The organism is Dehalococcoidia bacterium, from assembly GCA_035574915.1.
Lineage (GTDB): Bacteria > Chloroflexota > Dehalococcoidia > DSTF01 > WHTK01 > DATLYJ01.
Map to the genome: position 1 here is coordinate 1 of DATLYJ010000078.1, position 54,544 is coordinate 54,544.

58 protein-coding genes (1 of these 58 cut by a window edge) are annotated in these 54,544 nt (G+C 68.0%); 34 read left to right on the top strand and 24 right to left on the bottom strand.

All coding sequences use genetic code 11. From position 1 onward, the window contains the following. Positions 1–18 precede the first annotated feature (18 nt). Positions 19–1,266, bottom strand: coding sequence for a CoA transferase (locus VNN10_07140; protein HXH21787.1), 1,248 nt, complete (start codon positions 1,264–1,266; stop codon positions 19–21). A gap of 160 nt (positions 1,267–1,426) precedes the next feature. Between VNN10_07140 and VNN10_07145 the strand changes: the two genes are divergently transcribed. From VNN10_07145 to VNN10_07170, 6 genes are all read left to right on the top strand, one after another. Continuing rightward, positions 1,427–1,978: a hypothetical protein gene (locus VNN10_07145; GenBank protein ID HXH21788.1), complete on the top strand. Its 552-nt coding sequence runs from the start codon at positions 1,427–1,429 to the stop codon at positions 1,976–1,978. Beyond that, positions 1,975–2,400 carry a hypothetical protein gene (locus VNN10_07150; protein ID HXH21789.1) on the top strand — a complete coding sequence of 142 codons (426 nt, stop codon included), beginning with the start codon at positions 1,975–1,977 and terminating at the stop codon, positions 2,398–2,400. The genes VNN10_07145 and VNN10_07150 overlap by 4 nt, the downstream gene beginning before the upstream one ends. A 79-nt stretch (positions 2,401–2,479) precedes the next feature. After that, positions 2,480–3,577: a YihY/virulence factor BrkB family protein gene (locus tag VNN10_07155; GenBank protein ID HXH21790.1), complete on the top strand. Its 1,098-nt coding sequence runs from the start codon at positions 2,480–2,482 to the stop codon at positions 3,575–3,577. Then, positions 3,570–4,034, top strand: a complete 465-nt coding sequence (locus tag VNN10_07160) for a hypothetical protein (protein HXH21791.1) — start codon at positions 3,570–3,572, stop codon at positions 4,032–4,034. Before VNN10_07155 ends, VNN10_07160 begins: the two co-directional genes overlap by 8 nt. 6 nt (positions 4,035–4,040) lie before the next feature. Further along, positions 4,041–4,484 (top strand): phage holin family protein, encoded by a 444-nt coding sequence (locus VNN10_07165; GenBank protein ID HXH21792.1) that lies wholly within the window; start codon positions 4,041–4,043, stop codon positions 4,482–4,484. Beyond that, positions 4,448–4,936: a hypothetical protein gene (locus VNN10_07170; protein ID HXH21793.1), complete on the top strand. Its 489-nt coding sequence runs from the start codon at positions 4,448–4,450 to the stop codon at positions 4,934–4,936. The genes VNN10_07165 and VNN10_07170 overlap by 37 nt, the downstream gene beginning before the upstream one ends. 101 nt (positions 4,937–5,037) lie before the next feature. Here VNN10_07170 and VNN10_07175 read toward each other — a convergent pair whose 3' ends face one another. After that, on the bottom strand, positions 5,038–5,385 hold the full coding sequence (locus tag VNN10_07175) for a hypothetical protein (protein HXH21794.1): 348 nt from the start codon (positions 5,383–5,385) through the stop codon (positions 5,038–5,040). Between the two features lie 306 nt (positions 5,386–5,691). Continuing rightward, complete coding sequence (locus VNN10_07180) at positions 5,692–6,315, bottom strand: hypothetical protein (protein HXH21795.1); 624 nt, start codon at positions 6,313–6,315, stop codon at positions 5,692–5,694. Between the two features lie 282 nt (positions 6,316–6,597). Between VNN10_07180 and VNN10_07185 the strand changes: the two genes are divergently transcribed. From VNN10_07185 to speB (VNN10_07200), 4 genes are all read left to right on the top strand, one after another. Further along, positions 6,598–7,893: an adenylosuccinate synthase gene (locus tag VNN10_07185; protein HXH21796.1), complete on the top strand. Its 1,296-nt coding sequence runs from the start codon at positions 6,598–6,600 to the stop codon at positions 7,891–7,893. 69 nt (positions 7,894–7,962) lie between these two features. After that, on the top strand, positions 7,963–8,526 hold the full coding sequence (locus VNN10_07190; GenBank protein ID HXH21797.1) for a mismatch-specific DNA-glycosylase: 564 nt from the start codon (positions 7,963–7,965) through the stop codon (positions 8,524–8,526). Continuing rightward, on the top strand, positions 8,523–9,056 hold the full coding sequence (locus tag VNN10_07195) for a zinc ribbon domain-containing protein (protein HXH21798.1): 534 nt from the start codon (positions 8,523–8,525) through the stop codon (positions 9,054–9,056). Before VNN10_07190 ends, VNN10_07195 begins: the two co-directional genes overlap by 4 nt. 56 nt (positions 9,057–9,112) lie before the next feature. Continuing rightward, positions 9,113–10,012, top strand: a complete 900-nt coding sequence (gene speB, locus VNN10_07200; GenBank protein ID HXH21799.1) for an agmatinase — start codon at positions 9,113–9,115, stop codon at positions 10,010–10,012. A gap of 46 nt (positions 10,013–10,058) precedes the next feature. On the opposite strand, the gene VNN10_07205 is transcribed toward speB (VNN10_07200), so the two are convergent. The 7 genes from VNN10_07205 to VNN10_07235 all read right to left on the bottom strand — a co-directional run bounded on the left by VNN10_07205 (position 10,059) and on the right by VNN10_07235 (position 17,505). After that, positions 10,059–11,096 carry an acyl-CoA desaturase gene (locus tag VNN10_07205; GenBank protein ID HXH21800.1) on the bottom strand — a complete coding sequence of 346 codons (1,038 nt, stop codon included), beginning with the start codon at positions 11,094–11,096 and terminating at the stop codon, positions 10,059–10,061. A 159-nt stretch (positions 11,097–11,255) separates the two neighbouring features. After that, positions 11,256–11,486: a hypothetical protein gene (locus VNN10_07210; GenBank protein HXH21801.1), complete on the bottom strand. Its 231-nt coding sequence runs from the start codon at positions 11,484–11,486 to the stop codon at positions 11,256–11,258. A gap of 300 nt (positions 11,487–11,786) precedes the next feature. Next, positions 11,787–12,716 (bottom strand): cysteine synthase family protein, encoded by a 930-nt coding sequence (locus tag VNN10_07215; GenBank protein ID HXH21802.1) that lies wholly within the window; start codon positions 12,714–12,716, stop codon positions 11,787–11,789. 115 nt (positions 12,717–12,831) lie between these two features. Then, the gene (locus VNN10_07220; GenBank protein ID HXH21803.1) at positions 12,832–13,908 is read right to left on the bottom strand and encodes a hypothetical protein; all 1,077 of its coding nucleotides are present in this window, start codon (positions 13,906–13,908) and stop codon (positions 12,832–12,834) included. A 2-nt stretch (positions 13,909–13,910) separates the two neighbouring features. Beyond that, positions 13,911–15,293 carry a helix-turn-helix transcriptional regulator gene (locus VNN10_07225; GenBank protein HXH21804.1) on the bottom strand — a complete coding sequence of 461 codons (1,383 nt, stop codon included), beginning with the start codon at positions 15,291–15,293 and terminating at the stop codon, positions 13,911–13,913. Positions 15,294–15,372: 79 nt separating this feature from the next. Beyond that, on the bottom strand, positions 15,373–16,638 hold the full coding sequence (locus VNN10_07230) for a hypothetical protein (GenBank protein ID HXH21805.1): 1,266 nt from the start codon (positions 16,636–16,638) through the stop codon (positions 15,373–15,375). A 153-nt stretch (positions 16,639–16,791) separates the two neighbouring features. Continuing rightward, positions 16,792–17,505, bottom strand: a complete 714-nt coding sequence (locus tag VNN10_07235) for a hypothetical protein (protein HXH21806.1) — start codon at positions 17,503–17,505, stop codon at positions 16,792–16,794. 616 nt (positions 17,506–18,121) lie between these two features. On the opposite strand from VNN10_07235, the gene VNN10_07240 reads away from it, so the two are divergent. After that, the gene (locus VNN10_07240) at positions 18,122–19,291 is read left to right on the top strand and encodes an acyl-CoA dehydrogenase family protein (GenBank protein ID HXH21807.1); all 1,170 of its coding nucleotides are present in this window, start codon (positions 18,122–18,124) and stop codon (positions 19,289–19,291) included. An 89-nt stretch (positions 19,292–19,380) separates the two neighbouring features. Here the strand turns inward: VNN10_07240 and VNN10_07245 are convergent, their stop codons facing one another. Beyond that, positions 19,381–21,087 carry a peptide ABC transporter substrate-binding protein gene (locus tag VNN10_07245; protein HXH21808.1) on the bottom strand — a complete coding sequence of 569 codons (1,707 nt, stop codon included), beginning with the start codon at positions 21,085–21,087 and terminating at the stop codon, positions 19,381–19,383. Between the two features lie 204 nt (positions 21,088–21,291). On the opposite strand from VNN10_07245, the gene VNN10_07250 reads away from it, so the two are divergent. Continuing rightward, positions 21,292–21,654: a hypothetical protein gene (locus tag VNN10_07250; protein ID HXH21809.1), complete on the top strand. Its 363-nt coding sequence runs from the start codon at positions 21,292–21,294 to the stop codon at positions 21,652–21,654. 72 nt (positions 21,655–21,726) lie between these two features. On the opposite strand, the gene VNN10_07255 is transcribed toward VNN10_07250, so the two are convergent. Beyond that, the gene (locus VNN10_07255) at positions 21,727–23,166 is read right to left on the bottom strand and encodes a metallopeptidase TldD-related protein (protein ID HXH21810.1); all 1,440 of its coding nucleotides are present in this window, start codon (positions 23,164–23,166) and stop codon (positions 21,727–21,729) included. 152 nt (positions 23,167–23,318) lie between these two features. Here VNN10_07255 and prmA point away from each other — a divergent pair, with 152 nt between their 5' ends. Beyond that, positions 23,319–24,257 carry a 50S ribosomal protein L11 methyltransferase gene (gene prmA / locus VNN10_07260; protein ID HXH21811.1) on the top strand — a complete coding sequence of 313 codons (939 nt, stop codon included), beginning with the start codon at positions 23,319–23,321 and terminating at the stop codon, positions 24,255–24,257. A 123-nt stretch (positions 24,258–24,380) separates the two neighbouring features. Here the strand turns inward: prmA and VNN10_07265 are convergent, their stop codons facing one another. Both VNN10_07265 and VNN10_07270 read right to left on the bottom strand, forming a co-directional pair. Then, positions 24,381–25,370: a M23 family metallopeptidase gene (locus VNN10_07265; GenBank protein ID HXH21812.1), complete on the bottom strand. Its 990-nt coding sequence runs from the start codon at positions 25,368–25,370 to the stop codon at positions 24,381–24,383. A gap of 219 nt (positions 25,371–25,589) precedes the next feature. Then, positions 25,590–26,090, bottom strand: a complete 501-nt coding sequence (locus tag VNN10_07270) for a MerR family transcriptional regulator (protein HXH21813.1) — start codon at positions 26,088–26,090, stop codon at positions 25,590–25,592. A 171-nt stretch (positions 26,091–26,261) separates the two neighbouring features. Here VNN10_07270 and VNN10_07275 point away from each other — a divergent pair, with 171 nt between their 5' ends. From VNN10_07275 to VNN10_07285, 3 genes are all read left to right on the top strand, one after another. Then, entirely contained in the window at positions 26,262–27,962 is a 1,701-nt protein-coding gene (locus VNN10_07275; protein HXH21814.1) for a carboxyl transferase domain-containing protein, read from the top strand. A 131-nt stretch (positions 27,963–28,093) separates the two neighbouring features. Next, positions 28,094–29,206 carry an ABC transporter permease gene (locus tag VNN10_07280; protein HXH21815.1) on the top strand — a complete coding sequence of 371 codons (1,113 nt, stop codon included), beginning with the start codon at positions 28,094–28,096 and terminating at the stop codon, positions 29,204–29,206. Further along, complete coding sequence (locus tag VNN10_07285; protein ID HXH21816.1) at positions 29,199–29,909, top strand: ABC transporter ATP-binding protein; 711 nt, start codon at positions 29,199–29,201, stop codon at positions 29,907–29,909. The genes VNN10_07280 and VNN10_07285 overlap by 8 nt, the downstream gene beginning before the upstream one ends. A 15-nt stretch (positions 29,910–29,924) precedes the next feature. Here the strand turns inward: VNN10_07285 and VNN10_07290 are convergent, their stop codons facing one another. Beyond that, positions 29,925–30,638: a hypothetical protein gene (locus VNN10_07290; protein ID HXH21817.1), complete on the bottom strand. Its 714-nt coding sequence runs from the start codon at positions 30,636–30,638 to the stop codon at positions 29,925–29,927. A 78-nt stretch (positions 30,639–30,716) separates the two neighbouring features. After that, the gene (locus tag VNN10_07295) at positions 30,717–31,178 is read right to left on the bottom strand and encodes a glycine/sarcosine/betaine reductase selenoprotein B family protein (protein ID HXH21818.1); all 462 of its coding nucleotides are present in this window, start codon (positions 31,176–31,178) and stop codon (positions 30,717–30,719) included. Between the two features lie 467 nt (positions 31,179–31,645). Between VNN10_07295 and VNN10_07300 the strand changes: the two genes are divergently transcribed. From VNN10_07300 to VNN10_07320, 5 genes are all read left to right on the top strand, one after another. Beyond that, entirely contained in the window at positions 31,646–32,080 is a 435-nt protein-coding gene (locus tag VNN10_07300; protein HXH21819.1) for an S-adenosylmethionine decarboxylase, read from the top strand. 75 nt (positions 32,081–32,155) lie between these two features. Then, the gene (locus VNN10_07305) at positions 32,156–33,184 is read left to right on the top strand and encodes a deoxyhypusine synthase family protein (GenBank protein HXH21820.1); all 1,029 of its coding nucleotides are present in this window, start codon (positions 32,156–32,158) and stop codon (positions 33,182–33,184) included. A 67-nt stretch (positions 33,185–33,251) separates the two neighbouring features. Next, positions 33,252–34,460, top strand: a complete 1,209-nt coding sequence (locus VNN10_07310; protein HXH21821.1) for a Fic family protein — start codon at positions 33,252–33,254, stop codon at positions 34,458–34,460. Between the two features lie 89 nt (positions 34,461–34,549). Beyond that, positions 34,550–34,774, top strand: coding sequence for an Ada metal-binding domain-containing protein (locus VNN10_07315; protein HXH21822.1), 225 nt, complete (start codon positions 34,550–34,552; stop codon positions 34,772–34,774). 405 nt (positions 34,775–35,179) lie between these two features. After that, the gene (locus VNN10_07320) at positions 35,180–35,785 is read left to right on the top strand and encodes a thermonuclease family protein (GenBank protein ID HXH21823.1); all 606 of its coding nucleotides are present in this window, start codon (positions 35,180–35,182) and stop codon (positions 35,783–35,785) included. Positions 35,786–35,788: 3 nt separating this feature from the next. On the opposite strand, the gene VNN10_07325 is transcribed toward VNN10_07320, so the two are convergent. The 3 genes from VNN10_07325 to folP form a co-directional block, all read right to left on the bottom strand. Next, positions 35,789–37,393 carry a LuxR C-terminal-related transcriptional regulator gene (locus VNN10_07325; protein HXH21824.1) on the bottom strand — a complete coding sequence of 535 codons (1,605 nt, stop codon included), beginning with the start codon at positions 37,391–37,393 and terminating at the stop codon, positions 35,789–35,791. 109 nt (positions 37,394–37,502) lie between these two features. Next, a complete protein-coding gene (gene folK / locus VNN10_07330) occupies positions 37,503–38,045 on the bottom strand; it encodes a 2-amino-4-hydroxy-6-hydroxymethyldihydropteridine diphosphokinase (GenBank protein HXH21825.1) in 543 nt (180 codons plus the stop codon). A 69-nt stretch (positions 38,046–38,114) separates the two neighbouring features. Further along, positions 38,115–38,951 carry a dihydropteroate synthase gene (gene folP, locus VNN10_07335; GenBank protein HXH21826.1) on the bottom strand — a complete coding sequence of 279 codons (837 nt, stop codon included), beginning with the start codon at positions 38,949–38,951 and terminating at the stop codon, positions 38,115–38,117. Between the two features lie 47 nt (positions 38,952–38,998). Between folP and speB (VNN10_07340) the strand changes: the two genes are divergently transcribed. The 7 genes from speB (VNN10_07340) to VNN10_07370 all read left to right on the top strand — a co-directional run bounded on the left by speB (VNN10_07340) (position 38,999) and on the right by VNN10_07370 (position 45,067). After that, positions 38,999–39,991 (top strand): agmatinase, encoded by a 993-nt coding sequence (speB, locus tag VNN10_07340; protein ID HXH21827.1) that lies wholly within the window; start codon positions 38,999–39,001, stop codon positions 39,989–39,991. Positions 39,992–40,104: 113 nt separating this feature from the next. Continuing rightward, on the top strand, positions 40,105–40,530 hold the full coding sequence (locus tag VNN10_07345; protein HXH21828.1) for a VOC family protein: 426 nt from the start codon (positions 40,105–40,107) through the stop codon (positions 40,528–40,530). Between the two features lie 75 nt (positions 40,531–40,605). Further along, the gene (locus VNN10_07350) at positions 40,606–41,559 is read left to right on the top strand and encodes an aldo/keto reductase (protein HXH21829.1); all 954 of its coding nucleotides are present in this window, start codon (positions 40,606–40,608) and stop codon (positions 41,557–41,559) included. Positions 41,560–42,190: 631 nt separating this feature from the next. After that, a complete protein-coding gene (locus tag VNN10_07355; GenBank protein HXH21830.1) occupies positions 42,191–43,531 on the top strand; it encodes a MiaB/RimO family radical SAM methylthiotransferase in 1,341 nt (446 codons plus the stop codon). Beyond that, positions 43,528–44,202 (top strand): alkaline shock response membrane anchor protein AmaP, encoded by a 675-nt coding sequence (gene amaP, locus VNN10_07360; GenBank protein ID HXH21831.1) that lies wholly within the window; start codon positions 43,528–43,530, stop codon positions 44,200–44,202. The genes VNN10_07355 and amaP overlap by 4 nt, the downstream gene beginning before the upstream one ends. Then, positions 44,199–44,780 carry an SMC-Scp complex subunit ScpB gene (scpB, locus tag VNN10_07365; GenBank protein HXH21832.1) on the top strand — a complete coding sequence of 194 codons (582 nt, stop codon included), beginning with the start codon at positions 44,199–44,201 and terminating at the stop codon, positions 44,778–44,780. The genes amaP and scpB overlap by 4 nt, the downstream gene beginning before the upstream one ends. Next, the gene (locus VNN10_07370) at positions 44,777–45,067 is read left to right on the top strand and encodes a DUF503 domain-containing protein (GenBank protein HXH21833.1); all 291 of its coding nucleotides are present in this window, start codon (positions 44,777–44,779) and stop codon (positions 45,065–45,067) included. The genes scpB and VNN10_07370 overlap by 4 nt, the downstream gene beginning before the upstream one ends. Positions 45,068–45,073: 6 nt before the next feature. On the opposite strand, the gene VNN10_07375 is transcribed toward VNN10_07370, so the two are convergent. Then, the gene (locus tag VNN10_07375; GenBank protein HXH21834.1) at positions 45,074–45,772 is read right to left on the bottom strand and encodes a helix-turn-helix domain-containing protein; all 699 of its coding nucleotides are present in this window, start codon (positions 45,770–45,772) and stop codon (positions 45,074–45,076) included. Positions 45,773–46,022: 250 nt separating this feature from the next. Between VNN10_07375 and VNN10_07380 the strand changes: the two genes are divergently transcribed. The 6 genes from VNN10_07380 to VNN10_07405 all read left to right on the top strand — a co-directional run bounded on the left by VNN10_07380 (position 46,023) and on the right by VNN10_07405 (position 50,520). Continuing rightward, complete coding sequence (locus tag VNN10_07380; protein ID HXH21835.1) at positions 46,023–46,979, top strand: ABC transporter substrate-binding protein; 957 nt, start codon at positions 46,023–46,025, stop codon at positions 46,977–46,979. Further along, the gene (locus tag VNN10_07385) at positions 46,933–47,949 is read left to right on the top strand and encodes an iron ABC transporter permease (protein ID HXH21836.1); all 1,017 of its coding nucleotides are present in this window, start codon (positions 46,933–46,935) and stop codon (positions 47,947–47,949) included. Before VNN10_07380 ends, VNN10_07385 begins: the two co-directional genes overlap by 47 nt. Further along, a complete protein-coding gene (locus VNN10_07390; protein HXH21837.1) occupies positions 47,946–48,758 on the top strand; it encodes an ABC transporter ATP-binding protein in 813 nt (270 codons plus the stop codon). The genes VNN10_07385 and VNN10_07390 overlap by 4 nt, the downstream gene beginning before the upstream one ends. A 109-nt stretch (positions 48,759–48,867) precedes the next feature. Continuing rightward, the gene (locus VNN10_07395) at positions 48,868–49,236 is read left to right on the top strand and encodes a hypothetical protein (protein HXH21838.1); all 369 of its coding nucleotides are present in this window, start codon (positions 48,868–48,870) and stop codon (positions 49,234–49,236) included. 23 nt (positions 49,237–49,259) lie between these two features. Beyond that, complete coding sequence (locus VNN10_07400; GenBank protein HXH21839.1) at positions 49,260–49,916, top strand: 50S ribosomal protein L25; 657 nt, start codon at positions 49,260–49,262, stop codon at positions 49,914–49,916. Positions 49,917–50,229: 313 nt separating this feature from the next. Further along, on the top strand, positions 50,230–50,520 hold the full coding sequence (locus VNN10_07405; protein ID HXH21840.1) for an antibiotic biosynthesis monooxygenase family protein: 291 nt from the start codon (positions 50,230–50,232) through the stop codon (positions 50,518–50,520). Positions 50,521–50,526: 6 nt separating this feature from the next. On the opposite strand, the gene VNN10_07410 is transcribed toward VNN10_07405, so the two are convergent. From VNN10_07410 to VNN10_07425, 4 genes are all read right to left on the bottom strand, one after another. Continuing rightward, entirely contained in the window at positions 50,527–52,674 is a 2,148-nt protein-coding gene (locus VNN10_07410; GenBank protein HXH21841.1) for an HDIG domain-containing protein, read from the bottom strand. A 158-nt stretch (positions 52,675–52,832) separates the two neighbouring features. After that, positions 52,833–53,282: a GatB/YqeY domain-containing protein gene (locus VNN10_07415; protein HXH21842.1), complete on the bottom strand. Its 450-nt coding sequence runs from the start codon at positions 53,280–53,282 to the stop codon at positions 52,833–52,835. A gap of 91 nt (positions 53,283–53,373) precedes the next feature. Next, positions 53,374–53,559, bottom strand: coding sequence for a 30S ribosomal protein S21 (rpsU, locus tag VNN10_07420; GenBank protein ID HXH21843.1), 186 nt, complete (start codon positions 53,557–53,559; stop codon positions 53,374–53,376). Between the two features lie 201 nt (positions 53,560–53,760). Beyond that, a protein-coding gene (locus VNN10_07425) for an alcohol dehydrogenase catalytic domain-containing protein (GenBank protein ID HXH21844.1) crosses the window boundary here: on the bottom strand, positions 53,761–54,544 show its 3' portion. It continues 257 nt past the right edge of the window; 784 of the gene's 1,041 nt are visible here — the last part of the coding sequence; the start codon falls outside the window, past its right edge; the stop codon is at positions 53,761–53,763.

The window sequence follows — 54,544 nt, forward strand, 5'->3', positions numbered from 1 at the left end:
CGCTCCGGCCGTCGAGCCTCATATCACTCCCGCCGCTGCGAGCGCGATGAGGTCGTCGCGGTCGATGCCGGCGATCTCGCACAACACCTCCTCGTTGTGCTCGCCGAGCAGGGGTGCGCGTCCCTCCCGCCAGGGCGCTCCCGTAATCTCGAATGGTCCGCGCGGGTAGGTGAGCGTCCCGGCCTCCGGGTGCGACACCTCTCTCAGGGCGCGCCGATAGCGCAGGTGCTCCGACTCCAGGAGATCGCGCATGTCATGGACGAAGGCGAGAGGAGCGCGGTGCTCCCCTGCGAGGCGATACGCCTCGCGCTTGGGCATGTCCGCGGCCCAGGCGTAAATGAGCGCGGAGAGCTCATCGTTGCGCCGCAGGCGGTCGCGCCCGAGCTCTTCGTCCTGAACGCCGATGAGCTCCAGCAGCGCCGGCATCTGCCGGGCCATGGCATGCACGCCCACGTAGCCGTCCGCGCAGGGGTAGAGGCCGATCGCGGCGGACTGAGCATTGCCGCGGCGCAGCGGCCCGCTAAGAAAGGGGCTGTCGGCGGGCGGCGGCTCGGCTCCGGGCCGGTTGCGGTAGAGATAGTTCGACAGCGCAAGCTCGAGGGTCGTTGCCATGGCTTCCATACCGCCAACGTCGACCACCTGGCCGTGCTCGGTCTGGGCGGCGTGCCAGAGGGCGCCGAGCGTGGCCGCATAGGCGTGCAGGCCGAGCTGGTACTCCGCCTGGTAGCCGCCGGCGAGCAAAGGCTCACGGTCGGGATCGCCGCACATGGCCATCTGACCGCCGCTAGCGAAGGAGGTGAGATTGGTGGCCGGCCGGCTGGCGTAGGCGCCGCTGGAGCCATAGGCCGAGACCTGTGTGATCACGAGGCGGGGCATCGCCTTTATCAGCTCCTCCGCCGAGAGGCCCAGGTCATCGCGGCGGCGCGTGGGGTGGTCTTCGACAACGCCATCGCACTCTGCCATGAGACGCCGCAGCACGGCGGCGCCGGTTGGCGTCGTGTAGTCCAGCGTCACGCCGAGCTTGTTCGTGTTCAGGTAGAGGAAGAGGGCGCTGCGCTCAGGGTGCGGAGCACCGCCGGCGAAGGGGCCCAGGCGGCGTGTAGGGTCGCCCCGGCCGGGGCGTTCGACCTTGATCACGGTCGCCCCGTAGTCCGCCAGGAGCTTCGTGGCGAAAGCCCCTGCTACGCCCTCTGAGAGGTCTAAGACGGTCAGGACGGCGAGAGCTCCCTCGGCCTCGTCCTCGACGTCCAGGTCCGGTCGCGTCACGGCAGGATCATGGTCGAAGAGGGGCCATGTGGCAAATCCCCCGCGGGAAGTCACCCAGGCGATCCGCAGCGAACTGACACGCGCTTCCCCTTCCCAGGCGATCCGCGTGTAATCACGCGCGCGCCACTCTTTGTTAGAGCGAAAGGAGGTGCTCCCCAGGATGGAGACGACAACTGCGATCGTGATCGTGATCCTGGCAGCGGTGTTGTTGCTCACGGCTGCTGGTATCTGGTGGGCCTCGAGAAGGAAGCAGACGTCGGGACTGCGCTCCACGTTCGGTCCCGAGTATGAGCGGACCATCGAGGAAGTTGGTGACAGACGCGAGGCAGAGCGCGCCCTCAAGGAACGCCAGATGAGAGTCGAGCGGCTCCGCATCGTGCCACTGAACTATGAGGACGTGGAGAGGTTCAGCGGTGAGTGGCGGGTGGTGCAGGCGCGCTTCGTGGACAACCCGAAGTCCGCGCTCAAGGAAGCGGACGAGCTAGTCGGCAAGGTTATGGAGAGGCGCGGCTATCCCGTTGGCGACTTCGAGCAGCGTGCCGCCGACGTCTCTGTCGACCATGCGGAGGTGGTCACCAACTACAGGACGGCGCACGAAATCACCATGCGCAGCGAGAAGGGCAACGCGACCACGGAAGAAATGCGCCAGGCGATGCATCACTACCGCGCGCTATTCGACGACCTCCTGCAGACCGCGGAGGTGCGGCGATGACACAGGAGCGCCGTCTCGAGTCTTACGGCCCCGAAGGTCTCATCGAGCAGACGCCGGCCGAGAGCAGCGTCGAGGTCGAACACAAGCCATCTGGACTGGAGGAGGCGGAGCCGGCCTCCGGGGCGCGCGCTATGGCCGCGCTGGGCGCCGACCATGGCTCCTTGCTCGAGGATAGCGACGCCGGACGCTTCCGCGGCCGCTGGGACTCGATCCAGGCATCGTTCGTCGACCGGCCGCGGGAGTCGGTGCGCGAGGCTGAGGCGCTCCTGGAGGAGGTCTTCAGCACCCTCACCCAGGCGTTTTCCCGCCAGCGTGAGGGCCTGGAGGAACAGTGGCAGCGTGGCGGCGAGCCATCCACCGAAGACCTGCGCCTGGCGATCCAACGCTACCGGACCCTGTTCCAGCGTCTCCTCAACGCCTGACAGCAGCGATCTTGAAACGCGGACAAGCCCCGCGCTGAGGCCACGTCTCGGCGCGGGGCTGCCACACTCAAGGCAGGACATGAAAAGAAACGGCAAGGGCCTCCTGTCCTACGGAAGACGGCTGGCGAAGGAGGTAAGCGATGATGACCTCAGCGGCCTCGCCGCGGAATTGGCGTATCGCTTCTTTCTTGCCCTGTTCCCGTTCTTCGTATTCCTTGCCGCCGCGGGAGGGCTCGCGGCGGACCTTGCCGGGGTGCAGAACCCTGCCGACGAGGTCATGGACTGGCTTGGCGACACCCTGCCAGAAGACGCGAGCAGCGTGCTCCGTACGGAGATGGAGGGCGTCATCGAGGAAAGGGACGAGGCCCTGCTCTCCGCCGGCATTCTGGGCGCCATCTGGGCCGCGTCCAGCGGCGTCGGCAGCGTGATCAAGGGGATGAACCGGGTCTACGAGGTCAAGGAGGCCCGGCCTCTGTGGAAACGCTACGCGATGAGCGTCGGGCTGACCGTGTTCGGCGGCCTCGCCATCATCGCCGCCTTCGTAATCCTGGTCGGCGGCCAGGTCGGCGGCCTGGCCCTCGCGGGCGAGATCGGCCTCCGTGGCGCGGCGGCCGCGCTGTTCACCCTCGCCCGCTGGCCGGTGGTAGTGGGACTGCTTCTCCTGGCCGTGGCCTTCCTTTACTGGCTGGCGCCAAATGCGGACCTGCCTTTCAAGTGGATAACGCCCGGCGCCGCCCTGTTCACCGTTGGGTGGCTATTGGTCAGCTTCCTTTTCGGCCTTTACGTGGCCAATTTCGCCTCCTACGGCGCCACCTACGGCACGCTCGGCGGCGTAGTGGTCCTGATGGTCTGGTTCTACCTCACGGCATTTCTGCTGCTCCTTGGGGCCCAGGTCAATGCCGTGCTTGCGCGCGAAGCCGCGCCCTCGGACGTACAGGAGGGCTTGCCGCGGGCGTCCCGCGAGCACGGGCGCGCCACGGGAGAAACAGGTGGGCGGGCAGCACCGGAACGCGCCGAGTCGGAGATGGTCACGGCATCAGGCCCGCGGGAACCAGCCCCCGCCCGCATCGTCCCGGCGCTCGGCCTGCTCGTGGCGGCTTTGACACTATGGAAGGTTGCCCGCGGCCGGGTTACTGCCGCGGGCACGCGACTCAGCCAGGAGGTAAGTAATGTCTGAACGAAGCGAGGAGGGACGCGACATCCGCACCGGCACGCCACCCTCTGAGGCACCCTACCGGGATGAAGGCGGCGCCTTCGGCCGGCCGTCCGTGGAGGAGGAATACCGCGGCGGGATCGGAGAGAAGGCGGATGAGTTCGCCGGGCGGGCCCGGGAGATGGCCTCGGAGTACGCAGAGATGGCCCAGGCGCAGGTGGAGGTCGGCAAGGACCAGGCGGCCTCCAGCATGGAGACCGCCGCACAGAAGCTGCGCGAGCGGACCATGGCCCAGGGCGGCCTCGGCAGCCAGGCAGGCGAAAAGGTCGCCGAGGGCATGGAAAGCGCCGCGGGCTACCTGCGAGAGCACAGCACCGGCGAGATCTGGGACGACGTCGAGCGCTACGTGAGAGCGCACCCGATGCAGGCCCTGGCGGGAGCGGCCTTCGCGGGCTTCCTCCTCGGGCGCATGCTGCGGTAGGCGGCGATGGCTAGAGACGGCAGGGCCAGCCCAGGCGACCAGTTCCGCTCCATAGCGCACGAGGCCCGGGACCTGTATTCCGAGGTCGGCGGCCTAGCAGGCGACGTCCAGCGTCTCCTCCGGCTCCAGGGCGAGCTCGCGCGCGCCGAGGCGGGCGAGGCCATAGGATTAGCCGGGCGCGGTGCCGGCCTGGGGGCTGCGGCGATAGTTGTCGGGATCATCACGCTGGCCTTCCTGTTCCTGGCGCTCATGTCCGCAGTCAACACGGCAGCGCCGCAGTGGCTGGCGGCGCTCATCACCGCGGGCGTCGCCTTCTTGCTGACGGCTCTCCTCGCCGGGCTGGCGTTGTGGCAGCTCCGCCGCTTCTCCCCGCTGCCCAGGCGCTTCATCAGGTCGGTTCGGGAGGACATCGAATGGGCAGGGGCCCAGATCAGCTCGAGCACCAGATAAGGGAGCACCGCGAAGCGATCAGCCGTCGAATCGACGGCCTCCAGAAACGCGTGCAGGACGACCTGGATCGGGTGAGCGCCGAGTCGCGGATGCGCGCGGACGAGGCGGTCGGCGGGGCCAGGCAGGCCTTCGACGTCGAGTCCCGGGTCCGCGAACGGCCGATGACGACACTGGCTGGCGCCTTCGGCGCCGGGGTCCTCCTGGGCATCGTCACGGACAACGCGAACGGCGGACGGCAAGAAGCGCCGCGCTACCAGCCCGCCGCACAACGGGACGAAGGCTCGCTGCTCGGAGGCTTCGCGGGCTCGCTGTGGGCATTGCTTGGCCCCGGCCTGCAAGAAGAGATCCGGGAATCACTTCGCAACGCCGTGCGTAGCCTCACCGGCCGGGAGGCGAGGCGCGAGCCCGAGCGTGCCACCGATTACGAGCGGAGTTCGATGGCGCACGCGTAAGCGCCAGCCCGCAGCACTGCCAGCCTGCAGTGCGAAAGCGATCCGTAGCATCTGCCTGCGCACTCTGGCGCCCGCTGACTGCTCGCCTGAGTGCACGAGCGTCAACCGCTTGCCTGCGCTCCCAGGTCCTCCTCCGGCGGCACACCGGTGCCGGCGCCGCCGCGCCACAGGCGCCGCATCTCCTCGCTCGTCGCGAGCAGGTCGGCAAGCTTTCCTTGAGCCACGACCCTGCCCTCCTCGAGCAGGATGACGCGGTCCGCACTGCGCAGCGCAGCGTGGCGATTGGAGACCACCAGGCAGGCCGCCTCCGTCGTCGCGAAGAGGCGCTCCCAGAGCAGTCTTTCTGTCTCGACGTCGAGGGCGCTGGAGAGGTCATCGAGCACGAGCAGGTCGGGCTCGCGGACGAAGGCGCGGGCCGCCGCGCCCGCAGCTCGTTGGTTGCCTTCCAACCAATGCTCTCGCTCAGCCAGGCCGCGGCAATCGTTAACCCCTGGCCCGCGATGGCGCCGCCGACGAAGACGGCCGCCAGCATCAGGAGCCGCGACATCTCGCCGCCCGTTGTCGCCGTGTCGATGAAGCGCTTCACGACCTGTGGATTCAGCAGTTGGACGGCGATCGAGGCCAGGAGGATGAACCCCAACCCGGCGACCCTCGCCGCCTGGGCCGGAGGTAGTCAGCGAGCAGCGCCAGGTAGCGGTCGATGGAGATGTTCATCGGAGTGCGCCGCGTCTTTGCTGCCCGTCGACGTACACGCGCTAGCCGCCCGGCTCCCCACGCCTCAGCGCCAGGCGCCCGAACACGCTCTCGGGCGCGCGCAGCTGCCATGAACGCTGCCCGGGCGTAGCGTTCAGGCCGGCGAGTTCGTCGAGAAAGGCCATGACGGAGCGCAGCCGGCCCTCGATGACGTTCACCGCCGCCGGCCGTACGTCGCCGAAGCGGGCAGACGAATGGAACTCGTGCAGGAGCGCATCGATGAGCATCTTGTCGCGTCCGAAGCGGGCACGCGGATAACCCTCAACATAGCGCCGGAAGTAGGACTCTGCCGCGCCGCCTACGAGCTCCTTGCCCTGAAGAGTCCGGAGCACCGCCTGCCAGGTAGTCGCCCAGCCGCAGGCCCCGCAGGACAGCGGCGCCTCCTTGCGGCGAAATCGGTCGCGCCGTCCGTCGATGATCTCAGCCCTGCACGCGGGGCATTCCAGCCGGCCGCGGTGCGCCTCTGTCGCCTTCAGGATGCTGTCACAGCGCGCATACAGGGCAATGCCGACTTCATCGAGCAGTTCTTCGTCCAGACGCCCGGCCGCCTCGCTCTCGTAGAGGCGCCGAACCAGCGCCTGCGGCACTCGCGGCGCCCAACGTAGGGGCTGTGCTTTCTGAGACATGCCAATCAGGATACAGAAGCGCGAACGTCAACCGTGGCTTACGAGGCGGCACGAGCAGGGTCTCCCTTTCCTGCCCGGGAACTCTTCGGCCTACGGTTGCGCGCGCTCCGGGTGTCCCGGGCTGGCGGCCGACCGTGGCACTGACCGCGGGATGACGTATGCGGGTTCCCGGCGGGAGCGGCGTTCCGGCAGCCGGGCAGTCTGGTATACTGCGACTGGCCCTCGCCCCGCGAGGGTCATTCTGGTGACAAGGGGTGCCCCCGCACCTGGCGGGGGTTGCTTATGCCCGCGATAGTAGTCATCGGTGGTCAGTGGGGCGACGAGGGCAAGGGCCGCATCGTCGACCTCATGGCCCGCCACGCCAGCGTCGTCGCCCGCTATTCCGCGGGGAACAATGCCGGCCACACCATCATCAACGACATGGGGCTGTTCGCCCTGCACCTGGTGCCGGCCGGCGTCTTCTACCCGGACAAGACCTGCCTCCTAGGCAACGGCATGGCCATCGACCCCGCGGAGCTGATCCGCGAACTCGAGATGCTCGAAAGCCGCGGTGTCGACACCGAGCGCGTGTTCGTCAGCGACCGGGCCCACGTCGTCATGCCCTATCACCCGATCATCGACCGCGAGGACGAGAAGCTGCGCGGCGCCGCCGCCGTCGGCACCACCGGCCGGGGCATCGGCCCCACCTTCGTCGACAAGGTCGGGCGCATCGGTATCCGCATGGGCGACCTTGTCGACCCCAAGTCCTTCCGCGAGCGGCTCAGTTTCGTCTTGCCTTACAAGAACGCCGTGCTCACGAAGCTGTACGGCGCCGAGCCGCTTTCCTTTGACGCCATCTACGAGGAGTACAGCGCCTACGCCGAGCGCCTCGCTGCCCGCGTCTGCGACACCGCCATGATCGCCCGCAAGGCCCTCGAGCGGGGCGAGACCCTGCTCCTCGAGGGCGCCCAGGGCGCCCTGCTCGACCTGGACAGCGGCACCTACGACTTCGTGACCTCGTCCGTGCCCTCATCGACCTCCGCGGGGGCGGCAACGGGCATCGGCATCGGCCCCTTCGACATCAAGCGCGTGGTGGGCGTCTACAAGGCCTACATGACACGCGTCGGCAATGGCCCCATGCCAACGGAGCTCCTGGACGAGACCGGCAACATCCTCCGCATCCAGGGGCCGCGCCCGGAAGTCGGGACGACCACAGGCCGAGCGCGCCGCACCGGGTGGTTCGACGCCGTCGCCTCGCGCTACAGCGCCACCATGAACAGCGTCACCGGCGTGGCGATCACTCGCCTCGACGTCCTCGACCCATTCCCGTCGATCCAGGTCTGCACCGCCTATCGCATCGATGGGGAGGTCGTCGACACGCCGCCCGCGAGCATCTCCGCCTTCAATCGCGCCGTCCCGATCTACGAGGAACTGCCCGGCTGGAACACGGACTGCACCAGCGCCCGCCGCTTCGAGGACCTGCCGCCGAACGCCCAGGCCTACGTGCGGCGCCTGGGTCAGTTGATCGGCAAGCCTGTCGAGATAATCTCCGTCGGGCCGGAGCGCGAGCAGGTGATCATCGTCGACCGGCCTATCTAGGTGGCAGACGCTCGCCCCCAACCGCGAACCGAGAACCCCCGAGCCGGGAGCGATCCGGCGCGAGACCCGATGAGGGCGCTGGCGGCGCAGGATGTCCCCGACCACCTCCAGGCCGGCCTCGACCTCGTGATCGTCGGCATCAATCCCGGGCGGCGTTCGGGCGCCACCGGGCACCACTACGCCTGGCCCGGCAACCACTTCTGGCCGGTGCTGTATGAAGCCGGGATCATCCCGGAGCCCATCACTCACCTCGAGGACCACCGCGTCCTGGAGTGGGGCATCGGCCTCACGAACCTCTGCGACCGGACCACGCGTTCCGCCGACGAGCTGACGCGCGAAGAGCTGCGCCAGGGCGCGGCCCGGCTACGGGAGAAGCTCTTGCGCTTCCGGCCGCGCGTTGTGTGCTTCAATGGCAAGGGCATCTACGAGGCCTTCAGCGGCCGCAAGGACGTCCGCTTCGGTCTCCAGCCCGAGGTCCTGGAGGGCATGCTCATGTTCGTCGTCCCCTCCTCCAGCGCCCGCGCGGCCGCCTACCAGCGCGACGCCAAGGTCGCCTACTTCCGGCAGCTCAGGCAGCTCATCGACTCCGTGCGGGTCGAGAAGCTGACATCGACGGCGCGGAGCGCCCGATGAGCCTGGAACCGCGCAGCGTGCTTTCGCCCCGGCTAGAGACCTTCCTGACCCAGCTCAGGGAGGGCGAGACGCCGAATCACGGCCGGTTCTGCTCCTTCTGTTACAACCCCCTGCCCCCGGACTTCTCCCGCTGCGACCACTGCGGCCAGGACCTCAAGGAGCGCGCGCCGATAACCTCGGTGCCTGACGAGGTCGTCGACATGCACGCGCGGAAGTTGCGCCGCGAGAGCCTTATCGTGAACTCCTTCGCCTACCTCGGCCTCGGCCTGGGGCTGGCGATCTTCCTGACTATGGTCGGGGTCAACGTCCTCTACCTGGACCGGGCCCTCTGGTTTTTCTTCATCGCCATCGGCGTTTTCCTCATCGGCAGCCGTGTCCTCGCGGCCATCCTCGGGGGCGTGATCGGCGATGAGATCGGCTATCGCTACGCGAACAAGCGGCTCGCCGAAGACTGGGCGCGCCATGTGGCCGAGCGCGAAAATAAGCTGCATGGTGGCCCCAGGGGCGAGCTCGGCATGGAGTCCGGCTAGCAAGGCCCGACGCTGGCCAAAGGCTGCCCGGAGAGAGACAGCGGAGGTGACGAGCAATGCCCCTGCCTGACCCCACCGACGAGCGCTTCTGGCCCCGCCGCAGCTTCGTTGCCCCTCCTTACCCCTACGGCGAGTACGACCGGGCTCGAGTCGTCATCCTCCCCGTGCCGTACGACTCCACCACCACGGCGCGAGCGGGCGCCCGCGATGGCCCGAATGCCATCATCGACAACTCCGAAGACATGGAGCTGTACGACGTCGGCATCGGCTACGAGGCCTACCTGCACGGCATCTACACTTCTCCCTCGGTCTCGGTGACGAACGAGACACCGGAGGCCATGATCAACCGCGTGACCGAGGCCGCCAGGCTGTACATCGACGACGGCAAGTTCGTCGCTACCTTCGGCGGCGAGCACACCATCGGTGTCGGCTCCTTCCGCGCGCACCTATCCCGCTACCCAAACCTCAGCGTGCTGGCCATCGACGCCCATGCCGACCTCCGCGACGAGTACCAGGGCACGCGCTACAACCACGCCTGCAGCCTCCGCCGGATGCTGGACGTGGTCCCCGTGACGCAGGTTGGTCTGCGCTCGGCCTCCGCCGAGGAGGCAGAGCTCATCCGCGACCGCAAGCTGCCTTTTTACTCGCCCCGCGCCTTTCGCGCCCTGCCAGACCTTTCGGCCATCGTGGACGGCCTCGATGACCACGTCTACGTGACGATCGACCTGGACGGCATCGACTGTGGTGAGATGCCGGCTGTCGGCACGCCCGAGCCCGGCGGCCTCACCTGGGACGAGGTGAGCTCGATCCTCGAGGCGGTAGCGGCGAAGCGGCGCATCGTCGGGTTCGACATGACGGAACTTGCGCCCGACCTCGGGCCCAAGGCCTGCGCCTACTCGGCAGCGAAACTCGCCTACCGCCTCATCGGTCTGGCGCTTGGGCCACCGGAAGGCTAGCTGACGCCCCGCGTCCCTGACCTCCCAGCCGGGCGGCGCGGCTTCGCTAGCGGGCTGCCAGGGCGGGCGCACGGGCCCTGGCGGCCCTCGGCACGTTGCGCAGGGTGCGGACCAGCTCCCGGTTCGTCTCGAGGAAGCCTGACTCCGTGTACGCGATGCCCAGCTCGCGGCAGGCAGCCTCGACGTGAGGCTTCAGGAGCTTGAGCTTGTTGCGCGGCGTGCTGGGGAACAGGTGGTGCTCGATCTGGTAATTCAGGCCGACCAGCAGGAGGTCGGTGAGGAACCCGCCGCGAACGTTCCGCGACGTCACGACCTGCTGCTCGAGGAATGACATCTTGCTGTCGCGGGCTACGCAAGGCATAGCCTTGTGGTTGGGCGCAAAGCAGTTGGCGAGGTAGATGCCCGTTGTCACGTGCACGAGCATGAACACCAGCGCTGCCTTTGCGAGAGGGAAGAGCAGGAAGGGCGAGACGAAGAGCACCAGGATTCCCGCCAGCCAGAGCGCTAGGCGCCAGGCATTGCCCCTGAGCGGCCGCCGCAAGAAGTAGGTGATGCTGCCAAGGCGGTTGCTGAAGCTGACGATCGCGCCAAGCGGATAGTAGTAGAAGGCCTGGAACTGGATCAGCGCCCGCTGAAGCCCGCCCTTGGCGGCGTAGAGCTCCTCGCTGGCGGCGATGAAGGGGATTTCCATGTCCGGGTCCAGGTCCTCCTGGTTCGGATGGGCATGGTGGGCGTTGTGGCGAGACTTCCAGTTGTCGAACACCATGCCCAGGAGCGCGGCGCAGACGTAGCCCAGGAGGTCGTTGTTGCGCACGTTGGCGAAGACGGCCCGGTGGCCGCAGTCGTGCATGAGCCCGCCGAGCTGGACGCTGAAGAACGAGAAGGACAGGCAGGCCAGCGCCAGCAATGGATAGCTGGTCAGGGCGAAGATGGCCCAGGCGCTGAGGAAAAAGCCGCCGAGACTGAAGGCGGCGAGGGCCGCATAAAAGCCGAGGGACCTCTCCAGGATGCCCTCGGCGACGATCGTGGCCTTGAGGCGGGCGTAGGCGGCGGCCCCGTCCGCTCTCTCTAGAGCAGACGGCAAGGGGCTCTCTTCATGCTGCCACTCTAGCGACGCCCTGCCCCGAGCACAAATCGCCGGCGGCGCTGGCCGTGCTCCCGTCGATCGCCCGCTAGGTCCCTTTTGAACTAGCCTGCCGGCCCACCAGACGAGGGCCAGCGAGCTAACCGATCTCCGCCTGCGCTACGCGGCCTCGTCGGCCTTCGCCCGCTGGAGGATGATGTAGCTGGCCTCAGTCCGAACCAGGGGGTGAATCCCGCCGATCGCCCATCCTTCCGCGCCCTGCGCGTCCAGGTAGCGCTTGAGAAAGGCCGTGCGGTTTTCGCCGCTCTGCCGGACGAACTCGACGCCCTCGCAGGAGATGCGCCCGCGAGGGTCCACGTAAACGACCCTGTACTCCCACTTCTGTGCCATCGAAGCCTCCTTGATGGCGACGAACCGGGAGCACGAGCCAGACGCAAATCCAGCGTAGCACGCGCGCCACCGGGCGACGCTATGTGTGAGCTCCTTAACAGATAGTCCATGCCGCCTGTTAACTACGAACCAGACGCGGCGTTTACTAATTCGGACTCGCGGTCTACAGGAAGGGGATCTCGGGCGGGGTCCCCTTCTTGATGCCCATCGGCCAGCCCAAACCCGGCGACCGACGGACCGGCAAGTCCGGGGACCTCCGACCTGCAGACCGTGGTGTGTTGGTCCGCGGTCCGGCGGCCGTCACCACCAGAGGACGTCGTCGAGCGCGTCCTCGTCCGGGACCGGCGCCTCCGGGCGGAAAGCAGGAGTGCCCAGGTACTTCCACCCGCTATCGGCGAAGACGACGACGATGTTGCCGCGCTCCATGCGCTGCGCCCACTTGAGGGCCGCGTGCATCACGGCGCCGGACGAGAGCCCGACGAACAACCCTTCGCGCATCAGCACTTCCCGCGCCGCGCGGAAGGCGCTGGCGCTGCGCACCAGGATCTTGCCGTCCAGGGCCTTGAGGTCGAGTATCGGCGGCACGAAGCCATCGTCCAGGCTGCGCAGGCCCTGCAGCTGGTTCCCGGGGTGGGGTTCCGCCGCGATCAGCTGCACCTTTGGGTTCACCTCCCGCAGGCGGCGACCCACACCCATGATCGTGCCGCCCGTACCGAGTCCGCAGACGAAGGCGTCTACCTGCGGCGTCTCGCGCAGTATCTCGACGGCGGTCGTCTCATAGTGGGCGCGCGGGTTGTCCTGGTTGCAGAACTGGTCGAGCAGGTAGCAGCCCTCCCTGGCGGCGATTTCGCGCGCGACCTCGAGCGCGCTTTTGATGCCGAGCGCGGCAGGCACCCACTGGACCTCGGCGCCGTAGGCGTGCAGGGCCTGCACGACATCCGGAAACACCGTCTCCGGCACGATTGCGCGCACGCGGTGCCCGAGCCGCCGCCCTAGCATGGCGAGGGAGATGCCGGTGTTGCCCGTCGTCGCCTCGATGATGTCCTGCCCCGGCTTCAGGTCACCGCGTTCCCGCGCCCTGGCGAGCATGTAGGCGACGATGCGGTCCTTGATCGAGCCCGTCGGGTTCTGGCCTTCGAGCTTCGCGAAGACGCGCACGCCGGGCTTCGGCTCGCAGTTCTTGAGCTCGACGAGCGGCGTGTTACCGACGAGGTCCAGCACGGAGTCCATGAGACCACTGTAGGGGTGCCCGGCAAGCCCGTCGAGTGGCCGATGGAGCGCATCGGGCGCTGGTGCAGGATCGGACGCCCATGGGGTTGTAAGGGGCTGCCGCCCTGCGTGATATTCAGGCGCGATTGGCCCTTGCTCGGAACCGCAAGAGCGCGAGAGCGGTTATCGTAGCCGCCGTAGCAGCGACGACGCCTGCGACGATGACCGCAGCGCCGTTGTCGCGGTCCGCAGCCGTGTCCGTTGCCGGCGGCGACAACGCCGACAGGTCGGTAGACGGCGCGGCCGCACGCGCTTCAGCCGTCCGCAGCGCATCCTCGAAGCGGCGATCGAACTCCGGTGTCGATGCCCAGACGCGTGGCAGGGTCCCGGCGCGGCCGCTCCCCATCCCCTCCCAGATCCGGCCGCCTCGTTCTGCCGTCGGCGGCGCATAGTACATGAACGCCGGCGCGTGCCAGCTCCCCATCGAGGTGGGCGCGCTCACGTTGAGGCCGTAAGCGAAGGTGGCGCCGTCGATCAGGGCGTCCTCCAGCGGCGGACTCCCGATCGCGGCCGCGAACTCCTCCAGCGGGAACTCGCCCGGATTCAGACGGCGCGCGGGAGCGCCGTCGGGGCCGATGCGCGGATCGAGTCCGCGTCGGTAGACCGCGAGGGGGATGTTGAGTGACACGGGCGCAACGACAAGCTCCGCGAACGTCCCGGAGAAGACGTCCCACCAAGCCAGATCGAAGCCGCGACCATTAAGCGAGGCCATTACGACGCCCTTCGGCAGGACATCGACATTCGAGCGGGCGGCGTCCAGCGCCTTCTTGACGCCCGACCAACGTTCCGCGCCCTGCCAGATGGTGTCGTCGAGCTGGAGCCACGCGCCCGAGGCCGGGTTATGCACGAGCCGTGTCGCCGGATAGAGGTAGGCCAGCGGTTCGCCGCTGGCTGCCTCCGCCGCTGCCGCGAAAGGCCATGTGTCGTACAGCAGATAGGCCACGCCAGGCCACGAATCGGGCGGAGCCACCTCGAGGACATGCGGCCCCGGCATCTCCAGGTAGTCGTCCGTGTAGAAGTGCAGGGCGTGGTCGCCAAGATCGCCGCCGGTGAGGATGTAGCCGGGCGTCTTCGCCCAGACCTGCTCGGCCGGGGCGCACAAGGCTGCTACGGCGATGAGGAAGCTCCCGACTAGGGCGAGCCTGGTGTTCATCGTCACTTGCCTCCGGGCGAGATCACGGCCTTCGCGCTGTCCTCCGTCCAGTCGCACTGGCCGCCCTGGAGGCCGGTGATTTGCTCCAGCACCACGGCGCCGGACTCGAGGTCGACGACCCGCTGGCCATAGGGCCGGTCGGCGACACGGCCCGTGACGCCCTGGTACCAGTAGAGGCCGTAGCGCCCGTTGGGCGAAGTGCAGAGCAGGCCCTGCGGGTCCGGCCCGGGGATACGCGACCCATCGCGAAGGTCGACCAGCGTACTAGGTTGGAAGGGTATCTCCGTACCGGTAAGCAGGACGCGGTCGGGGCCGGCCCAGCGCAACGGCGACCAGCGGACCGGAGGCTCGATGCGGTAAAGCACGGCGCCGGTGACGGCGTCGAGCACTACGACGGCGCGCGGCTCGTCGGACACGCGGGCGCCTTCGACCGTTCGGGTCGCGGTAGCGACGATGAGGCGCCGGCCGTCCGGCGAGAACTCGAGCTGCTGCAGCCAAGCCCCTCCTTCCTCCTGCCATACGAGGCTTCGCCCGGAGCCGTCGAGGCCGATCACCTCCACGCGCAGGCTGCCGTCGCGGACGTCGCCGACGGCGATGCGGCCGGCGCTGGCGCTCACATCGACCATGCGCGTCGAAGTAGCGCGCGGGAGGACCGGCGGCGGGCCGAGGTCGAGCAGCAGGCGCTTCTCGCCCGACGCCGGGTCCCACTCCCACAGCGCCTGGTTGCTCTCGACTGCGAGCGCCTTGCCCGCCGACTGGTCGATGTACAGGGCGCCCTGAGGCCTCGTGCCGAGGGCGTCGGCGACCAGCGCGCCGGTGGGATCGACGAGCACCATCTTGGAGCCCGCGTTCGAAAGGAGGCGGCCCGGCCCCAGCCATTGCATCAGGGCCCCGAAGGGCTGCATTTCGGTGGCCGTGGCAGCTGCGAGGTCGAAGACCCAGGACAGCGACGGCCGCGGCGTCGGGGAGGGCACGGCGGTCGACAGTGGCGTCGAAGCCAGCGCGCCCGGCGCCGGCTGGCTGGAGGCTCCATCAAGCCCGTCGCGGCTGAAGAGAGGACTCGACAGCAGCAGCCACACTCCGACGACGGCCGCCGGGGCGAGGAGCGCAGCGCGGGCGAGCAGGCCAGCGAGCGGCCAGAGGCCGCGCCGCGCCTCGACGCGCTCACGCTGTTCACGCCACCAAGCGGCGAGGGCGTGGCGGTCGTCGAGGCCGGTCTCGCCCATGAGTTGGCTGACGTGCCACTTCGCGCCGTCTTGCGAAATGCCCAGCTCGCCGGCGATCTCGGCGTTCGACTTGCCCTCGAGCAGGGCATCGAGCACGCGCTCCTGCTGCGGCGTCGGCCGCCAGCGTCTCAACCAGTGAAAGCCCTCGCGCTGCCTCACGCCGCCCCGCTACCCGCCACCGGAACCTGGAACCTGAGGACCTGTGGACCTCCGAACATCCGACCCTCCAGCCGGGAGCCTACTTACCGAGGCCGCCGATGCCCCGTGGCGGCCCCTCGGCCAGCTTCAGCGCCGTGGCTTCGTCGGTGCCCCAGGAAGCGGGGGTCATCTTCAGCGCCGTAACCGGCCAACTGTATCCGTCGTCGACGCGGATCGCCGCCACGCCGAGGTCGTGCGGCTCGCGCTTGGCCACGACGAAGCGGCCGCCCGGGGACCAGAAAACGAGGCAGCCGTCGCCGAGGAAGCGCAACTCCTTCGACGAGAGCGACTCGAGCAAGTAGAGGTTGTGCTCCTTGCGGTTGAGGCTGTAAGTCGAGAGCACCATCTGCGAGCCGTCCGGCGACCACTTCATCTCCCCCGCGTACCCCTCCCGCAGATAGTACGTCAGCGGTTCGCCCGAGCCGTCCGAGAGCGCGATGTGCATCACAAAGGGCCACGCGACGGGACTGAAGGCGATGCGGCTTCCGTCCGGCGACCACGAGATCGCCAGGCTGCCCGGCGCCCGTTGCCCGGGCGGCGACGACAGCAGCCGCCCGGCGTTCGCGACCAGCTGGACAACGCCTGCCCCGTCCACCGTAAGGAGCTGCCAGCCGAGCGCGTCGTCCTGGGCGAACGCGAGCCGGCGTCCGTCGGGTGACGGCACGAAGCCGGTTAACACGGACGCGACCTTATAGATGCCGCGGACGCTGCCGTCGCGGGCGAGCCAGAGGAGCGGCGTATCCGTGGCGGCATCGAGTGTGGCGAAGACAAGGCCGCCGTCGGAGGTCCAGGCGAACGCCGTGGCTCCCGCGCCCAGCGTGGTCACGGATCGAGTGGACGGCTCGACCAACATGATGCCGCCGTCATCGTCGAGTGCGGCAAGGACTTCGCCGACGGGCGACCAGGCGGCGTCTCTTAACCCGGCGGCGAGCTCGACCGGTTGCGGCGTCTGACCTTCGGCCGGCAGCGTGGCGTCCCAGAACAAGAGCTGGCAGGGCGTGTTCCCGAGGCAGTGCCGGAAGGCCTGCCAGCGTCCGCTCGCAGAGGTGGCCGGGCGATAGGTGTTCTCCTGGGCCCTGCCCAGTTCGGCGCCGTCTGGCGTGAATCGGTACAGGAGGTTCGATGATCTCAGGACGATAACACCGTCCGCTGAGGGGTCGGGCACCACCTCATCGGGTTCGATGACCGTTACAGCAGCGGGCGCCGCGGGGTCGGGAGCGTCTCGGCGCACCGCGACATACACGCTCGCCAGGATGGCTGCGAGCGATACCAGGCTGCTGGCAAGCAGGAAGACTCTCCAGCGCATGACGGCCCTCCTCTTTAACGACGTATCGTCGTGACGGCCATTATCACAGCGCCACCGGAAATGTCACTACCCTCGGGCCGGCTGGTCTGCTGGCCGGCTGGCCGCCCAGCGCCCGCCGTTGCCTCGCTGTAGGCGCCCTTCGGAAAGGGCGCGTCAGACGCCGCCCGGCGGTGTCACCGACGGCGACGCGGGCCGGGACGCCAGCCAGGCTTCTACCTTGTCGAGCGGTACCTGCCAGTTCATGCGCGACAGGTAGGGCTTGAAGCCAAGCTCGTTGTTGATGCGGAGCATCGGGGCGTTGGACTGGGCGTTGCCCGTCCGGATGAAGCGGACCAGGGGCCGCTCGCGCAGGACCTTGTCGAGCATCGATGCCTTCAGCCACTTGCCCAGGCCGCGGTTGCGGAACTCGGGGAAGACGCCGGTGTCGCCCTGGTTGAGCTCGTAGGGCAGACCGGGCCGGTAGAGGACCTCGGTATAGCCGGCCAGGCGGCCGCTCTCTCGGTGGCGGACGTACATCGTCCAGCGCTCCCAGTTGGCGGCCCGCTCGTACGCCTCGAGTTCGCGCAGGCGCTCCGGCGTCATCGGCGAGTCCTCCATGGCGAGGTCGTCGCGTGGGGCGGTGTTCATCACCTCCATCAGGGCAACGATGGCTTCGAGCTGGTCCTCCGGCATGGCGCCTTCGACCAGCACCATCTCGAACTCCCTCTCGAGCGAGGAACCGAGCGCGAGCCAGTCCGCCAGCGCCTTCCAGTTGACCTCGTCGATGTTGAGCTGGTTGGTGTACACCGCCTGCGCGGGCGTCGCGCCCAGGGCCCGCATGAAGGCTTCGCCGCCGGGCGCGCGTGAGGTGGTCGAACCGAAGAGCATGGTCCGGCCGTCCGCCTTCGAGGCGTCGACGACCAGGCGCAGCAGGGCCGTGCCGAGCCCTCTGCGCCGCCAGGCGGGATCGACGCTGATGTACGCCCAGGCGGGCGTGGCGGTTGTACGGCGTGCGCTGCAGCGAGACGCCGCCGCTCGCCACGATCGCGCCCTCTCGCCACACGAACCACGTGCGCTGGTCTACGTAGGAGGGCAACTCGCGGTAGTTGAGCTTCGTCTCCTCGAGGGGCGTCGGAGGGTCGTCGGGCCAGGACTCCGCTGCCGTGAGGTTGTCGAACGCGTTGATCGCGACGAAGTCGGCGTCAGTGGCGGCGCCCCGGTCGAATGGTCGGATGTCGAAGCCTGGGCCGGACATGAGGCGCCTCGTGCCGAGATGTAACGAGAAGTGTAGCGGAAAGGACAAGCGACGAGGGTCGCGTAACCCGCGGCCGACTTGCCCGCCTCCGTCGGAGCCTACTCTGCACGACGGGACCGCAGGCGCAGCCGCCTCTAGCGAGAGTCGCATCTTCGGGCGCCGCCCGCTTCCCGCTCCGCTCTTCCTTGTCCCCTGTTCCGTGTTCTCTGATACTTCGACTCACGACACACCCGCTTAGGAGCACCGACCATGGACTTCCAGCTCACAGAGCAGCAGAAGCTGATCCAGGAGACCGCCCGCCGCATCGCTCGGGAGAAGGTGGCGCCGCGCGCCGCCGAGATCGACGAGAAGGAAGAGTACCCGGAGGACATCTATCAGGCCTTCAAGGAGGTCGGCCTCCTGGGGCTCTCCATTCCGCAGGAGTACGGCGGCTCCGGCGCCGGCGTGCTCGCCCTCGCCCTGGCCGTGGAGGAGGTCGCGAAGTACTGCTGCTCCTCCGGCCTCATTCTCCTGCTCTCCATGCTCTCGACCCAGCCGATCATCATTGGCGGTACGGAGGAGCAGAAGAAGCGCTGGGCCGGGGCCGTCGCCCGCGGCGAAATGCGCGCCTCCTTCTGCCTCACCGAACCCTCGACGGGCTCCGACGCCGCCAACCTGCGCACCCGCGCCGTCCGCGACGGGGATGACTACGTCCTCAATGGCGAGAAGTCCTACATCTCTGGCGGCACCGTCGCCGATTTCGTCACGCTGTTCGCGAAGACGGACCCCACCGCCGGCTCGCGCGGCATCACCGGCTTCATCATCGACGCCAAGAACACGCCCGGCTTCTCGGTCGCCCGCACGGACCGCAAGATGGGAGTGAAGGCCGTCGCGACGGCACATTTCGCCATCCAGGACGCCCGCGTCCCGGCCGAGAACGTCATCGGCGGCAGCGAGGGGCGCGGATTCAATGCGGCGATGCTCGGCCTCAACACCTGCCGCCCCGTGGTCGGCGCCCGCGGGCTCGGCCTCGCCGAAGGCGCGCTCGCCTACGCGCTCGAGTACGCGCGCAAGCGCGAGGCCTTCGGCTCACCGATCGCAGACTTGCAGGCGATCCAGTTCATGCTCGCCGACATGGCTATCGCCATCGAGGCCTCACGACTCCTCGTCTACCAGGCCGCCTGGAACGTCGACCATGGCCTCTACCAGCGCGAGCACGCCCACTACCTCTCGATCGCGAAGGCGTTCGCGACCGAGACCGCGGTCAAGGTGTCCTCGGACGCGATCCAGATACTGGGCGCGCAGGGCTACATGATGGACCACCCGCTGGAGCGGCATTACCGCGACGCGCGTCAGCTGATGATCGTGGAGGGGACGAGCCAGATCCAGCGCGTCCTGATCTCGCGCGCCCTCCTCGACCGCAACCTTGTGTACGCGTGACGCCCTTCCCGGCGGGGCTGCCCTTCGAGCTCAGAGCAGAGGCCGGACCAGAGTCCGGCCTCTGCCCCGCCACCGGGACTTCAAGGGTCCTAGCCCTTGGCGATCCAGGTCTTCCAGAGGTTCCAGTCCCCTCGCAGGTAGCCGTCCAGGCCCGTCACCTGCAGGTCCCGCACACGCCCTTTCACGACGATGAAGGTTTCGCGGTGGTACAGGGGTGCGATCGCTGCGTCCTCGAGCACGAGCCGGTGAACCTGAGCGTACAGGTCCAGATGCTTTCGCACATCGGTCTCTGACCTGGCCTTCTCCAGCAACTCGTCTACCCTGGGGTTGCTGTAGTGGTAGACGTTGAAGTTCCCGTTCGTGCCGAAGTGCTCCGGCAGCCAGTTGTCCGGGTAGGCCCAGTCCGCCGACCACCCGGACATGCTCATGTTGAAGTCGCCGCGAGTAAAGCGGGACTGGTATGTCGCCGCATCTACAAGCTCCACATTGACCTCAACGCCGAGGTTGCGGCGGAATTGCTCCTGCATGAACTGGGCGATGAGGCGGTTCGTGTCGTTCGTGCGGAGGAAGAGAGTGACCTTCGGCAGGCCTTCGCCGTTTGGATAGCCCGCAGCAGCGAGCAGCGCGCGGGCCTTCGCCGGGTCGAATTCGTATTGCTTGCCGGCCGCGGCCTCATAACCGGGCATGCCCGGCGGCAGCCAGCCGTTTGCGGCGACGCCGACGCCCTGAAGGACGCCCTCGATCAACGCGCGCCGGTCGACGGCGGTAGCGAAGGCCTGCCGCACTTTATGGTTGTCGAAGGGCTTGTCCTGGCTATTGAAAGCCAGGGCCGCCGTGCCAAGGTCGACCTGGCGCTTCAGGTCAGCATTCAGAGGAGAACCGGAGGTCGCGACCTCGCGCCGGCTGGCCGGGGGCACCGGCGCTACGTCGATCTCGCCCGCCTGGTAGGCCGCGAAAGCAGCGACCTCATCTTCGATGATGCTCAACGTGACCTTCGAGAGCAGGGCTCGGCCAAGGTGCCAGTTAGGGTTAGGTTCCAGCGCCAGGCGGGCGCCGTGTGTCCACTCCGTCAGCACGAAGGGGCCGTTACCCACGAGACTCCCGGCTTCGGTCCATGACGGCCCGCGCTCGATCACGTCCTTGCGGACCGGCGCCGAGGCCCAGAGCGCGAGCTGGTTCAGGAAGCTGGCGCTGGGCGCGGTCAGCGTGAACACCACCGTGCGCTCGTCCTTTGCGGTTACGCCCACGGCCTCGCGCAGGGCCGCAAGCTCCGCGTCCGAAGGTGCTTTCGGCGCCGACTTCGTGCCCAGCGCGGTGGAGTACTCGCGAGCGCCGGCGATGACACCGAAGTTGCCGGCGTAAGGTGAGGCCACCTTTGGGTCCAGCATGCGCTTCAGACCGAAAACCACGTCATCGGCAGTCAAGGGAGCGCCGTCGCTCCACTTGAGGTCGCGCCGCAGCCTCACGGTGTACGTCTTGCCGTCGCGGGAGATGCCGCCGTTCTCGGTCGTCGGCAGTTCGGCCGCCATGTCGGGCACGACATTGAGCCGCTCGTCGTAGCGGAAGAGGGAGCTGAAGAGCTGCTTGACCACTGAGATGTCGGTGGTGAAGTTGGCCTGGTGGGGGTCCAACGTCCTCGGCTCCGCGCCCAGGCGGAGGCGCAGGACCTGCTGGTCGGCCGGCGCCATCTCGCCGGTGCGCGCTGACTCATCGTCGCCGGTGCCGCAGGCAACGGCCAGGGTCGCCAGGGCGACGGCCGCAGCAAGCTGCCAGAAGTGGAAGCGGGCTGGCTTCATCTCGGTCTCCATCTACGGGGCCGGACGCCCTGAGGGTAAGATTCGAAGTCTTATCGGCAGGCGGCCCGACAACGTTAGAGGCGGGCAGGCTCCGGCACAGCGATACGGGATCAGCGATCGTCATTAGCCTGCGGGCCCTTTGGCCCGGACGAGAGCGGCCATTCGACCGTAGGCGCGGCCGTTGCGCTCCCTTAGGCTTAGGTCATGGATCGCGGACGTCGCTCGGTGGCTCTACTGGGTCGCGAGGATTCTCTGCGCCAGGTGCTGGCAATCGCGCTGCGCAGCGAGGGCTTCGACGTGTTCGAATCAGACCCCTCCTGTCAGCCGCTGCCGGAGGCCGACCCCGACATCGTGCTCTACCAGTACCGGCACCGTGATGGAGACTCCAGGGACACTGTGCGTGGCTGGCGTGAGGTCTATCCCCGCGCGGCGATCGTCGAGATCTCGTTCTACTCGGGTGGCACGTCCGGCGGCGAGGCAGACGTTGTCATCGAGGTGCCCCTTACTCTCGACACGCTGATGCGAGCCATTGAATCGGCGAGCTCGGGCCACGCCGTCTCCTCTTGACGGCAGGCAGTCCCGCGGCGGCTGCGACACGTCTGCCCTGGCGCTGAGACAGTCGGGCGCCTGCGGAGGCGCCTAGCCGAGGCGAGTGCCTCCGACAGTGATGCCGGACACGAGTACCGTCGGTATACCGACACCGACGGGGACGGACTGACCGTCCTTGCCGCAGGTCCAGCGGCCATCACTCAGGGCAAAGTCGTTGCCGACGGCCGCGACCTTCGTGAGCACGTCCGGGCCGTTGCCGATGAGGTTCACGTTGCGGATAGGCGCCGTTATGCGACCGTCCTCGATCATGTAGCCCTCGGTGACGCTGAAGACGAAGTCGCCGTTGCTGATGTTTACCTGCCCGCCTGAGAAGGCCACGCAGTAGACTCCCTTGCGCACCGAGCGGACGATGTCCTCCGGAGTAGACTCGCCGGCGAGCATGTAAGTGTTAGTCATGCGCGGCATGGGGTAGTGCTTGAAGGACTGCCTCCGGCCGTTCCCCGATGGCCTGGTGCCCATCGCGCGGGCGCTGATCCGGTCCTGGAGGTAGGCCTGCAGGACGCCGTTCTCGATGAGCACGTTGTAGCCGGGGGGATTGCCCTCGTCGTCGACGTTGATCGAGCCGCGGCTGTCGCTGATCGTCCCGTCGTCGACGATCGTGCATAGCGGCGACGCCACCAGTTCTCCGATCCTGTCGGAGTAGTTACTGGTCTTCTTGCGATTGAAGTCCGCCTCCAGGCCATGGCCGATGGCCTCGTGGAGCAGGATGCCTGAGTCGCCAGCGGCGAGGACGACGGGGAAAGTGCCAGCCGGCGCTTCGATGGCGGACTGCAACAGCACCGCCTGCCGGGCAGCCTCCCGCGCCAGGTCCTCCGGAGAATGCTGGTCGAAATAGGCCATGCCCATGCGCCCGCCGCCGCCCCAGCGCGCGGTCTGGCGCTGGCCATCGCGCTCGGAGAGGCAGCTGACGTTGAAGCGGACGAGCGGCTGGATGTCGCCGGCCATGCGGCCATCGCTCGTGTAGATGGCGATTGTCTTCAATTCGTCGACGATCGCCATGTCGACGCGCGCGATCGAGCGGTCGAAGGCGCGCGCGGCCTCGTCCGCCCTGCGCAGCAGCGCGACCTTGTCGGCGGGCGCGACATCGATGGTGCTGCCGGAGGGCGAGTAGTGGCTGGCCGTCTCGTAATGCACGACGTCGACCGGTTTCACTCGGTCGCCGCGGGAGGCGATCTTCGCCGCCGTCTCAGCGGCGCGCAGCATCGCAGCGCGGCTCAAGTCCTCCGTGTAGGCATATCCGACGGACTCGCCAAGGAGGACGCGGACGCCGAGGCCCTGGCTGATGCTGCGGTTCGCGCTCTTCACCGCCTGCTGCTCGAACTGGATGTTGCCGGCGTCCTTGTGCTCGAAGTAGAGCTCGGCGTATTCACCGCCGCGAGATAGCGCCGCGTCCAGAAGCGACAGCGCCACGGCCTCATCGATGCCGTAGCGCTCGCGCATGAAGGCCACACCGCCGCGTTCCTGAGCCATGCCGGCCCCTCCCGTCTCTATTGCGCTGATCATAGCGGAGCGGGCAACACAGGAGCCGGTGCGCATGCGGCAGGGTCGTCAGGCAAGGTCCAAGCCAGCACTTCGTCCCGGGTGGCCTGTACTCTGTGCGCCGCAATGGCTAGCGTGAGTACATGCTGGAAACGATCGCCACCTCCGGCGCTCCGGGGTCCTGGACGGAGATCACGGCAGTGGTCCTGCCGGAGGGCCTCGAGCCGCTGTCTGACCTGCTCGCCGCCTTCACCGGCGGGGGAGTGGCGGTCGAGCCGCCCGTACAGGCGCTGGGACCGGACGAGGGCTATACGCTCGACCCATCGGCGCCCTCCGTCCTGCGCGCCTACGCCTACGGGCCAGTCTCGCCCGCGCGACGCGCTCTCCTGCGCCGGCGGATCGCCGGCAGCGGGCTGAGACGCTGGCTTTCGCGCCCCCTGCGCTATCGGACGCTGAGCGAGCAGGACTGGGCCGAGGCCTGGAAAGCGCACTACGAGGTCGAGCACGTTGGGCGCATCGTCGTCCGTCCGGCCTGGATCGACTACGAGGCAGCACCGGGCGAGGTTGTACTCAGCCTCGACCCCGGGATGGCCTTTGGCACCGGCCAGCACCCGACAACTCGCATGTGCCTGCTGGCGATGCAGGAACTCCTGCCGCCGGAGGCCGACGTCCTCGACCTCGGCACGGGCTCCGGCATCCTTGCCATCGCCACCGTCGCCCTGGGCGCGAGGGTTTGTATCGCGGCCGACATCGAGGAGCAGGCCGTGGCGGCCGCGCGCGCCAACGCCGCGCTCAACCAGGTCGAGGACAGGGTGCGCGTGGTCCACGGGTCGCTGGAAGACCTGCCTCCGGGCGAGTTCGACTTCGTGTGCGCCAACATCAACGCCGGCACGATAGTGCGCCTGGCGCCGCGGCTCAGGGAAAAGATGCGGCCCGGGGCGGTCTTGCTCGCCAGCGGCGTGATCGCCGAACGAGAGTCCGAGGTCCGGTCCGCGCTCGAGGCCGCCGGCTTCGAAATCAGGCAGGTGCTGTCCGACGGCGACTGGCGCACCTTCGTGGCGGTCGCGCCCGCGCAGCCCTGACCGCCCCGAAGCCGGCTGACGGTCCGGCCCTGCAGCTGAAGCGGCCGACCCGCTACGGCGTTGCGGCGCCGCGGCAGCGAAGACGACGCGCGCCACTCCGCAACTGGGTTCGGACGCGATGCCTTAGAGCCCGTACTCGCGGCCGTCGAGCCAGAGCTGGCCGTCGACCTCGACGCCGCGGACCACCACCTCCCAGTGCAGGTGGGGGCCGGTCACCAGGCCCGTCGCGCCCAGGGCGCCGACCTGCTGCCCGCGCGTCACCGCCTGCCCGTCCCCGACATCGATGCGGGAGAGGTGATGGTAAGCGCTGAAGACGCCGGCGCCGTGGTCGATGATCACCGAATTGCCGCGCACCCGCAGCTCGCCGGTAAAGGCGACCCGGCCGGCGGCGCTGGCGACCACGGGCGTCCCTGGCTCCCCCACGAAGTCGTTGCCACGATGGTAGTCCGTGACCGGGCCGCGGTTGTAGCTGCGCGCTTCGCCGTAGACGCTGCTCAGGGGGCCCGCGTGCGGACGGACGAAGGGGCCGGACCAGAGGCGCTGCGCCGTGTAGCCGGCATAGATAGTGGCCCGCCGCGCGAGTTCCGCCTGCACGATGTCGGGGGCGAGGAGGCTCGAGGTCTGGGGGTCGAGGTCGATGTTCTCGACCGGGTAGTCCTTGTCGAGCACGGCCAGGCTTGCCACGAGGGTCGCGGCGCCGCCGCTGGGGAGCGTGTAGTTCACATTGACGGGATAAAGCTGAGGCTGGGCGAAGGCGCCCACGCCGAGGAGAGCCCAGGAGCGCTGGCCGCTTCGCAGCATAGGGTATTGCCTGCCCTGGAAGCTCGCCGTCGCGGAAGTAGCCGGCTCGTTGAGGACAACCATGGCGAAGCCGCCCTGCACGATCTGGGGTGGGACCAACTGGATGGGCTGCGGCGCCGTCGTCGGCGTGGGCGGCGGCGCCGTGGGCGTGGGCGGCAGCGGAGTCAGAGTCGGCAGGGGAGGCGTCGGGGTCAGCGCGGGCTCTGTAGCAACAGGCCCGGCGCCCTTGGCGGCGGAGCCGCAGGCAACGGCGGCGAGAGACGCCTTGAGCGCGAGGAAGAGCATTGCGCGGCGGGGGACGCGCGCGGCCATGGGGCTATTGTAGGTCAGGCGTCAGAGCAGCAAGCAGCGGTCAGGGAACGGCGGGGGCCAGACGCGGGCGGTCAGGGGCAGCCCGGGCGTCCGGCGGCCGGGTCTTGCCGCGCGGTCCGCGTCTCACCGGGTCTGGTGGGTCCTGCCTCGGCTTGATCGAGGACGACACGAGGCTAGCTTATCGGGCAGGAAAGGGCTCTAGGGGCCTCTGGCGCGGAGCTAGCGCGTGGGGTAGACAGCGCCGCCGTGCTCCTTCTCCAGGTGCTCTCTCAGTTCGGCGACGCCGGCACGGTAGCGCTGGAGCTTTGCCTCGAGGTCAGCCTTCATCTCGATGAGCGCGTTCACCTTGGCGCCGATGATCTGGGACTGACGCTCCGTGACCTCGATGGCCTTCACCAGGCGCGCGATGCGGGCCTCGGCATCGAGGTCCGGGCGGTACGTGGCGCGCAGCTCGGTCTTGGTCTCCTCCGCCTCGACCATTTCCTTGATCTCGGCCAGCGTGAGGCCGAGGAGGGACTGCAGGCGCTTTATCTGCTCGACGCGGCCGACGTCCTCTTCCGAGTAGAGGCGGAAACCGCCCTCCATCCGCGAAGGCGGCTTGAGCAGGCCGCGCTCCTCGTAGAAGCGCAGGGTACGCTGGGTCACGCCGGTACGGTCCGCGACCTCCCCGATCTGGAGGTACGGTTCGTTACGCGGCCGCTCCTTTTGCTCCGTAGCCATCAAGTCGATGGTAAGCAACATTTACGCTAACGTCAATGTTCGCGGCCTCGCGCGTGGGGACGACGGTCGACCGATGGGCCGGGCCAAGTCGCTGCGCCCGCCTCGACGAGAGGCTATGCTGCGCGTGCAAGTGCCCGGGCGACCCCGCGCGCCCCGCGGAGGCTGGAACCGATGACGAACTGGGACCCTGAACTGGAAGAGCTGCGGCTCAAGCGCGCTTTGAGCCGGCGCATGGGCGGCCGCGAAGGCATCGAACGGCAGCACTCGCAGGGGCGGCTCACGGTGCGAGAACGCATGGACCTCCTGCTGGACCCGGGGACGTTCGAGGAGCTCTTCACGGCCTTCGGCGAAAGTCAGTACGACGAAGAAGGCCGCCTCACGGCGTTCCGGCCCGGCAACGTAATCGCCGGCTACGGCAAGATCGACGGCCGCAGCGTCGCCGTGCGCGGCGACGACTTCACGATCCGCGGTGGGGCGAGCGACAGTGCCGCCGCCGGGAAGCGCAGCATCGAACAGATGGCAGGCGGCCAGCGCATCCCGCTTGTCCTGCTCCTGGAAGGCGCCGGGGGTAGCATATCGACTGTCGCCCAGGACTACCGGGTGGAGGGGGCGCCAGAGCGCGCCGGGCCCCAGCTACACCGGGTGCAGGACCTCGAAGGAAACCTCGTGGCCCTTGGCCCGTCCGGCGTGCCCGGGTCGATCAACGTGCCCAGGGACTGGGACGGGTCCAACATCGTGCCGATGGCCGCGAAGAACGACATCGCGACCGTCCTGGCGCGGGGCAACCTGCTGGCCCAGGTGCCGGTAGTCGCCGCAGTGCTCGGGTCCTGCGCCGGCTGGATCGCCATCGCCGCGGTCGAGAGCCATTTCAGCGTGATGCTGAAGGACACCAGCGAGCTCTTCGTGGGCGGCCCGCCCTTGATCAAGCAAGCGATGGGCATTGACATCTCCAAGCAGGAACTCGGGAACCACAAGGTCCATGCCCAGCTCACCGGCGTGGTCAACAACGTCGCCGAAAGCGAGGAGGACGCCTTCCAGCAGATACGACGCTTCCTGTCCTACCTGCCGTCGAATGTCTGGCAGTTGCCGCCCCGCCAGACACCCTCAGATGACCCTAACCGGCGCGAAGAGTCGCTGGCCACGGCCATACCGCGTGACCGCCGTCTGACCTACGACATCCGCCGCATCATCCGCGCCGTGGTCGACAAGGACTCGGCGTTCGAGATCTCGCCCCTCTTCGGCAGGTCCCTGGTGACAATGTTCGCCCGGATCGACGGCTTCCCGGTGGCGGTGATCGCGAACGACTGCAGGCAGGACGGCGGCGCGCAAACGGCGACGGCCTGCCAGAAGTTCGAGCGCTTCGTGGACCTGGCAGACACCTTCCACCTGCCCATCGTCTACCTCTGTGACGTACCGGGGTTCAACATCGGGCCGGAGTCGGAGAGAGAAGGCACGCTGCGCTGGGCGCTGCGGGCGAACATGGCCGTGCGCGAGGCGACGGTGCCGTACTGCACGGTGTTGCTGCGGCGCTTTTACGGCGTCGCCCAGGGCGGGTCCAAGCGCGGCGGCAACGGCTTCAACATCCGCTACGCCTGGCCCTCGGCCGAGTCCGGCTCCATCCCGGCCGCGGGCGGCGTGGCCGCGGCGTACCGCCGGCTCCTGCAGGAGGACCCGGAGGCGGGAGAGAAGCTGCGGGTGCAGCTGGAGGAGCGCCTGAACCGCATGGCGTCCGTGATGCGGCGCACTAACCTGGCCGACGAGATCATCGACCCGCGAGACACCCGGCCGGCGTTGGTGGACTTCGTCCGGCGCTCGCAAGCGGTCAACGCGACCCAGCTCGGCCCGAAGCTGCGCGTGGGCATGCGCCCTTAGCCCCAGGCCGCACGACCTCCCGTGCGGCGCCGCGATGCCCAGCGGCTCGGCCCGCTTAGCGTCACTCCTGATGCCTCAGGGCACTTCCACCGCCCTGCGATACGCCGGATCATGGCCAGAGGAGGCGGACCATGACCTTCCTTGCACTCATCCTCAAGAACCTCTTCCGCCAGCGCATCCGCACGGGCCTTACGGTGCTGAGCATCAGTCTCGGTATCACGACGGTGGTGACCCTGGGCGTCGTTACGAACAGCCTGAAGAGCACGGCGGGCGAGATCATCCGCTTCGGCGGAGCAGACTTCATGGTCGCGCAGGAGGGCGCCGCCGACCTCAGCTTCTCCGTGGTTGCCGAGGACGACGTCGCTGCGCTCGCTCGCGTGCCCGGCGTTGCCCGCGCCCAGCCGGCGCTCGTGCACATTACGCGGCTCGGGTCCAACCCCTTCTTCTTCATGGTCGGCCTGCGGCCCGAGGACGTGGCCGCCAGCCCGCCGGCCCTGCGCTCCGGTACGGTGCTCAGCGGCGCGCCGGACGAAGTGATGCTGGGGCACAGGGCGGCGCGAGACCTCGGCGTCGATGTCGGGGATAGCGTGACGATTGACCAGAGGGAGCTCAGGGTTGTCGGCATCTATGTGACCGGTTCCCTGTACGAAGACGGTGGCGCTTACGCGCCGCTTGCCACCGTGCAGGACATAGCGGCGAAGACGGGCGTGGTCACCGCGGTCTTCGTCACGGCCGCGCCGGGCGCCGACCCGGCAGACCTGGCAGACGAGGTCGAAGAGCGCTTCCCGAACCTCGCCACCATCGCCGACGTGTCCGAGTACGGGAAGGTGGACCAGGGCATCACCCTACTCGACGCAGCCAACCTGGCAATCTCGATCCTGGCAGTCGGTATCGGCGCCATCGGCGTCATGAACACGATGGTGATGTCCGTGTTCGAGCGGACGCGGGAGATAGGCATCCTGCGGGCGGTCGGCTGGAGCGGCAGCCGCATCCTGCGCATGGTCCTGAGCGAATCCGTCTTTCTCTGCCTGATCGCGGCGGCTGTGGGGTCGGCGGTAGCGGTCGCGGCGACCCAGGCGCTCCTCCTGGTCGATACCATCCGCAACCTGCTCGAGCCGCAGTACACGCTCTCGGTGTTCCTGCGCGCCCTGGTCGTGGCCGTGGCCGTGGCGCTGGCCGGCGCCGCCTATCCAGCATTCCGGGCGGTGCGTCTCACCCCGATGGAGGCGCTCCGCTATGAGTGATGCGCGAAGGATCGTGGAGATGCGAGGCGTGGTGAAGACGTTCGAGGACGGACGCGTTCGCGCCCTGGACGGCGTCGACCTCGAAGTCTACGCCGGGGAGTGGGTGGCCGTGGTCGGGCCTTCCGGCTGCGGAAAGTCGACGCTGCTGCACCTGATCGCTGCCCTGGACCGCCCGGACTCGGGCACGATCATCGTCAATGGCGAGGACCTCGGTAAGGAGAGGGACCTTTCTCGTCACCGCGCCCGCGAAGTGGGGCTGGTGTTCCAGTTGGACAACCTGCTGCCCACGCTGACGGCGAGCGAGAACGTGCAGGTACCAATGTTCGAGGCGGGGATCAGCGCCAGCGAACGGCAGGCCCGCGCCCTGAACCTTCTTGACCTTGTCGGCCTGGCGGACAAGGCGCACAATCGGCCGAGCCAGCTGTCAGGCGGGGAACGTCAGCGCGTTGCGATCGCCCGGGCGCTCGCGAACGAGCCTGGCATCCTCCTCGCCGACGAGCCGACGGGCCGCCTCGACTCCACAAGCGGCCGCCGCATCCTCGACCTCCTCGACGACCTGCGCCGGAAACGCGGACTCACGATCATCCTCGTAACTCACGACCCCGCGGTGGCGGCGCGAAGCGACCGCGTCGTGCGCATGCTCGACGGGCGGGTGGTGGGAGAGGAACGGCTGCAGGCGGCGCCGGGCGCGGCGGCGTCCTGAGGCGTGCGCCAGGCCTCAGCGCCGCGCTGGCCGCTCGCGGAACACGGCGTGGATTAACGGCAGGGGCGGCGGCCGTTCGGCCGCGGGCAACGCCTCGGCCTCCGCGGCCAGGCGGTCGCGGATGCGGTAGAGCACATCGCCGAAAACGGTCTCGTGATACAACCAGCGGTTCAGCCGCATGGCGCCTGGCAGGGCAGCGCCGCTGGGTTGGGCAGCGGCGGCCTCCAGGTAATACGCCTTCATGTCCTCCACCAGCAAGCGCAGGGCCGCGCGCAGTGGCACATCGCCGCCGATGGGGGCTCCGGGCGTCTCGCCCGCGGCAACGGCTGCAAGGTACGATGCGGCCTCGCCGATGCGGGAGGCGGCGAGGCCGCTGGCGCCGAAGGTCGTGCGGCGAAGTCGGCGCACCGACTCCTCGTACCAGGGCATGAGGAGCCGGACCTCAGCCTCCAGCGCCTGCTTCAGCGAGGCGGCCGCGTCCGCGTGCGCCTGCAATGGAGGCAGGGGCAGGACGCAGCTCCAGCCGTCCTCCTGCGCCGTCGCATCGGTCGGGGAGTCGAACGGGTAGTCCTCCAGCACCGGCCCTGACGCGCATTCGAAGAGGCGCAGGAGGGCGCGCAGGACACCCAGTTGGAAGTCGCGCTGGTTCGGTGGTCCAAAGGGGCGCCCGAAGGGAAAGGAGACCCAGAGGGCGCGCGGCGGGTGGATGAACTCGGTGTGCTCACGCACGAGGCTGATCCCGGCAGTAGGGACGCCTTCGGCCTCGATGTAGTGTGCGAGCCCGCCGACGGCGCGCGTGCAGTTGGGTCAGACGGGTACGAGCACGGCGCCTGTGACGGCGTCGCGGCGCAACAATCCGCCTACCTGGCGGCCGGCGTCTTCCAGGCGCGTGGGGTCGGTCGCGCCCATGAAGGAGTAGTGCCAGGCGGCTACGGAGCCGATCTCGCCGCGCCGCGCAAGCTCCTTGAGGAGGTCGAGGGGAAAGACGACTTTGACGTCTTGCTGGAAGCCGGTGCGGTCGAAGTTGACGCTGCCGTGGCTCATGACGAGGCTGGCCGCATCGACCTCCCCGGGGATGATGCGGTAGTCTGTCGCGCCGCCGCTGAATCGGGCGTCCTCCTTCCGGTGCAGTCCGGCGGTGCTCACGATGGCGACGCGCATCTCACGCAAGGGCGGGGCAGGAGCCCAGGGCGTCGACTCGAAGGCGGGCAGCGGCAGGCGCCGGTAGGCGTCCGCAAGCTCGGGCGGCAGGTCGCTCAGCCTCACCATCGCAGCCCCGCTACTATAACGGCATTTCGGGCCAGGCCACCGCCTCGTTCAGGGGGATGCCAGTTGTCTAGTCCACCACGAAAGGAGGCAGGTGTCCGGCATCCGACGAACGAGTACAGAAAAATTGCTCCCTCTCAATCCCCTGTGCTATCCTGCGATGCGTGCCTATGACCTAGTGGTTCGGCGGAACGGTCCGCAGGCAGAAGTCGACAGGCACTAATCCAGGCCATCTGGTGGCTGCGGCGAGGCTCCAAGGGGAAAAGCGAGCCCGCCGGTTCCTTCGCAGGAAGGATGCCCCTCCTCCTCTCCCAGGACGGACGGGGAACGCTACTGGGGGCCTTTTATCGCGCCCATTTTCGGGCGTGTCCCTGAGGAGGGGGCAACCTTATCGGCAGGAGCCCGGCCGCAGACCAAGGCCAGGCCGGGCACAAGGTCGCCTGGGGCGGCAACAAGGAAAGGGGTGAGCTATGCACTTGACTGTTGACGGCTTCGGTGGGGACCGGGAGCTGTTGAGCAACGAGTCGTTGGTGCGCTCGCTCCTCGACCGGCTCCCCGGCGAGATCAACATGACCAAGATCACCGAGCCTCACGTCTTTCGCTATGTGGGCGACAAGGCGGAGGACTGGGGCATCTCGGGTTTCGTCCTGATCGCCGAAAGTCACATCGCCGTCCACACGTTCCCGGAGCGGGGCCTGATCTGGGCCGACGTCTTTTCGTGCAAGGCCTTCGACGGCGACGGCGCCGTGATCAGCCTCGCCCAGGCATTCAAGCTGGACTCGGTCAGGGTCGAGACGCACGAGCGCGGCCTGGAGTATCCGCACAGCATCGCCGAGGCGAAGCCCGTGGCGATGTATGAGCGGCGGCTTGTGACCGGCGCGCTGGTCGGCGCCGACTCCCACTAGGACCAGACGCGGCCGGTCGCGCCCCGCGCATCCCCGGCCGCTCCGTCCCCGCAGCCGCACGTCCAGGAGTCTGACATGTCAGAGTTCTTGCACACTCACGTCCGTCCCTTCGAGGTCCGGCCGGGGCAGACACCTTCGCAGCTCATGCACGGGCTGCACGGCACTTCCTTCCAGGCCCGCAACCTCGGCACCGCCACGCGCATCTGGAAGCGCATGATGGAGGACGAGATCACCATCTTCCTCGGCATCGCCGGGGCGATGGTCCCCGCCGGCATGCGCAACGTGATCCGGTTCCTCATCGAGAACCGGATGGTCGACGTCATCGTGAGCACGGGCGCGAACATGTTCCACGATGTCTACGAGACTCTCGGCAAGCCTCACTGGCAGACGGTGCCGGGAGGGCACGACATTGACCTCGGCAAGCACCGCATCAACCGCTTCTACGACGTCCTCGCGCCGGAGAGCGACTTCGCCGACGCCGAAGAGTTCGTCGTCGCCTTCGCGCAGACGCTGGAGGAGAACAAGCCGATCTCTACGCGCGAGTACTTCCGCCGTCTGGGCGAGGCCCTGATCCCGATGGCGAGCGAGGACGGCATCCTGACTGCCGCGGCAAAGCACGGCGTGCCGATCTACAGCCCTGCCCTCGGCGACAGCGTCCACGGCCTCGCCATCGCCACCGGGCGCGTGCGCAGCGGCCACCGCCTGGTGTTCGACATCATCGGCGACGTGCTCGAGACGTCGCACCTGGCGCTGACGGCGAAGGGTACGGGCGTGATTTACATCGGCGGCGGGACGCCGAAGAACTTCATCCAGCAGGCAGAGGTGGCGGCCTACATCTACGCCCGCGAGCTTCCCGGCCACAAGTACGGCATCCAGGTGACGATGGACCAGCCACAATGGGGCGGGCTCTCCGGCTGCACCTTCGAAGAAGCCCAGTCCTGGCGCAAGATCGCCCCGGATGCCGACTTCGTGACCGTGAACGTCGAGGCCTCCGTCGCGGTGCCGCTGATCGTGAGCGCGCTGGCGGACGAACTGGGTGAGAAGCTGCGCGACCGCAAGCTCCCCGAGCTGGACTTTGGCAGCAGCACCCGCGGCGAACGGTAGACGTTATTATACTGTTGGCCGTAAAAGTATAGTAACTGCGAGAACTAATAAAGGGAGCTTTGGTAGCTTGAACCGTAAGGCCTTTGCGGCACCAGCGGGTCGTCTAGTCTGGACCCCTGGCGGTTACTGGGCGTTTGTGCCGGAGCGCTTGAGCCGGCAAACTTCGCTGGATCCCGACGTCATCTATCTCCTTTCGGAGGCTGATCGCCACCTGGGCGAACTTGCGGGAATGGCAAGGGTGCTGCCGAACCCGCAACTGCTGATTGCGCCGCTAAGCCAGCGCGAGGCCGTGCTGTCCTCCAGAATCGAAGGCACTCAGGCCTCGCTCTCAGACCTCGCTGTATTCGAAGCTGCCGGCCGCGCGATCCCGGGTCTGAGCTCGGACGTGGTGGAGGTGCTGAACTACAGGCGTGCAATGTCCTTCGGCCTGGAGCGTCTCGCGGAACTCCCACTTAGCCTGCGGCTCGTGAGAGAGCTGCATGCCCATCTGATGAGCGGCGTACGTGGACAGGAAAAGGCGCCGGGAGAGTTCCGGAGCTCACAGAATTGGATCGGGTCGCCCGGCAGCAGTCTGGAAGAAGCCACCTATGTACCGCCACCACACACGGAGATGCATGACTGCCTGGCTGACTGGGAGCGCTTCCTGCACGAGGAGACCGTTACTCCGCCGCTCATTCGTTGTGCCCAGATGCACTATCAATTTGAAGCAATACACCCGTTCCTGGATGGAAACGGTAGAGTGGGCCGGCTGCTGATAACACTCTTCCTGTGCACCCTCGGCAGGCTCCCGAGCCCCGCCCTCTACCTCAGCCCGTACTTCGAGCGTCACCGCACCGAGTACTACGACCACCTGCAAGCAGTAAGCGAGCGCAGCGAGTGGCAGAACTGGTTCAGATTCTTCGCCAGGGGCGTCATAATACAGTCCCGTGACGCCCTTGCCCGCTTCGACCGATTACTCAAGCTCTACGAGGACTCGCGTCGCCAGTTGCTATCGTTTAGGGCCGCACCCTCGGTGCTTCGGTTACTGGAAGCTCTCTTCACCAGTCCCGCGGTTACCGTAGCATCCGCGGCTGCCACGTTGGGCGTGACGCCGGTAAGCGCCACTCACGCCATCGACACCCTTATCGAGCGTGGGATCCTTCAGGAGATAACTGGGCGCCGAAGGGATCGCGTGTTCTTGGCGCGGACCATACTGCGAGCCATTGAAGATCCGACCGAGGTCGAACGAGAAGACGCTAATGGGCCTACGCTATTTAAGCCAGGAGCCTCCCCCTAAAGGAGTGCGGCCCGGTATGAAGGCGCGGTTTATTTTCGTCGAACCTGACGCGCTAACCTGCTGACCCGCTAAAGTGCTGATCTGCTGACATGCCAATCCACGCCTGCCGCACCACTCGCATCTACTGCCTCGAGGACTGCCCGCCGGGGCGGCGCACCAAGCCCGAGAACCGCCTCTCCTTCCCCTCACGCGCCGAGGCTGAGGCCGCGGGCTTTCGCGCCTGTCGAGTCTGCCGCCCGGACGTCTACGAGGGGACCTGGCAGCCGAAGGCATCGCGGGCTGCGGTCCAGGGCCCGGGCCACCTGGCGAAGTAGCCTCCCAGGCGAAGTGGCGATGGCCGAGCCAGCGCAATCCGCGCGCGCTCGTGACGGGCGGCAACCCAAGCCAAGCCACGTCTCCGGCGTTCTCGCACCACGGAGGTAGAAGGCCAGCTTCGCTTCTGGCAGGTGTCTACGCCGACCCCATGGCGCTCCTGACCTGTGGCCCCTTCAGTCGATAATCGAATAAGAGAACGGATGTACAGCAAGCCAGCACCTCACCTCGGGGGCCTCTTGCTCCTGGCCGTCTTGCTCTCGCTCGCGTGCGAGGGCACGAGTCCCGTTAGGACTTCATCGGACACTGGAACGCCTGCCGCTACCTCACCCGCACCGCCAGCGGTTGCGCCGGCACCGACGGCAACGACGACGCCCGGCCGGCAGCCCGCGCGCGTCCTCAGGGTCGTGGACGGCGACACGATCGACGTGCAGCTCGACGGCGCGACCGTGCGCGTGCGCTACATCGGCATTGACGCGCCCGAGACGGTCGACCCCAGACGGCCGGTGGGCTGCTTCGGGGCGGAGGCATCGGCCCGCAACCGGGCGCTGGTCGAGGGCAGGCAGGTCGAGCTGGAGAAGGACGTGAGCGAGGCGGACAGCTTCGGCAGGCTGCTGCGCTACGTCTACGTCGACGGGGCCATGGTCAACGAGACGCTAGTGCGGGAAGGCTACGCCCAGGTCGCCACCTTCCCGCCGGACGTGAAGTACGTGGACCGCTTCCTGGCGGCGCAGAGGGAGGCGCGGGAGGCGAACCGTGGCCTCTGGGGCGCCTGCGTGGCGGCCACACCCACCCTGGCGCCCGGCGGCAGCGCTTGCCCCCAGGGCTGTGCGGTGCCGCCGCGCGGCTGCGTCATCAAGGGCAACATCAGCCAGGGCACGGGCGAAAAGATCTACCACGTGCCCGGCGGCGAGTTCTACGACCAGACGGTCATCGACCCGGCCCGCGGCGAGCGCTGGTTCTGCACCGAGGCCGAGGCCGTTGCCAATGGCTGGCGCAAGAGCCTGCGGTAGCGTTCAGCTTCCCTGCCACCAGGCGAAGTAGCGATCCCAGGGGATGTACCCATAGAAGCCAAACCAGAGCGCCGGGTCTTGAGCGGAGCGCGGCCACGAGAGGTCCGTGACTTTGACGGGAGTGCCGTCAGTGACGGGCAGCAGCCAGAGCGAAGCCACGTCCTCGGCGTTGTCGATGCGGGCGAAGAGCAGGCAGGAGCCATCGCGCGACCACAGGGGCCGCTCGTCGCGGTAGGCCGGGTCGTCCGTCAGCTGCCGCTTGTTGGCCCCGTCTGCGTCCATGACCCAGATGCGCCGCTGGCCCGCACCCTGCCTCGCGTCGTCGCCACCGCCGACTGGCCCTATGTCAGGCCCCGCGACGTAGGCCACCTGGCGCCCATCCGGTGACCACTCGGGCGAGAAGGCAGCGGTGTCGGTGCCCGTGAGAAAGGTCACAGCTCCGCTGGCCGTATCGACGACAGCGATGCGTTTGCGGGTCCATGTCTCGCGGCCAAACCCCTCTGTGAGGGCGAGTGCAGTCCTGGAGGCGAACTGACCTATCAGTTCGTCGCGGGTCAACGCCACGACGCCGAGCCTGCGTGGCGCACCACCGCCGACAGAAATGGCGTAAAGGGGCAGGCCATCAGCCGCGATGGACGCAGAGAACTGAGGATTCAATGAAGAGAGGATCGACGACCCGTCCGGCGTCCAGCGGAGCACCCCGACCTGCCCGCTCTCGGGCCCGGCATAGGCATCGTTCGCGTACAGCAGCTGCGCATTCGTCCCGTCGGCGTTCGCCACCCACAGGCTCGATAGGCGGCTATACGGCTCCTGTGAGCGGTTCAACGGTCCGTCAGCCGCGTACGCCAGCTTGGCGCCGTCCGGGCTCCAGTAGGGGCCTCGGATCGTCGTGCCAGCGGCAGCGCCAGGGAGCAAGGCCCGGATGCTGATGGTGCGAAGCAAGGCGCCGGTCGGCGCCTCAAGCCTGAAGCCGCCGGCGGGGTCGACGCAGGCGAGCTCGTCGGCGACCGGCGACCAGGCGACGCAGCCCGGTGCGGCGCGCCGGCGGCCGCCGTCCGCTCTGACCACGGTTTCGCCAGCGAGTAGCCACTCCCCGGACGGCGACCAGCGCGGGTAGGACATCTGCCCGTTGGTCGTGAGACGCACGGGCCTTCCGCCCGGGAGAGACATGACCCAAAGGTCGCCGTTCCGGATATAGGCGAGCTTGCCGAGACTGCCAGGTTCGCCGGTCGGGCCTGACTCCTGTGGGCCAAGGTCCAGGAGCAGCGCCAGGGCGAGCAAGAGTGCCGCGCCAACTACAACCAGGGCGCCAGCACCGGCCGCCACCTTCGCCGCCGCGCCGGGCGTTGCCTTCCTGAAGAGCAGAGTCAAGGGCGCCAGCGCGCCGAGTCGACGAGCCTCTCGCTCTGGCGTCCAGGCGGCGGCTTGTTCCCGGCTCGAAACGCCGAGCTTCGTGATGATCTCTGACACGTGGTACTTGGCGCCGTCGAGCGTGAGGCCGAGGCGGCGGGCAATCTGCTCATTGGTCAGCCCCTGCCGCAGCAACTCCAGCACTTGCCACTGACGCGGCGTGAGGATGTCAGGGTGTCTTGGGCGCCCGCGTCTCATCGCGGATCAATGTACCCGCGTGGGCTGCGAATTACTCTACCCGGACTGGCTTACCACCTCCTGGTGCTAGGCAGGATCGCCGCGAGAGTGGCTGCCGGCGGCCTGCCGGCTACGGCGCCGGCGCCTCCGCCGCAGATCGGGCCCGGACGCCGATGGTGCGGGCGTCGCGCCACCACTCACCCTCTGCGATTACCTCCGGCCGCTGCTGCCGAGAGGCGAGGTCGCTCAGCGGCGTCCCTGTCTGGGGGTGAATCAACCGCGGGTCGAGGTCGAGGAGCGGGAAGAGCACGAACGCCCGCTCGCCGAGCCGCGGGTGCGGCACCGTCAGCGCCTCGCTCTCGAGCACTAGGTCGCCGTAGAGGGCGATGTCGATGTCTATGGGCCGAGGGGCCCAGCGTGGAGCGGGGCGCCGGCCGATCATGTGCTCGACCCGCTTGGCGTGCGCCAGCAGGAGGTCCGCGCCCAGGCCGGTGACGACGCGGCAGGCAGCGTTGTAAAAGTCCGGCTGGTCGGAGCCGTCAGCCGGCGGCGATTGGTACAGCCGCGACACCGCCTCGACCCGCACGAGTGGACCCAGCATTCGCAGCGCCAGCGCGATGTTAGCCGCGCGGTTGCCGAGGTTGGAGCCGAGGGACAGGTAGATGCCGGCCATGGTGCAGAGTGCAGAGTAACCATCGCGGCGTGCAGGCGGAAGCCGCCCTCGTCCGTGCGCCATGCGCGCCTACGCCCGCCAGCCTCGGACGATGGCGTCGGCCATGCGCGCGACCTCCACCATCTCGGCGACATCGTGGACGCGCACGATGTCGGCGCCGTTGGCGATGGCAAGGGCAACGGTGGCTGCGGTCCCAAACAGGCGTCCCTCGACAGGCTTGTCGAGCACCGCGCCGATGGTGGACTTGCGGGACGTGCCCACGAGCAGGGGCAGACCGAGGTCGCGCAGCTCACCCAGACGCCGTAGCATCTCCAGGTTCTGTTCCGGACTCCAGCCGAAGCCGAACCCGGGGTCGGCGATCAATTTCTCGCGCGCCAACCCCGAACGCCCGGCGATGTGCAGGCTCTCCTTTAGCCCGCGGCGGATGTCACCGATCACGTCCTCGAACTCCCGCCCGCGCTGGTTATGCATCACCACCGCCGGCACCCCGCGCTGGGCGGCGAGCACTGCCAGCGCCGGGTCGTGGCGAAAACCCCAGATGTCGTTGAGCAGCGAGGCGCCGGCGTCGAGCGCCGCCTCCGCGACCTCGCGCCGGTAGGTGTCGATGCTGACAGGCAGGCCGACGCGCTTCACGATGCGCTCGATCGCCGGCACGACGCGCCGGATCTCCTGGGCGGCGCTGATCTCCTCGAACCCCGGGCGGGTGGACTGGCCGCCTACGTCCAGCAAGTCCGCCCCCTCTTCCGCGAAGCGCTCCGCCTGGCGCAGCGCATCCTCGGCGCGCGCCAGGCCATCGCCGGAAAAAGACTCGGGCGAGACGTTGATTATGCCCATGACGTACGTCCGCGCACCCCACACGAAGGTGCGGCCGCCAATCTCCAGGCTCCGGGGCGCGTCTGAGGTCATGGAAACAGGATAGAGAACAGGGAGCACTTCTCCGCTATCCTCAGGCCATGGTCTTCGAACGAATGCCGGCCGACCCCGCCTTCGCGGGCATACCGACCTTCCTGAAGTTGCCACACGTGGCCAGCGCCGAGCAGCTCGCGGCGGAGAGGCCGGATGTCGTGGTCGTCGGTGCGCCCTTCGATATGGCAGTCGTGAACCGGCCAGGCGCCAGGTACGGGCCACGAGCGATCCGCCAGGCGTCAAACCTGGGCCGGGCCGTCTACCACCTCGAGCTCGAGGTGCAGCCGACTCGCGTCCTGCGTGCATTCGACTACGGCGATGCCGCCATCGTGCCTTCGAGCATAGAGCGCTCGCACGAGGCGATCCGTCAGAAGGTCGCGGAGGTGGCCGCGCTTGGCGCCGTGCCTGTCGTCCTCGGCGGCGACCACTCGATCACGCTGCCGGCCGCGACGGCCGTCGCGGACGCGGTCGGACGCGGGAAAGTCGGCATCGTCCACTTCGACGCCCACGCTGACACGGCGAACGACAGTTGGGGCGTCCTGCTCGCCCACGGCACGCCGATGCGGCGGCTGATCGAGAGCGGCGCGGTGCCCGGGCCGAATTTCGTGCAGGTGGGCCTGCGCGGCTACTGGCCGCCGCCAGACGTGTTCGAGTGGATGCGGGCCCAGGGCATGCGCTGGCACTTCATGCACGAGATCGAAGCCCGCGGCTTCGACACCGTCCTCCAGGAGGCGATCGAACAGGCGCTGGACGGCCCGGAGGCGATCTACCTCTCGCTTGACATCGACGTCCTCGACCCCGCCTTCGCGCCGGGCACCGGCACGCCCGAGCCGGGCGGCCTGACGTCGGTGCAGCTGCTGCGCGCGGTGCGCCGGATCGTGGAGCGCGTGCGGCTGGTGGGCATGGACGTGGTCGAGGTCGCGCCGGCATACGACGGGCCCGGACAGATTACGGCCGAGGTGGCGCACCGGCTGGTGCTGGAGGCGCTCAGCGCCCTGGCCAGGAAGGCTTCCCCGAAGCCGAGCGACGCGAGCCCGTAGGGTCGCGAAAGTCTGCTGACGCCCGCTGTCAGTGGACCCCTCTCCCCCGCTATCGGTGCCAGAATATATGTGCTAGCCTGGGCCTCCCGCTAAAGAAGCAAAGGAGGTTCGAGATGGTAAGGGCAAAACCGGACAACTATCACACGCTAACGCCCTTCTTCCAGCTAAGGGGCGCCGACAGGTTCCTCGACTTCGTGAAGGACAGCTTCGGCGCCGAAGTCACGGAGCTCGTGCGCGCGCCGGACGGCTCCGTAATGCACGCCGAGTTCCGCATCGGCGATTCCATGGCCATGCTGGGTGAAGGCGACCCGAAGCCCCTGGCCCTGTACGTCTACATCGACGATGTGGACGGCGTGTACCAGAAGGCGCTGGCCGCCGGCGGCAGGTCGTCCCAGGAGCCGCGGGACCAGTTCTGGGGCGACCGCCAGGCAGCGGTGCTCGACGCCTGGGACAACATGTGGTTCATCGCGACTCACACGGAGGACGTGTCGCCGGAGGAGCTACAGCGCCGCATGGCCGCCGCCGCGCCGGCCGGATAGGCCGCGGCAGGAGGACTCCGGCGGCGAGTGCGGGTGCTACACTGCGTAGCACCCGCACTTGTTTCGGGAGGACGCATGCGCTACCGGATGCTCGGCCGCAGCCAGCTGATGACGTCGGAGGTCGGCTTCGGCGGCTGGGCGATCGGCGGCGGCTGGGGCCCGGTCGACGACGACACCTCCATCGCCGCGATACGCAAGGCAATCGACGCTGGCGTCAGCTTCATCGACACGGCCGACGTTTACGGCGAGGGCCACGGCGAAGAAGTGATCGGCAAGGCCCTCGAGGGCAACGCCAGGCACCGCGCCGTCATCGCCACCAAGGCAGGCCTGAAGGCCCCTTCAGGCCACGACTTCAGCCCGGCGCACATCGAGAAGGCCCTGGAGGGGTCGCTGCGGCGCCTGGGCACCGACTGGGTCGATGTCCTGCAACTGCACAACCCGACCCGGGCGGCGCTGGAGGACCCGGAGCTCTGGGAGACCCTGAAGCGCCTCAAAGCGGAGGGGAAGATCCGCGCCTATGGCGCCAGCGTCCGTTCGCCCCGCGAGGCCGTCCTTGCTATAGAGAACGGCGACGTGGACACCGTGCAGGTGGTCTTCAACGTGATCGACCAGGAGGCGCGCGAGCTCTTCGAGACGGCGCGCGCCCACAGGGTGGGCGTCATCGCTCGGGTGCCGCTCGCCTCCGGCTTCCTCACGGGGAAGTACTCCCACGACCACAAGTTCCACCGCACCGACTGGCGCGCCCGCCTGGGGCCGGCCCGCCGCCGGCAGATGCTGCGCCGGGCCGAGGCGCTCGACCCTGTCGCCCGCGGCGTCGGGTCGAGCAAGGCGCAGGCGGCGCTGGCCTTCGTCCTCTCCTACCGCGACGTCGCCGTCACGATCCCTGGCGTGAAGACGCCGGAGCAAGCGGAAGAGAACGCCGCTTCGTCCGACGTCGCGCCGCTGCCGGCCGAACTCCTGCGCTACCTCGAGCAAGCTTACGAGGAGACCGAGGCGCCGACGCTCAGCGCCGCGGCAAGCGAGGCCTAGCGGTGGCCGAGATCAGCCTCGCCATCCTCGTGTTCGGCGTCCTCCTCGTCGCTGACCCAGAGCGCCTCCAGCAACTGCTGGACCGCGTGCGCGACGTCATCAACTGGCTGGCCGAATAGCGCCGCCTTCGCCGGTCACCACTGCATGATTCGGCGCCCGATGGGCGCGGGGCGCCGCCCGTAGCGCGCCCAGCAGCGTGACAAGCCCCCGTCGAGGGAGAAGTCGCGGGCGCGGGCTTGGAAATTTCCTGCAATTTTGCAGTCCAGCTACTTGACAACGCGAACGCCTGTTCTAGACAATGGCGCCACGGTTAGAACATGTGTACTTAGGAGCAAGGGACATGGCACAGCGACGCCGCCTCATCTACCGCCCAAGCGGACCCCGTTGCCCTGACTGCGGCGGCCCCGTCGTCCACGGCGAGGGTTGCTTCCGCTGCCCGATCTGTGGATTCACGCGCTGTAGCTAGCCCCGCATCGGGGTGGACCTAGCCCACCCACCCCGCCCTCCGGAGCGGTGGCCTGCCGGACGCGCCAGCGTTTGACAGGCCACCGCTTTCGCTTATGATCCCTTCGGTGCGACCTTTCCATAACGCTCGCCAGCCCTCGCCCCTGGGTCGCGCCGGCAACCCACGATGACCCACCCCGCCACCTTAGAGGAGCCCGTTACGCCGGCAGCCAGCGACGCCGCGGACCGAGAGCGGCCGACCGTCGCCATCCTGACGCTGGGCTGCAAGCTGAACCTGGCTGACTCCGAGAGCATGGCGCGCCGCATGCGGGACGCCGGCTGGTCCGTGACCGAGAAGGCCCGGGGGGCAGATGCCGTGGTGGTGAACACCTGCTCCGTTACCCACGTGGCGGACGCCAAGGCGCGGCACCTCGTCCGCCTGGCGCGCCGCGAAGCCGCGCCTGGCGCTGCTATTGCCGTGACGGGCTGCATGCTCGAGACCGCTAGCCCCGAGGCCATCGGCGCCCTCGGCGCGGACCTGGCCTTCCGGCAACCTCAGCAGGAGGCACTGACGGCGGCGCTCGTCGCGACGCGGTCACCGACTATCGTCACGCCGGCCCCCACGCGCCCCTTCCGCACCCGCGCCTTCGTCTCCGCCCAGGAAGGCTGCAATGACGTCTGTGCCTTCTGCATCGTGCCCAAGACGCGTGGTCGCGAACGGGCGAAGAGCGCGACGGAGGTCGTCGCCCAGGTGCTCGCGCGTGAAGCCGAAGGCGTCCAGGAGGTCGTGATCACGGGGACGCAGCTCGGAGCCTGGGGACGGGGCCGGGCGGCGGCCGCGGGAGAAGCGGATCGTGGCCTCTATCCATTGCTGAAGGCGCTTCTCGAAGGGACTCGCGTGCCGCGGATCCGTTTGTCCTCCGTGCAACCTCAGGACCTTTCGCCCGAGACCATCGACCTCTGGCGGGACCCGCGCTTGTGCCGGCACTTCCACCTGGCGCTGCAGAGCGGCAGCGACGCCGTGTTGCGCCGGATGCGACGGCGCTACACGGCAGCGCAGTACCGCGCGGCCGTCGAGTCCCTCCGCGCGGCTATCCCCGGCGTTGCCATCACGACCGACGTGATCGCCGGCTTTCCGGGCGAGACCGATGCCGAGTTCGAAGAGACGTACGAGTTTTGCCGCGAACTGGCCTTCGCCGGCATACACGTGTTCCCCTACTCCCCGCGCCTTGGTACGGTCGCAGCGAAGATGACTGACCAGGTGCCCGAACCCGTGAAGAAGGAGCGAGTGCGCCGGCTCTTAGCGCTGGGGGAGGAGATGGCGGTGGCCTTTCGGTCTGCCTACGCCGGCAGGAGGGTTGAGGTGCTCTGGGAGTCCTCCCGGGAGACGGAAGCCGGCCGCACCTGGGAGGGCCTTACGGACACCTATGTGCGCGTATTCGCCGCCTCCGAAGCTGATCTGGAGAACCGGATCACGCCTGTCATGGTCACGCGCGTGGTCGAGGGCGGGGTGGAGGGACAGCTGTGAATCTCGTCAACCGCATCGTCGTCACGCTCCTGCTGCTCGCCCTGATTGCCGGCGCGGTCGCCGTCGTCGTCCTGGCCTGGGCAATGCCCGAGGACTCGATCGCGGGGCTGAGGGACGCCGTCGACTGGCTGGAAGAGAACAATGAAGACCTGCAGAAGGCGCTGCTCACGACTATCGCCTCCCTCGTTGCCCTCCTGGCCTTCACGGCGCTGGTGTTCGAGTTCGTGCCTTCGTCCGGCCCGGGCGTGAAGGTAACCGACGTCCAGGCCGGCGAGGCCATCCTGACCACCGCCGCCATCGGCCAGCGCATCGAGGAAGAGGTACGCGGAGTGGCGAACGTCTCCGACGTGCGCGCCGCCGTCAAGCCAAAGCGCAAGGGCGTCGAGCTTGCCCTCGAACTCCACGTGGACCCGCACGCCAATCTGGCGCAGGTGACGAATGAGTCCCTCGCCGCTGCCCGGCGCGTGCTGAACGACAGGCTGCACGTGGCGCTCCTGGACCCGCCCCGAGTCCGCCTTCACTACCGCGAGCTGAGACTGCAACGGCCGGACATGCGACCGGATGCAGCGCCTCCGCCGGCACCGCCGCCACCGGCCGAGGTAACGTCATCGCCGGGACCCGCCGTTGCGGCGCCAGATGGCTCCGGCGACCCGAGGCCCGATAGCGGATGAAGCGCCTACCTCGCCTCGACCGCGATAGCCTTCCCCTGGTCCTCGAGGGCATCCTCTTCGTGGCTGACGCGCCCGTAGATACGGCCTCGCTGGCCAGGGTCCTGCGACGGCCTCGGGAGGACGTAGAGGCAGCGCTCGCGGACCTGGAGTCGCACTACGAACGCCGCGGGCTCCGCCTGCAGCGCAGCAACGGCCTGGTACAGATGGTGTCGGCACCGGAAGCGGGACCGTACATAGAGCGCTTTTTGGGCGAGGAGAACAAGCAGCGCCTCTCGGGCGCCGCCCTGGAGTGCCTGGCGATTATCGCCTATCGTCAGCCGGTAACGAGGGCTGGGGTGGAGGCGGTGCGCGGCGTGAACTCGGACGGCGCCATCGCCTCCCTGATAGCGCGCGGCCTCATCGAGGAGGTGGGCCGGGCGCCGGGTCCGGGGCGACCCGCGCTGCTGGGGACGACCATGAAGTTCCTCGAGCACTTCGGCCTCAAGGATCCCTCGGACCTGCCGCCGCTGCCCGAGCAGCCATCACCGCCGAACGCGCAGCCGCGCCTGACGGACGCGCGAGGGTCCGGCCGGGCATGACCATCGGCCTCTGCCGGCTAACGCTGCGCCTGCCGGAGAACGGCTCGCTCAAGGGCAAGCGCCAGGTAGTGAAGTCCCTGCAGCAGCGCCTGCATAACAAGTTCAACGTCAGCGTGGCCGAGGTCGAGCACAACGATGCCTGGCAACTGGCCGGGCTCGCCATTTGCTGCGTCTCCAACAGCTCCGCCCACGCCAACGAGGTGCTATCGAAGGCGCTGGACTTCGTACACAGCCTGCGGCTGGACGCCGAGGTCATCGAAGAGGAGATCGAGCTGATCCAGGACTGAGGCGGCCTATTCGGGGCCGCGGCTGACGCGCAAGGTGACCGAGAGGTCAGCGGTAGCCTTCGTATTGGCGGCCGGCGTCTGGGAGAGCACCATTCCCCGCGGCGCCGTCTTGTCGGGCACGGCGATGACCACGTAGTCGATCTGCTGGTCGCGCAGCACGGCGAGGGCGCTGGCCTCGTCGGCGCCGACGAAGTTCGGCACCAGCCCGGCCTGGACGGAGATCGGCCGGCCCTGGAACTGTCCGGAAGCGGGTGTGGCAGCGAGGGGTGGCTGGATCACCTGGGGGTTGCTTACGACCGTGCCCTGGGGCAGGCGCGGCGTGTTGTCGATGACGCCGGCATCGCTGCCGGTCGAAAACAGGAGCAGGCCCGCACCGATCAAAAAGATGCCCACGAACGCCGCGATCACCCAGTTCATGCTGATGGAGTTGCCCACGGGCCGGCTGATCGCGGGCAGCGGCGTTATATCGACGGTGAGTTCCTGGTTGGGAAAGACGCGGATGAGTTCCTCCGGATTGAGGCCCAGGTAGCGGGAATAAGTGCGCAGAAAGCCGCGCGCGTACACGGGCGCCGGAAAGACGGAGAAGTCCTCGTTTTCCAGGGCCTGGAGGTAGCGCTTCGAAACGTGAGTGTCGCGCTCGGCGTCTTCGAGCGTTATCGCCCGCGCCCGCCGGGCGCGCGACAGGGTATTGCCGAGTTCAGCCATATGTTACGGCGGGGTGAACCCACTATAGGCAAGGCCTCGCAAGACCGTCAAACAGGATCGCCGTATCAGCTTTCGAGAGAAGCGGCCTGATGCCCCCGGGGCACGGGGGCAGCGCGCACGCCGCCCCTGCCTTGCTTGCGCCTTGGCGCGCGCCGTGTGACACTCTTTGTGCCCCGCGAAAATCTACTCAAAGATATACACAGGTATAGATAGATTTTCGCGATTTAATCATCTCCTCGGGAGCAGCAAGATGCACCTCAGATGGCCTCTTTTGATCGCACTGCCCTTCGTCGGGCTGACCCTCGCCTGCGGCTCGGGCGGCGATGAAGAGCGGGCGACCTCCTCTCCCACCGCCGTGACCCGAAAAGTCGATGTGTCGAAGGACGACCTCGGCCGTACCGTCGCCGTCCCGGCCTCGCCGCAGCGTATTGTCGCCATGAGCCCCTCCGTCGTCGAACTGCTCTTCGCCGTGGGCGTGACGCCGGTCGGGCGTCCGTCGTCGGCGGACTATCCGGAAGCCGCGAAGGCCGTGCCCCACTTTGGCACCAGCTACCAACCCAACTACGAAGAGATCGCCGCGATGAAGCCGGACCTCATCATCGCCGACGCGGTCATTCACAAGGACACGGTGGCCGACCTCGCTCGCCTTGGCGCGCCCGTCTGGGCCGTGCGCGTCAACTCCTTCGATGACGTGACGGCTGGCCTGCGAAAGGTCGGCGCCCTCACGGGGCGCCAGGAGGCGGCCGAACGCGAGGCAAAGAAGCTGGAGGACCAGCTTGCCGGCATACTGGCGAAGAAGCCCGCCACCTCGCCCTCTGTGATCGTCGTGGTCGCCGGCGGCCCGACGCAGCTCTTTGCCGGCCTCAATGACTCCTACGTCGGCGACATCCTGAAGCGCCTCGGCGCGCGCAACGTCCTCTCGAACGAGCCCGAGACCTTCCGGCTGCCGGGGTTCAGCGACTACAGCATCGAGCGGATCGTCGAGAAGAACCCGGACGTGATAATCGCCATCAGTCCGGGCCGTCCGAACATCACCACTCAGGCAATGTCGGCCAGTCCCGTATACGGCAGCCTCAAAGCCGTGAAGGAGGGCCGCGTGCACGAGGTCGACCCGGTCATCTACCTGCAGGCAGCGGGTCCGCGAGTGAGCCTGATTCTCGATGAGCTTGCTAGAATCCTCTATCCAGACGTTTTCAAGGCCAGCTGACCGGCGCGTCTTCGTCCCCTTCGCCGCCCTGGTGGCGGTGATGGCGGCGATCGTTGTCGGTATCGCGGTGGGGCCGGTGTACATTGGCCCCGGCACCGTCCTGAAGGCGCTCTTCGGTACGGCCTCGGCGACCACGGAGATCATCGTCGAAGACATCCGCCTGCCGCGGGTGCTGGTCGGCGCGATGGTTGGCGCCAATCTGGCAATGTCCGGCGCCATCCTCCAGGGCGTCACCCGCAACCCGCTGGCAGACCCTCACGTATTCGGGATCTCCTCCGGCGCCGGCGCTATCGCGGTGGCCGGCATCATTTTCTTTCCGGAAGTGCCCTTCTACCAGGTGCAGATGGTGTCCTTCTTTGGCGGCCTTGCCGCCGGAGGGCTGGCATACGCCATGGCCTGGCGGGGCGGCGTTTCGCCGGCGCGGCTCGCGCTCGCTGGCATCGCCGTCACTTCCATGCTGACGGCCGTCATCTCAGCCATGCTCGTGACCTCCCAGCTCTCGGCCCAGATCGGCCTGCGATGGCTCATCGGCGGCCTCCTGGGGCGCAACTGGGAGGACTTCTGGCTCCTGCTGCCCTATTTCGTGGGAGGAAGCGCCGTCGCGATGGCGATGGCCCGCCAGCTCAACGTCATCGCTCTCGGCGACGAGGTCGCGACGAGCCTGGGCCAGCACGTCGAGCGCACGCGCCTGGCCCTCACCGCGATAGCGGCGCTGCTGGCCAGCAGCGCCGTAAGCGTCGCGGGCCTGATCGGGTTCGTGGGCCTGATCATCCCTCACTGGGGCCGGCTGCTGCTCGGGAACGACTACCGCTTCCTCATCCCAACGTCGGCGCTCTTCGGCGCCTGTTTGCTCATCTTCGCCGACACCGCCGCGCGCACGGCCTTCGACCCGCGTGAGCTTCCGGTGGGCGTCCTCACGGCTGTGCTCGGAGGCCCCGTGTTCGTCTACCTCGTCCGGAGGCGAGCATGAAGCTGCGCGCCGACAGCATCGACGCCGGTTACGACGGAAGGCTGGTCCTGCGCGGCCTCGACATCGACATCGCCGAGGGCGAGATAGTGACCCTGGTGGGGCCGAACGGCTCCGGAAAGTCGACGATACTGCGCGCCCTCGCCCGGGTCCTCAAACCCAGGGCCGGCGCAGTCCTGCTCGATGGCAAAGCGATCTCCTCGCTTTCGACCCGCGAGGTGGCGCGCGAGTTGGCCCTGCTGCCCCAGGGCCCGACGCTCGCCAACGACATGACGGTCGAGGAACTGGTGTGGATGGGACGCAGCCCGCACCAGGGCCTCCTTGGCGTGCCCACGCGAAGTGACCGCGAAGCGGTGGCCTGGGCGATGAAGGAGACCGCGGTCATCGACCTGAGGCGCCGCGGCATGTCGACGCTCTCCGGCGGCGAAAAGCAGCGTGTCTGGATAGCGATGGCGCTGGCCCAGCAGCCGCGCGTCCTCCTTCTCGATGAACCCACGACGTTCCTCGACCTGAGCCACCAGATCGAGGTCCTGGACCTCGTGCGATACCTGAACAGGGAGCACGGGATTACGGTGGTGATGGTCCTGCACGACCTCAACCAGGCCGCGCGCTACGCCGGCAGGGTGGTGGTCGTGAACGACGGGCATGTCGACTGTGAGGGGCCGCCGGGCGTCGTACTGACCTCGGACACCCTGCGCCGGGTCTTCGGAGTCGATGCAGAGGTGATCTCCGGGCCAGGCGGCATCGAGATGGTGATCGTCCCCCTCGGCCGCGTGGCGCCAGCGGCCCAGGCGCAAGTGGCTCCCCTCTAACCGGGGAACTCGCGCCGTCGCCACCCCGCCAATCAGCCGACCAACCGGCCGAGGTTGCCTGCGGTCCTGGCATTTGTTAAGGTCGAAGCCGCTAAGAAGCGACAAGGACGTGTTTACGAACGACTACCAGTCTGAACGGGTGAACGTCGAGCGCAGCGCGGTCCGTAGCGTTACGGCCGCGAACGCCCAGGTTGACCGCTCGATGGTCCAGCGCCTCACCTCGGACGCGCTCTCGGCGAACCAGAGCGTGATCGGCATCGCCAACGCGTCCACGATCGAGCTGAAAGGGAGCAGCGCCGGCGTTGCCGCGGCGGACTACGTCCGCATCGAAGACGGCCGTGTCTTCCTGCTGCTCGCGCCCCGCGTGAACGGTAACCTCCAGGCCGTGCTCACAATCCCGGCCGCCTTCGCTTTCGGCGCCGGGTATTACATAGCCCGAAGGCTGCTGGGCGCGGCCTTCAGCCGCAAAGACAGCTAACCTAACTTTCGGAGAGGACTCTCATGGCCCGTAAGGAGCTGACACTTGAACCGCGCACGGTGACCGGCAAGAAGGTCGCGCGGCTGCGCCGGGCCGGCATCTTGCCCGGGAACATCTTCGGGCGCCACCTGCAATCCGTCGCGGTCCAGGTCGAAACGTCGGCCCTCATCAAGCTATTGAGGGCGTCCACGAAAAATGAGGTCATCGACCTCAAGCTCGCGGGCGAGCGCACGCCGCGGCCAGCTATCGTCCAGCACCTGAGCCGCGACCCCCTGGACGGGAGTCCGCTACACGCCGACTTCTACCAGGTCTCGCTGCGGGAAAAGATGCGCGCGGACGTGCCACTGGTACTCGTGGGCAGCTCCGAGGCCGTTTCGACCTACAACGGCGTCCTCACCCAGCAGACGGACGTGCTGCACATCGAGGCGTTGCCGCTCGACATCCCCGCTCATATCGAGGTCGACATTTCGAAGCTGAAGGAGCTCGACAGTTCCATCCATGTTTCTGACCTCAATGTGCCACCGACCGTAACGGTCCTGACGCCACCGGATGTCGTGGTCGCTCAGGTGACAGCGCCGCGCGTCGAGGAAGTCGAGGAGGTCGAGGAGGCGCCAGAGGAGGCACCGGAAGCCGTGGAAGAAGCAGCGCCGTCGGCGGAGGAGAAGCCCGGCGAGGAATAGCCTTGAGCCTCGGCCACACAACAGGGACCTGCCTTAGCGGCAGGTCCCTTGCATTTCTGGTGCGCAGACCCGGCCAAGGGCGGCCTCCGCACCGGCGGGGCGGCTGCAGCAGGCGCGCTGGCCGCGATGGGCCGCGCACCCGTCATAGTCATCATCGGCTCGTGGGCCTCGAGCTTTTGCTGTTCCCCGGACTTACGTGCTCGAACGGCCATAAATCCGTGTAAACACGCAGGCATTTGGTCGACCGGGCAGTCAAAATCTGGCAGAGTCCAGGGCACGACCGCCTTGAGTACAAGTTCAGGAGGGGATCGAAATGTACGGGACTGTTGCTAGATTCACGCTCAAACCCGGCATGGAGGCGAAGCTCACCGAGGAGATGAAGTCCTACGAGAGCCTGAACATCGACGGGCACATCTCGACGACCGTCTACCGGATGGACGACAACCCGAACGAGTTCTACATGGCCGTGATCTTCCGCGACAAGGCGTCCTACCAGAAGAACGCGGACGACCCGGAGCAGGACAAGCGCTACCAGCGCCTCCGGGCCCTGCTCGCCGCGGACCCGGAGTGGCACGACGGCGAGATCATCTACAGCGGCAAGTAGTCGCGCCTAGGGACGCCGGTCGAGCAGGCGCGGCAGCGCCCGCCGGCGCAGCCGCAGCTCTGCCGGCGTCGGCGCCGGGTACTCGACCCGCGGGTGGTAAACGGCGCGCAGCGTCTCCTTGAAGGACTGCGCCAGGGTGCGGATGTCGCGCAGCGTGAGGTCGGATTCGTCCAGCTGGCCCTCGGCCAGGCGCTCGGCGAAGACCTCGTCTACCAGCTCGCTGATCCGCTCCGGCGTATGTTGCGCGCTTGCCCGCACCACCGCCTCGCAGGAGTCGGCGAGCATCGTGATCGCTGTCTCGCGCGACTGGGGCCGTGGACCCGGATAGCGGAACTCGGCCGGCGAGACCATCGGGTCGGCTTCTGCCGCCTTGCGGTAGAAGTAGGAGACTAACCGCGTGCCGTGGTGCTCCGGTATGAACGCGGCAACGCGCGCCGGCAGGCCGTACTGGCGCGCCAGCGCAAGCCCGTCCGTGACGTGATCGATTATGATGCGGGCGCTGTCGGCCGGCTCGAGGGCGTCGTGCGGGTTGCCCTCACCGAACTGGTTCTCGACGAAGAAACCCGGGCGCATGAGCTTGCCGATGTCGTGGTAGTAGCTGCCCACGCGCGCCAGCAGCGGATCGGCGCCGATAACGTAAGCGCCCTTCTCCGCCAGGTTCGCGACGATCACGCTGTGCTGGAAAGTAGCCGGAGCCTCCTCCTGCATCCTGCGCATGAGCGGCTGGCTGAGCTGCGACATCTCCAGGAGCTGCAGGCGGGTGGTGATGCCGAACACGGAGCCAAGGGTCACGAAGATACCCGCTGAGAGAAAAGCGCTGATGCCGCCATTCGCGAAGCTCGCGAGGATCATCCAGGCGAAGTCATTCGTCTCCCGGTTCGGGTCGATTAGCCAGGATGCGGCGAGCACGGACAAGGTGGCGATGCCGACGGAAAGCCCGCCCAGCAGGTAGTGACTGAAGCGCTCGGCGCTGCGGATCGCGAGCACGCCCGCGACGCCGCCGAACCCGAAAGCCAGGGCCAGCCGAGCGAGGTCGACGGTGCCAACCAACCCGACGACCGTCAGGTCCGAAAGGTACACGGCCGAAAAGCTGGCGAGCGAAGCGATGCCTATCGCCACCACGAGCGCGAGCTCGACACCCACGGCCCCCGCGACAACCATTGGCGCCGCCGCGACCGGCAAGAGGAAGGCGAGGAAGTGGCGGCTGTCATCCGGCAGGATGAGGGGCAGATAGAACTTCATCGCGAACACGGGGCCGACGAGCGCCAGCCCGACAGCGAGCAGCTGGCGGTAGTTGAACAACACCCTGGGCCTCAGCGCCCTGATGGCAGCGACCGTCCCGACCGCCGAGAGGACCGACATCAGGGCAATCCCGCCGAGGAGGTCCGGGTCCCAACGCTGGCTCAGCAGCCCGGCCTGGAGCAGCGCCTCCCGCGCCTCGGCCGTAACGGGGGTGTCTTTCTCGACGATGGGCTGGTTCTTGGCGAAGGTGACCCGCACGGTCGCCACGCTCGCCCGGGCCGCCTGGCGTTGAGCCTCCGTCCGCGCCTGGTCGACCGCCAGGTTGGGCGCGATCAGCGGCCGCACGATCTCCGAAATGAGCGTCGCCTCCTCGCGGTCGAATCCCGGGTCTACGTACGTGACCGCCCGCTCGCGCATGTCCGAGATCTGGGACGGCGGCAGCGACTGGTCGAGGATGGTGCCGAGCGTGCGCCGCGCCTCCCCCTGCACGCGCTGCCACTCCTGAGGCGTCATGGTGAGCAGCAGCGTTGCGCTGCGCTGCGAGAGGCTCAGGTTCTCGATCCGGCTCAAGGCCGTAGCCTTGGCTGCCTGGTTTAGCTGCGCATCGTCCCTGACCGCCGAAATTCGGGCGAGGAGATTGCTCATCGCCGTCTGCTGGGTAACGGCAACCGAGGGGTCGTAGATCAGGGACTCCGGGACGGCGGCCGCCGCCTCATCGCGTCGTTTTTCCGTGAGCGCCTGGCTGGCGAAAGAGATGTCCCGCGGCGCATGGACGGTCCGAAAGGCGATGTCACCTTCTTTCAGGTTCACGCTGCCGGCCGTCACGGGCAGGAGCGCGGCGAAGAGGGCCAGGGCCAGCAGCGTCGTCGCTACGAGGGTTATCGTGTTCGAAGGAGTGCGCTCGTTCGGCATGGCGTAGCCGCCTACAGTCCATCATATCCGCTGCCGGGGCGGCCCGATGGCGGGGCCGCGCCCAGCCGATGCGCTGGACGTAGTCGTAACCCGGGTGCAGGTCCGGAATGCGGTGTTTTCGGGAGCTTTCTCGCGACCTCTTGGAAGTCCGCCGCCTTTCAGGCGCCGCCGAGGAGCTCTGTCACCACCGCGTTGACCTCGGCTCCATCGGCCTTGCCACGGAGCTGGGCCATGAGGACCGGCATCACCTTGCCCTTGTCGCGCGGGCCGCTGGCACCTACCTGCTCGATGATCTTGCGCGCCTCGGCGACGATCTCCTCGCGCGAGAGTTGTTGGGGGAGGTAGCCCATGAGCACGTCGATCTCCGCCTGCTCCCTGTCGACGAGGTCCTGGCGGTTTCCCTTGCGGAACTCCTCGATGCTCTCCCGCCGCTGCTTGACCTCTCGCGCCAACACAGCCATGACGCCGGCGTCATCAAGTGGGCCGCCGGCGGCGATCTCGGCGTTGTGCACCGCGGAGAGGGCCATGCGGAGGGTGCTCTTGCGCGTCTCGTCGCGGGCGCGCAGGGCCTCACGGAGATCGCGGTTCATCGTCTCTTTGATGCTCATATCGCTTCGCCGCCTGCTCGCCAGCGGGGCGCGAGCACGACTTCAGGTGCAGCAGGGCTGCCTGTGTGGAATTCGGGCGGGGTCTTTGCGGTCAGGAGGAGGACTTGCGGCTCTTGCGGCGCTTGGCAGCGGCCTTCTTCTTCCTCTTTACGCTGGGCTTCTCGTAGTGTTCGCGGCGCCGCGCTTCAGCGAGTATCCCGTCTTGCTGGACCTTCTTGGTGAACCGCTTGAGCGCGGACTCGAAGGACTCATGTTCTCCAACGATTACTTCAGCCAATAACGCTTCCTCCTTCGCCCCGTGGGATCGGACTGAACCAGAAAAAGTGTAGGGTCAGCGCGCGAGAGGCGTCAAACGAAGACTGTGCGGGCATCGTGGGCCTGTCCCGCTGAAGTGGCCGGTGAATCTGTGCGGGCGGACCGCTCGGGTGATCCTGTCACAGAAGGCTTAACAGGCGCCGAGAACGACCAGGGCGCGCTCTCAAGGTGTCCGGACGGAAAACACTACTTCCGACTTCAACCCCTCATGCTCGAGGCGGGTTTCGTACGCCCTGGGCGCCTGGTCGATCGAGAACGTGTGCGACACGATCTGGCGAAGGTCAGGGAGCGAGGGCAGTAGCTCCAGCGTCCTCCGGTACTGGTCGATGGTGGCGTTCTGGGAGCCGGTCAGGACCAGCTCGTTGTAGTGGATGACGTTGGGGTCAAGGTTGACGATGGTCTGGGGCGGGAACCCGGCGAAGAGGCCGATGTAGCCCTGACGGCGTACGGCCCCGAGAGTGGAAGCGACCGCCGGCCCCACGCCAGCGGTCACGACCGCCACGTCGGCGCCCTTGCCGTCAGTCAGCTCCTTGACCCGCGCCCCGAGGTCCTGGGAGGCCGGGTCAATCGTGTCGACAGCGCCGAGCTTGCGAGCCCAGGCCCGGCGCCCTTCCTCCGGCTCGCTGGCGATGACCACGGCGCCGAGCCGGCGTGCCAGCACCAGGTGGAGCAGGCCCATGGGGCCGGCGCCGATGAGGAGCAGCGTGGTGCCTCCGCCCACGCCGAGCAGCTCGAGCGAGTTGAGGACGCAGGCCGCCGGCTCCAGCAAGGAGGCCTGCTCCAGGGGAAGGCCCGCGGGCAAGGGAAAGACGTGCCCCAGGCGCACGATCGGCGCCGGTACGAGGACGTACTCGGCGAGCCCGCCGTTTTCGTCATAGCCCAGGGTGACCCGCTGCGGACAGCGGTTTCTCTTGCCCACGCGACAGAACTCGCACACCCCGCAGGCG

Excerpts from the sequence above, each read along its gene's own strand:
- VNN10_07400 (HXH21839.1), top strand. The coding sequence starts at position 49,260 with ATGGCCCGTAAGGAGCTGACACTTGAACCGCGCACGGTGACCGGCAAG.
- VNN10_07155 (HXH21790.1), top strand. The coding sequence starts at position 2,480 with ATGAAAAGAAACGGCAAGGGCCTCCTGTCCTACGGAAGACGGCTGGCG.
- VNN10_07265 (HXH21812.1), bottom strand. The coding sequence starts at position 25,370 with ATGGCCGCGCGCGTCCCCCGCCGCGCAATGCTCTTCCTCGCGCTCAAG.
- VNN10_07350 (HXH21829.1), top strand. The coding sequence starts at position 40,606 with ATGCGCTACCGGATGCTCGGCCGCAGCCAGCTGATGACGTCGGAGGTC.
- VNN10_07325 (HXH21824.1), bottom strand. The coding sequence starts at position 37,393 with ATGAGACGCGGGCGCCCAAGACACCCTGACATCCTCACGCCGCGTCAG.
- VNN10_07230 (HXH21805.1), bottom strand. The coding sequence starts at position 16,638 with ATGCGCTGGAGAGTCTTCCTGCTTGCCAGCAGCCTGGTATCGCTCGCA.
- speB (HXH21799.1), top strand. The coding sequence starts at position 9,113 with ATGCCCCTGCCTGACCCCACCGACGAGCGCTTCTGGCCCCGCCGCAGC.
- VNN10_07160 (HXH21791.1), top strand. The coding sequence starts at position 3,570 with ATGTCTGAACGAAGCGAGGAGGGACGCGACATCCGCACCGGCACGCCA.
- VNN10_07190 (HXH21797.1), top strand. The coding sequence starts at position 7,963 with ATGAGGGCGCTGGCGGCGCAGGATGTCCCCGACCACCTCCAGGCCGGC.
- prmA (HXH21811.1), top strand. The coding sequence starts at position 23,319 with ATGCTGGAAACGATCGCCACCTCCGGCGCTCCGGGGTCCTGGACGGAG.
- VNN10_07165 (HXH21792.1), top strand. The coding sequence starts at position 4,041 with ATGGCTAGAGACGGCAGGGCCAGCCCAGGCGACCAGTTCCGCTCCATA.
- VNN10_07285 (HXH21816.1), top strand. The coding sequence starts at position 29,199 with ATGAGTGATGCGCGAAGGATCGTGGAGATGCGAGGCGTGGTGAAGACG.
- speB (HXH21827.1), top strand. The coding sequence starts at position 38,999 with ATGGTCTTCGAACGAATGCCGGCCGACCCCGCCTTCGCGGGCATACCG.
- VNN10_07305 (HXH21820.1), top strand. The coding sequence starts at position 32,156 with ATGTCAGAGTTCTTGCACACTCACGTCCGTCCCTTCGAGGTCCGGCCG.
- VNN10_07345 (HXH21828.1), top strand. The coding sequence starts at position 40,105 with ATGGTAAGGGCAAAACCGGACAACTATCACACGCTAACGCCCTTCTTC.
- VNN10_07355 (HXH21830.1), top strand. The coding sequence starts at position 42,191 with ATGACCCACCCCGCCACCTTAGAGGAGCCCGTTACGCCGGCAGCCAGC.
- VNN10_07250 (HXH21809.1), top strand. The coding sequence starts at position 21,292 with ATGGATCGCGGACGTCGCTCGGTGGCTCTACTGGGTCGCGAGGATTCT.
- VNN10_07185 (HXH21796.1), top strand. The coding sequence starts at position 6,598 with ATGCCCGCGATAGTAGTCATCGGTGGTCAGTGGGGCGACGAGGGCAAG.
- VNN10_07245 (HXH21808.1), bottom strand. The coding sequence starts at position 21,087 with ATGAAGCCAGCCCGCTTCCACTTCTGGCAGCTTGCTGCGGCCGTCGCC.
- VNN10_07295 (HXH21818.1), bottom strand. The coding sequence starts at position 31,178 with ATGGTGAGGCTGAGCGACCTGCCGCCCGAGCTTGCGGACGCCTACCGG.
- VNN10_07170 (HXH21793.1), top strand. The coding sequence starts at position 4,448 with ATGGGCAGGGGCCCAGATCAGCTCGAGCACCAGATAAGGGAGCACCGC.
- VNN10_07410 (HXH21841.1), bottom strand. The coding sequence starts at position 52,674 with ATGCCGAACGAGCGCACTCCTTCGAACACGATAACCCTCGTAGCGACG.
- VNN10_07380 (HXH21835.1), top strand. The coding sequence starts at position 46,023 with ATGCACCTCAGATGGCCTCTTTTGATCGCACTGCCCTTCGTCGGGCTG.
- VNN10_07150 (HXH21789.1), top strand. The coding sequence starts at position 1,975 with ATGACACAGGAGCGCCGTCTCGAGTCTTACGGCCCCGAAGGTCTCATC.
- VNN10_07280 (HXH21815.1), top strand. The coding sequence starts at position 28,094 with ATGACCTTCCTTGCACTCATCCTCAAGAACCTCTTCCGCCAGCGCATC.
- VNN10_07220 (HXH21803.1), bottom strand. The coding sequence starts at position 13,908 with ATGAACACCAGGCTCGCCCTAGTCGGGAGCTTCCTCATCGCCGTAGCA.
- VNN10_07180 (HXH21795.1), bottom strand. The coding sequence starts at position 6,315 with ATGTCTCAGAAAGCACAGCCCCTACGTTGGGCGCCGCGAGTGCCGCAG.
- VNN10_07375 (HXH21834.1), bottom strand. The coding sequence starts at position 45,772 with ATGGCTGAACTCGGCAATACCCTGTCGCGCGCCCGGCGGGCGCGGGCG.
- VNN10_07315 (HXH21822.1), top strand. The coding sequence starts at position 34,550 with ATGCCAATCCACGCCTGCCGCACCACTCGCATCTACTGCCTCGAGGAC.
- scpB (HXH21832.1), top strand. The coding sequence starts at position 44,199 with ATGAAGCGCCTACCTCGCCTCGACCGCGATAGCCTTCCCCTGGTCCTC.
- VNN10_07385 (HXH21836.1), top strand. The coding sequence starts at position 46,933 with ATGAGCTTGCTAGAATCCTCTATCCAGACGTTTTCAAGGCCAGCTGAC.
- VNN10_07240 (HXH21807.1), top strand. The coding sequence starts at position 18,122 with ATGGACTTCCAGCTCACAGAGCAGCAGAAGCTGATCCAGGAGACCGCC.
- VNN10_07275 (HXH21814.1), top strand. The coding sequence starts at position 26,262 with ATGACGAACTGGGACCCTGAACTGGAAGAGCTGCGGCTCAAGCGCGCT.
- VNN10_07195 (HXH21798.1), top strand. The coding sequence starts at position 8,523 with ATGAGCCTGGAACCGCGCAGCGTGCTTTCGCCCCGGCTAGAGACCTTC.
- VNN10_07270 (HXH21813.1), bottom strand. The coding sequence starts at position 26,090 with ATGGCTACGGAGCAAAAGGAGCGGCCGCGTAACGAACCGTACCTCCAG.
- VNN10_07415 (HXH21842.1), bottom strand. The coding sequence starts at position 53,282 with ATGAGCATCAAAGAGACGATGAACCGCGATCTCCGTGAGGCCCTGCGC.
- VNN10_07210 (HXH21801.1), bottom strand. The coding sequence starts at position 11,486 with ATGGCACAGAAGTGGGAGTACAGGGTCGTTTACGTGGACCCTCGCGGG.
- folP (HXH21826.1), bottom strand. The coding sequence starts at position 38,951 with ATGACCTCAGACGCGCCCCGGAGCCTGGAGATTGGCGGCCGCACCTTC.
- VNN10_07300 (HXH21819.1), top strand. The coding sequence starts at position 31,646 with ATGCACTTGACTGTTGACGGCTTCGGTGGGGACCGGGAGCTGTTGAGC.
- folK (HXH21825.1), bottom strand. The coding sequence starts at position 38,045 with ATGGCCGGCATCTACCTGTCCCTCGGCTCCAACCTCGGCAACCGCGCG.
- VNN10_07370 (HXH21833.1), top strand. The coding sequence starts at position 44,777 with ATGACCATCGGCCTCTGCCGGCTAACGCTGCGCCTGCCGGAGAACGGC.
- VNN10_07390 (HXH21837.1), top strand. The coding sequence starts at position 47,946 with ATGAAGCTGCGCGCCGACAGCATCGACGCCGGTTACGACGGAAGGCTG.
- VNN10_07215 (HXH21802.1), bottom strand. The coding sequence starts at position 12,716 with ATGGACTCCGTGCTGGACCTCGTCGGTAACACGCCGCTCGTCGAGCTC.
- VNN10_07255 (HXH21810.1), bottom strand. The coding sequence starts at position 23,166 with ATGGCTCAGGAACGCGGCGGTGTGGCCTTCATGCGCGAGCGCTACGGC.
- VNN10_07145 (HXH21788.1), top strand. The coding sequence starts at position 1,427 with ATGGAGACGACAACTGCGATCGTGATCGTGATCCTGGCAGCGGTGTTG.
- VNN10_07405 (HXH21840.1), top strand. The coding sequence starts at position 50,230 with ATGTACGGGACTGTTGCTAGATTCACGCTCAAACCCGGCATGGAGGCG.
- VNN10_07235 (HXH21806.1), bottom strand. The coding sequence starts at position 17,505 with ATGCTCTTCGGTTCGACCACCTCACGCGCGCCCGGCGGCGAAGCCTTC.